Origin of the sequence: Shewanella sp. AS16, assembly GCF_021412365.1 — a bacterium.
GTDB lineage: Bacteria > Pseudomonadota > Gammaproteobacteria > Enterobacterales > Shewanellaceae > Shewanella > Shewanella salipaludis.
Genome location: NZ_JAKCLK010000015.1, coordinates 1 through 46263, shown reverse-complemented (window position 1 = coordinate 46263; position 46263 = coordinate 1). Strand labels below are relative to the sequence as shown.

At 50.3% G+C, this 46263-nt stretch carries 54 protein-coding genes, 4 tRNA genes, 1 rRNA gene and 1 pseudogene; 52 read left to right on the top strand and 8 right to left on the bottom strand.

The genetic code is table 11. The features are described from left to right. The 3 genes from rrf to birA all read left to right on the top strand — a co-directional run. Positions 1-94, top strand: a 5S ribosomal RNA gene (gene rrf, locus LZP73_RS18750); the annotation flags it as partial. Between the two features lie 182 nt (positions 95-276). After that, the gene (gene murB / locus LZP73_RS18745) at positions 277-1314 is read left to right on the top strand and encodes a UDP-N-acetylmuramate dehydrogenase (RefSeq protein WP_234236427.1); all 1038 of its coding nucleotides are present in this window, start codon (positions 277-279) and stop codon (positions 1312-1314) included. Further along, on the top strand, positions 1304-2263 hold the full coding sequence (gene birA, locus LZP73_RS18740; protein ID WP_234236426.1) for a bifunctional biotin--[acetyl-CoA-carboxylase] ligase/biotin operon repressor BirA: 960 nt from the start codon (positions 1304-1306) through the stop codon (positions 2261-2263). The genes murB and birA overlap by 11 nt, the downstream gene beginning before the upstream one ends. Before the next feature lie 11 nt (positions 2264-2274). On the opposite strand, the gene coaA is transcribed toward birA, so the two are convergent. Continuing rightward, positions 2275-3222, bottom strand: a complete 948-nt coding sequence (gene coaA, locus LZP73_RS18735; protein ID WP_234236425.1) for a type I pantothenate kinase — start codon at positions 3220-3222, stop codon at positions 2275-2277. A gap of 235 nt (positions 3223-3457) precedes the next feature. On the opposite strand from coaA, the gene LZP73_RS18730 reads away from it, so the two are divergent. The 45 genes from LZP73_RS18730 (at position 3458) to rplQ (ending at position 35837) form a co-directional block, all read left to right on the top strand. Then, a tRNA-Thr gene (locus LZP73_RS18730) sits at positions 3458-3533 on the top strand. Positions 3534-3540: 7 nt separating this feature from the next. Next, positions 3541-3625 (top strand) — tRNA-Tyr (locus LZP73_RS18725). 37 nt (positions 3626-3662) lie between these two features. Beyond that, positions 3663-3736, top strand: a tRNA-Gly gene (locus tag LZP73_RS18720). A gap of 8 nt (positions 3737-3744) precedes the next feature. Continuing rightward, positions 3745-3820: transfer RNA gene (locus tag LZP73_RS18715), tRNA-Thr, on the top strand. A 113-nt stretch (positions 3821-3933) separates the two neighbouring features. Beyond that, entirely contained in the window at positions 3934-5118 is a 1185-nt protein-coding gene (gene tuf, locus LZP73_RS18710) for an elongation factor Tu (RefSeq protein ID WP_234236415.1), read from the top strand. A 269-nt stretch (positions 5119-5387) separates the two neighbouring features. Then, on the top strand, positions 5388-5759 hold the full coding sequence (secE, locus tag LZP73_RS18705; protein ID WP_234236424.1) for a preprotein translocase subunit SecE: 372 nt from the start codon (positions 5388-5390) through the stop codon (positions 5757-5759). Positions 5760-5768: 9 nt separating this feature from the next. Beyond that, entirely contained in the window at positions 5769-6320 is a 552-nt protein-coding gene (nusG, locus tag LZP73_RS18700; protein ID WP_234236423.1) for a transcription termination/antitermination protein NusG, read from the top strand. A gap of 127 nt (positions 6321-6447) precedes the next feature. Then, positions 6448-6876 carry a 50S ribosomal protein L11 gene (gene rplK / locus LZP73_RS18695; RefSeq protein ID WP_234236422.1) on the top strand — a complete coding sequence of 143 codons (429 nt, stop codon included), beginning with the start codon at positions 6448-6450 and terminating at the stop codon, positions 6874-6876. A 4-nt stretch (positions 6877-6880) separates the two neighbouring features. After that, complete coding sequence (rplA, locus tag LZP73_RS18690) at positions 6881-7582, top strand: 50S ribosomal protein L1 (RefSeq protein ID WP_234236421.1); 702 nt, start codon at positions 6881-6883, stop codon at positions 7580-7582. 267 nt (positions 7583-7849) lie between these two features. After that, a complete protein-coding gene (gene rplJ / locus LZP73_RS18685) occupies positions 7850-8350 on the top strand; it encodes a 50S ribosomal protein L10 (protein ID WP_234236420.1) in 501 nt (166 codons plus the stop codon). 54 nt (positions 8351-8404) lie between these two features. After that, complete coding sequence (gene rplL / locus LZP73_RS18680) at positions 8405-8773, top strand: 50S ribosomal protein L7/L12 (RefSeq protein ID WP_234236419.1); 369 nt, start codon at positions 8405-8407, stop codon at positions 8771-8773. A gap of 237 nt (positions 8774-9010) precedes the next feature. Next, entirely contained in the window at positions 9011-13042 is a 4032-nt protein-coding gene (gene rpoB / locus LZP73_RS18675; RefSeq protein WP_234236418.1) for a DNA-directed RNA polymerase subunit beta, read from the top strand. Positions 13043-13126: 84 nt separating this feature from the next. Then, the gene (gene rpoC, locus LZP73_RS18670) at positions 13127-17344 is read left to right on the top strand and encodes a DNA-directed RNA polymerase subunit beta' (RefSeq protein ID WP_234236417.1); all 4218 of its coding nucleotides are present in this window, start codon (positions 13127-13129) and stop codon (positions 17342-17344) included. Positions 17345-17523: 179 nt separating this feature from the next. Then, on the top strand, positions 17524-17898 hold the full coding sequence (rpsL, locus tag LZP73_RS18665; protein ID WP_169565868.1) for a 30S ribosomal protein S12: 375 nt from the start codon (positions 17524-17526) through the stop codon (positions 17896-17898). Between the two features lie 81 nt (positions 17899-17979). After that, positions 17980-18450: a 30S ribosomal protein S7 gene (gene rpsG, locus LZP73_RS18660; RefSeq protein WP_076502219.1), complete on the top strand. Its 471-nt coding sequence runs from the start codon at positions 17980-17982 to the stop codon at positions 18448-18450. Between the two features lie 75 nt (positions 18451-18525). Beyond that, a complete protein-coding gene (gene fusA / locus LZP73_RS18655) occupies positions 18526-20622 on the top strand; it encodes an elongation factor G (protein WP_234236416.1) in 2097 nt (698 codons plus the stop codon). 71 nt (positions 20623-20693) lie between these two features. Next, positions 20694-21878, top strand: a complete 1185-nt coding sequence (gene tuf, locus LZP73_RS18650; protein ID WP_234236415.1) for an elongation factor Tu — start codon at positions 20694-20696, stop codon at positions 21876-21878. 336 nt (positions 21879-22214) lie between these two features. Continuing rightward, positions 22215-22526 carry a 30S ribosomal protein S10 gene (gene rpsJ / locus LZP73_RS18645; protein WP_011635639.1) on the top strand — a complete coding sequence of 104 codons (312 nt, stop codon included), beginning with the start codon at positions 22215-22217 and terminating at the stop codon, positions 22524-22526. Between the two features lie 27 nt (positions 22527-22553). Further along, on the top strand, positions 22554-23192 hold the full coding sequence (rplC, locus tag LZP73_RS18640; RefSeq protein ID WP_169565871.1) for a 50S ribosomal protein L3: 639 nt from the start codon (positions 22554-22556) through the stop codon (positions 23190-23192). Between the two features lie 17 nt (positions 23193-23209). Then, positions 23210-23815 carry a 50S ribosomal protein L4 gene (rplD, locus tag LZP73_RS18635; RefSeq protein WP_169565872.1) on the top strand — a complete coding sequence of 202 codons (606 nt, stop codon included), beginning with the start codon at positions 23210-23212 and terminating at the stop codon, positions 23813-23815. Beyond that, the gene (rplW, locus tag LZP73_RS18630; RefSeq protein ID WP_169565900.1) at positions 23815-24117 is read left to right on the top strand and encodes a 50S ribosomal protein L23; all 303 of its coding nucleotides are present in this window, start codon (positions 23815-23817) and stop codon (positions 24115-24117) included. The genes rplD and rplW overlap by 1 nt, the downstream gene beginning before the upstream one ends. Before the next feature lie 16 nt (positions 24118-24133). Beyond that, positions 24134-24958, top strand: coding sequence for a 50S ribosomal protein L2 (rplB, locus tag LZP73_RS18625; RefSeq protein WP_169565873.1), 825 nt, complete (start codon positions 24134-24136; stop codon positions 24956-24958). 14 nt (positions 24959-24972) lie between these two features. Then, positions 24973-25251 (top strand): 30S ribosomal protein S19, encoded by a 279-nt coding sequence (gene rpsS, locus LZP73_RS18620; protein ID WP_006083596.1) that lies wholly within the window; start codon positions 24973-24975, stop codon positions 25249-25251. 15 nt (positions 25252-25266) lie between these two features. Continuing rightward, positions 25267-25599, top strand: coding sequence for a 50S ribosomal protein L22 (gene rplV, locus LZP73_RS18615; RefSeq protein ID WP_169565874.1), 333 nt, complete (start codon positions 25267-25269; stop codon positions 25597-25599). 9 nt (positions 25600-25608) lie between these two features. Then, a complete protein-coding gene (gene rpsC / locus LZP73_RS18610; protein ID WP_169565875.1) occupies positions 25609-26301 on the top strand; it encodes a 30S ribosomal protein S3 in 693 nt (230 codons plus the stop codon). Between the two features lie 11 nt (positions 26302-26312). Further along, positions 26313-26723, top strand: coding sequence for a 50S ribosomal protein L16 (rplP, locus tag LZP73_RS18605; protein ID WP_234236414.1), 411 nt, complete (start codon positions 26313-26315; stop codon positions 26721-26723). Further along, the gene (rpmC, locus tag LZP73_RS18600; protein ID WP_025823470.1) at positions 26723-26914 is read left to right on the top strand and encodes a 50S ribosomal protein L29; all 192 of its coding nucleotides are present in this window, start codon (positions 26723-26725) and stop codon (positions 26912-26914) included. The genes rplP and rpmC overlap by 1 nt, the downstream gene beginning before the upstream one ends. Beyond that, positions 26914-27162, top strand: a complete 249-nt coding sequence (gene rpsQ, locus LZP73_RS18595; RefSeq protein ID WP_169565877.1) for a 30S ribosomal protein S17 — start codon at positions 26914-26916, stop codon at positions 27160-27162. Before rpmC ends, rpsQ begins: the two co-directional genes overlap by 1 nt. Positions 27163-27341: 179 nt before the next feature. Next, on the top strand, positions 27342-27710 hold the full coding sequence (rplN, locus tag LZP73_RS18590; protein WP_140930201.1) for a 50S ribosomal protein L14: 369 nt from the start codon (positions 27342-27344) through the stop codon (positions 27708-27710). Positions 27711-27721: 11 nt separating this feature from the next. Next, positions 27722-28036, top strand: coding sequence for a 50S ribosomal protein L24 (gene rplX / locus LZP73_RS18585; protein WP_169565878.1), 315 nt, complete (start codon positions 27722-27724; stop codon positions 28034-28036). Between the two features lie 12 nt (positions 28037-28048). Further along, positions 28049-28588, top strand: coding sequence for a 50S ribosomal protein L5 (rplE, locus tag LZP73_RS18580; protein WP_169565879.1), 540 nt, complete (start codon positions 28049-28051; stop codon positions 28586-28588). A 10-nt stretch (positions 28589-28598) separates the two neighbouring features. Beyond that, positions 28599-28904, top strand: a complete 306-nt coding sequence (rpsN, locus tag LZP73_RS18575; RefSeq protein WP_169565880.1) for a 30S ribosomal protein S14 — start codon at positions 28599-28601, stop codon at positions 28902-28904. A 24-nt stretch (positions 28905-28928) separates the two neighbouring features. Then, positions 28929-29321, top strand: a complete 393-nt coding sequence (gene rpsH, locus LZP73_RS18570) for a 30S ribosomal protein S8 (protein ID WP_169565881.1) — start codon at positions 28929-28931, stop codon at positions 29319-29321. Between the two features lie 10 nt (positions 29322-29331). Then, a complete protein-coding gene (gene rplF, locus LZP73_RS18565) occupies positions 29332-29865 on the top strand; it encodes a 50S ribosomal protein L6 (RefSeq protein ID WP_234236413.1) in 534 nt (177 codons plus the stop codon). Positions 29866-29875: 10 nt separating this feature from the next. Further along, on the top strand, positions 29876-30226 hold the full coding sequence (gene rplR / locus LZP73_RS18560) for a 50S ribosomal protein L18 (protein ID WP_169565883.1): 351 nt from the start codon (positions 29876-29878) through the stop codon (positions 30224-30226). Between the two features lie 11 nt (positions 30227-30237). Next, a complete protein-coding gene (gene rpsE / locus LZP73_RS18555) occupies positions 30238-30741 on the top strand; it encodes a 30S ribosomal protein S5 (RefSeq protein ID WP_169565884.1) in 504 nt (167 codons plus the stop codon). Between the two features lie 6 nt (positions 30742-30747). Further along, positions 30748-30930: a 50S ribosomal protein L30 gene (gene rpmD / locus LZP73_RS18550; RefSeq protein ID WP_007644440.1), complete on the top strand. Its 183-nt coding sequence runs from the start codon at positions 30748-30750 to the stop codon at positions 30928-30930. Between the two features lie 3 nt (positions 30931-30933). Then, positions 30934-31368: a 50S ribosomal protein L15 gene (rplO, locus tag LZP73_RS18545; RefSeq protein WP_169565885.1), complete on the top strand. Its 435-nt coding sequence runs from the start codon at positions 30934-30936 to the stop codon at positions 31366-31368. Between the two features lie 7 nt (positions 31369-31375). Continuing rightward, on the top strand, positions 31376-32716 hold the full coding sequence (secY, locus tag LZP73_RS18540; protein WP_234236412.1) for a preprotein translocase subunit SecY: 1341 nt from the start codon (positions 31376-31378) through the stop codon (positions 32714-32716). A 23-nt stretch (positions 32717-32739) separates the two neighbouring features. Continuing rightward, complete coding sequence (gene rpmJ / locus LZP73_RS18535) at positions 32740-32853, top strand: 50S ribosomal protein L36 (protein WP_006083579.1); 114 nt, start codon at positions 32740-32742, stop codon at positions 32851-32853. 117 nt (positions 32854-32970) lie between these two features. After that, positions 32971-33327, top strand: coding sequence for a 30S ribosomal protein S13 (gene rpsM / locus LZP73_RS18530; protein ID WP_169565887.1), 357 nt, complete (start codon positions 32971-32973; stop codon positions 33325-33327). Positions 33328-33342: 15 nt separating this feature from the next. Then, on the top strand, positions 33343-33735 hold the full coding sequence (rpsK, locus tag LZP73_RS18525; protein ID WP_140930214.1) for a 30S ribosomal protein S11: 393 nt from the start codon (positions 33343-33345) through the stop codon (positions 33733-33735). A 31-nt stretch (positions 33736-33766) separates the two neighbouring features. After that, entirely contained in the window at positions 33767-34387 is a 621-nt protein-coding gene (gene rpsD, locus LZP73_RS18520; protein ID WP_169565888.1) for a 30S ribosomal protein S4, read from the top strand. A gap of 24 nt (positions 34388-34411) precedes the next feature. After that, the gene (locus LZP73_RS18515) at positions 34412-35401 is read left to right on the top strand and encodes a DNA-directed RNA polymerase subunit alpha (protein WP_169565889.1); all 990 of its coding nucleotides are present in this window, start codon (positions 34412-34414) and stop codon (positions 35399-35401) included. Positions 35402-35441: 40 nt separating this feature from the next. Next, positions 35442-35837 (top strand): 50S ribosomal protein L17, encoded by a 396-nt coding sequence (rplQ, locus tag LZP73_RS18510; RefSeq protein WP_234236411.1) that lies wholly within the window; start codon positions 35442-35444, stop codon positions 35835-35837. 331 nt (positions 35838-36168) lie between these two features. Here rplQ and LZP73_RS18505 read toward each other — a convergent pair. From LZP73_RS18505 to ccmA, 6 genes and pseudogenes are all read right to left on the bottom strand, one after another. Beyond that, a pseudogene (locus LZP73_RS18505) lies at positions 36169-37246 on the bottom strand (IS3 family transposase). Positions 37247-37494: 248 nt separating this feature from the next. Then, positions 37495-37983: a cytochrome c maturation protein CcmE gene (gene ccmE, locus LZP73_RS18500; protein ID WP_234236410.1), complete on the bottom strand. Its 489-nt coding sequence runs from the start codon at positions 37981-37983 to the stop codon at positions 37495-37497. After that, on the bottom strand, positions 37980-38180 hold the full coding sequence (gene ccmD, locus LZP73_RS18495; RefSeq protein ID WP_169565892.1) for a heme exporter protein CcmD: 201 nt from the start codon (positions 38178-38180) through the stop codon (positions 37980-37982). Before ccmD ends, ccmE begins: the two co-directional genes overlap by 4 nt. Beyond that, entirely contained in the window at positions 38180-38926 is a 747-nt protein-coding gene (locus LZP73_RS18490; RefSeq protein ID WP_234236409.1) for a heme ABC transporter permease, read from the bottom strand. The genes ccmD and LZP73_RS18490 overlap by 1 nt, the downstream gene beginning before the upstream one ends. A 1-nt stretch (position 38927) precedes the next feature. Continuing rightward, complete coding sequence (ccmB, locus tag LZP73_RS18485) at positions 38928-39614, bottom strand: heme exporter protein CcmB (RefSeq protein WP_234236429.1); 687 nt, start codon at positions 39612-39614, stop codon at positions 38928-38930. Positions 39615-39623: 9 nt separating this feature from the next. Then, positions 39624-40274, bottom strand: a complete 651-nt coding sequence (gene ccmA / locus LZP73_RS18480) for a cytochrome c biogenesis heme-transporting ATPase CcmA (protein WP_234236428.1) — start codon at positions 40272-40274, stop codon at positions 39624-39626. Between the two features lie 300 nt (positions 40275-40574). Between ccmA and LZP73_RS18475 the strand changes: the two genes are divergently transcribed. Next, positions 40575-40868, top strand: coding sequence for a c-type cytochrome (locus tag LZP73_RS18475; protein WP_234236408.1), 294 nt, complete (start codon positions 40575-40577; stop codon positions 40866-40868). 69 nt (positions 40869-40937) lie between these two features. Here the strand turns inward: LZP73_RS18475 and ccmI are convergent, their stop codons facing one another. Continuing rightward, a complete protein-coding gene (gene ccmI / locus LZP73_RS18470; RefSeq protein ID WP_234236407.1) occupies positions 40938-42173 on the bottom strand; it encodes a c-type cytochrome biogenesis protein CcmI in 1236 nt (411 codons plus the stop codon). A 376-nt stretch (positions 42174-42549) separates the two neighbouring features. On the opposite strand from ccmI, the gene LZP73_RS18465 reads away from it, so the two are divergent. From LZP73_RS18465 to nrfF, 3 genes are read left to right on the top strand one after another with little or no spacing between them, the layout of a single operon-like run. Beyond that, entirely contained in the window at positions 42550-44526 is a 1977-nt protein-coding gene (locus LZP73_RS18465; protein ID WP_234236406.1) for a heme lyase CcmF/NrfE family subunit, read from the top strand. A gap of 14 nt (positions 44527-44540) precedes the next feature. Continuing rightward, on the top strand, positions 44541-45095 hold the full coding sequence (locus tag LZP73_RS18460; protein WP_234236405.1) for a DsbE family thiol:disulfide interchange protein: 555 nt from the start codon (positions 44541-44543) through the stop codon (positions 45093-45095). Beyond that, entirely contained in the window at positions 45092-45586 is a 495-nt protein-coding gene (nrfF, locus tag LZP73_RS18455; protein WP_234236404.1) for a heme lyase NrfEFG subunit NrfF, read from the top strand. Before LZP73_RS18460 ends, nrfF begins: the two co-directional genes overlap by 4 nt. The last annotated feature ends 677 nt before the right edge of the window (positions 45587-46263 follow it).

The window sequence follows — 46263 nt, the reverse complement described above, 5'->3', positions numbered from 1 at the left end:
CACCACCTGATCCCATCCCGAACTCAGAAGTGAAACGCAATCGCGCCGATGGTAGTGTGGGGTCTCCCCATGTGAGAGTAGGTCATTTCCAGGCGCCTAATTTTCTCGAAAGAGAAGCGATAAATCCTCAGCACACTGTGTTGGGGATTTTTTCGTTTAACGGCTTTTGAAATGCTCATGATCTTTCCCCTGAATTAGTACCCGTCATCCCGTGCAATAGCTGCATTCCTGACGTTAAGCGGTTACAATAGCGCTTTCTGACTATTTTTTGTGCCCATGCCGTTAAATTCTTCTCATTCCCTGCTCTCGCTAAATACGCTCGGACTGGCTCAGTCCTGTGCCGAGCTTCATCCTGTGCATTCTACTGCCGAGTTAACCGCGACTTGCTTATCGTTACTCGAGCGGGGCTTGCCATTCTTGATTTTGGGCGGCGGCAGTAATCTGGTGTTCACCGAGGACTTCGATGGTGCCGTGGTGCAGGTGTTGTCCAAAGGCATAGAGGTGACTCAGGATGCGGGGCATTATTTCCTCCAGGTGCAGGCGGGTGAAAGCTGGCATGAACTTGTGTCTTACTCGCTGCAGCAAGGCATAGCTGGCCTGGAAAATTTAGCCTTGATCCCTGGGACCGTCGGGGCGGCGCCTATCCAGAACATTGGTGCCTATGGCCTGGAGTTGTGTGACATATGCGACTGGGTCGAATACCTGGATTTCAGCGATGGGCAGATTAAGCGTCTTACGGCAGCCGAATGTGAGTTCGGCTATCGAGACTCGATATTCAAGGGACGTTTGAGAGACAAGGCCGCCATTACCTCGGTTGGCTTGCGTTTGTCTAAGGATTGGCAGCCTAGGTTGAGTTATGGTCCCCTGCAGGAATTTGATTGTGAGCGTGTCACGCCGCAACAGATATTTGAGCGTGTATGCGAGGTGAGGCGTGAGAAGCTGCCTGACCCTGCAGCGCTGGGGAATGTCGGTAGTTTTTTCAAGAATCCGATAATCAGTGCCGCGACTTACCATGCTCTGGTACAGACTCATTGCCGGATAGTGGCCTATGCCCAGGATGATGGCCGGATAAAGCTGGCTGCCGGCTGGTTGATCGAGGCCGCAGGACTCAAGGGCTACAGACGTGGCGCGGCGGCGGTGCATGATAAGCAAGCCTTGGTGCTGGTTAACTTAGGCGGCGCCAAGGGGGATGACATCTGTCAGTTAGCTTTGGATGTGATAGCGCGGGTGCGAGCAGAGTTCGGTTTGTTATTGGAACCTGAACCGAGAATTATGGGACGTCACGGTGAGAGGATGCTGACTCATGTCGGATAACTGGAATAGAAAGAGAGCCATCTTGAGCCTGCTCAATGCAGGTGACTTCGTTTCGGGTGAGGCATTGGCCGATGCCCTGGGGATCTCCCGGGCGGCGATTAGCAAGCACATAGATACGCTGGAGACCTATGGCGTCGAGATCTATAGCGTCAAGGGCAAGGGTTATAAGTTGGCTACCCCTGTGTTTCTGATCGATGAGCCTCGACTGTTACAGGCCATAGACAATCGCTGTTTCTATTTCGATGAAACCAGCAGTACCAATGCCTTTCTCCTGAGTCATGCCAAGGAATTGAAAAGTGGTGATATTTGTATCGCCGAATATCAGTCGGCGGGACGTGGTCGCCGTGGCCGAACTTGGGTATCACCCTATGGCAATCACCTCTATTGCTCGCTGTTTTGGGGCTTCTCCCAGGGGATGGCACAGGCCATGGGTCTGAGCCTGGTAGTGGCCTGTTCCTTGGTGAAGGTGCTGCAAGAGCTTGGAGTACCGGAACTGGGGGTCAAATGGCCCAACGATATCTACCTGGAACATAAGAAACTGGCCGGGGTATTGATAGAGATGAGCGGCCAGGCCGACAGCGAATGTCAGCTGATCATCGGCATAGGCCTGAATATGGCGATGTCGGATAACCAAGCGCTGGCCATAGAGCAACCCTGGAACGATCTGTCCCATTTAGCATCGATGCCGGATAAGACTGAGCTGGCGATCAAATTACAACAACAGCTGAAACGTGATTTGCAGTTGTTCGAGCGCGAAGGCTTGCCGGCCTTCATGTCTCGCTGGCAGGCGGTCGATCTGTTCGACGGCCGGCCGGTGAGGTTATTGATGGGAAGCAATGAGATCCAAGGCATTTGCCGCGGTATCGATGAGCAAGGGTCATTGTTGCTGGAAACAGATACCGGGCTGCAAGCTTATGTCGGCGGGGAAATTAGCCTAAGGCCAAATTGAAGCCCATGCGCCTATTTGCGCAATAGCACCTGATCCATCAGATGGTCCTGGCCTTTTTGCAGGATCAGGTGGGCCCGCTCTCGCGTGGGCTGGATGTTCAATTGCAAGTTAGGCCCATTGATGGTATCCCAGATATTGGCGGCTATCTGCTTGGCTTCCTCGTCCGTCAGTGTCGCATAATGGTGAAAATATGAGGACTTATCGCTGAACGTCCCTTGCCTGAATTGCAGGAACCTGTCGATATACCATTGCTTCAGCAGAGGCTCATCGGCATCGACATAGATGGAGAAATCGACAAAGTCAGACACGAAGGGGCTGCGGATATCGACGGGCGCATCCAGTCCTGTCTGCAATACATTCAAGCCTTCGAGAATGAGTATGTCGGGCTGACAGACCAGCTGCTGCTCTTCGAGTCTGTCATAGGTCACATGGGAGTAGAGCGGTGCCGCTACCCGAGATTTCCCCGCTTTCACCGCCGAGATAAATTCCACCAGTAACTTCATATCATAGCTTTCGGGAAACCCTTTGCGCTGCAGCAAGCCTTTACGCTTGAGATCTGCTAATGGGTACAGAAATCCATCTGTGGTGACCAGATCAACCTTGGGATGCTCAGGCCAATGACTGAGCAGGGCTTGAAGGATACGGGCCGTGGTGCTCTTGCCGACGGCAACACTGCCGGCGATGCTGATGATATAGGGGCTGTTTGAAGGCTTCTGACCCAGAAACTCATCCAGCACTAAGCCGCGCTGCTGCTTGGTGCCTACGATCAGGTTCAGCAACCTGCTAAGCGGCAGGTAAATATCCGTGACTTCCGCCAGCGAGATTTTCTCGTTGATCCCCCTGAGGTTCGCCAGATCGGCTTCACTCAAAGTCAAAGGCACCGCCTCCCTCAACTGTGCCCATTCCTGGCGTTGAAAGGCTAAGTAGAGGGCTTTCTGGATTGAGTTATAAGATGTCATTGGCTTTCCTCACCTTGGGGAAGGCACAGTACACTATGAAATTATCGTGAACAATAGTAAATACAGTTTAGACAGTTGCTTAAAAGCCGGCGATTGCGTTTTGGCACGGGGTTTGGCTCTGGCTCAGGGTCTTTGAGGATAAAAAATCACCGTTTGAGACTTTTTTTAGCTAATTTATAGTTTTTCGCTTGCACTCATGGTCACATTTACCTAATATCCCGTTCCGAAATGATGCGCCGGCATAGCTCAGTTGGTAGAGCAACTGACTTGTAATCAGTAGGTCCCGAGTTCGACTCTTGGTGCCGGCACCATTTTTCTGGAGGGGTTCCCGAGTGGCCAAAGGGATCAGACTGTAAATCTGACGGCTCAGCCTTCGAAGGTTCGAATCCTTCTCCCTCCACCATTTTTTCTAGGTAGTTAGGTAGCCTTAGTTAGGTTGCGCGGGCATCGTATAATGGTATTACTCCAGCCTTCCAAGCTGATAACGCGGGTTCGATTCCCGCTGCCCGCTCCAAATTTGTTGCTGATATGGCTCAGTTGGTAGAGCACACCCTTGGTAAGGGTGAGGTCGGCAGTTCGAATCTGCCTATCAGCACCAGCCTTTCTTAAAAGCACCTACGCCTAATTTAATCGGTTCGATGACATTTTATGCATCGGATTTTTTCTATATGCAGGTTTTCATCACCAAGACTCTTGGATTGAGGCACTACCATGGCAAAAGCTAAATTTGAACGTAACAAACCCCACGTAAACGTGGGCACCATCGGTCACGTTGACCATGGTAAAACCACTCTGACTGCTGCTATCTCTGCAGTTCTGGCTAAGACTTATGGTGGCGAAGTGAAAAACTTTGCTCAAATCGATAACGCTCCAGAAGAGCGTGAGCGCGGTATTACCATCAATACCTCTCACATCGAATATGATACACCTACTCGTCACTACGCCCACGTAGACTGCCCAGGCCATGCTGACTATGTTAAAAACATGATCACCGGTGCTGCCCAGATGGACGGCGCAATCCTGGTTGTTGCTTCTACAGACGGCCCAATGCCACAGACTCGTGAGCACATCCTGCTTTCTCGTCAGGTTGGCGTACCTTTCATCATCGTGTTCATGAACAAGTGTGACATGGTTGATGACGAAGAGCTGCTGGAACTGGTTGAAATGGAAGTTCGTGAACTTCTGTCTGAATACGACTTCCCAGGTGATGACTTACCAGTCATCCAAGGTTCTGCTCTGAAAGCGCTGGAAGGCGAGCCAGAGTGGGAAGCTAAGATCATCGAACTGGCAGAAGCCCTGGATACTTATATCCCAGAGCCAGAGCGTGACATCGATAAGCCATTCCTGCTGCCAATCGAAGACGTATTCTCAATTTCAGGCCGTGGTACAGTAGTTACCGGTCGTGTTGAGCGCGGTATCGTTAAAGTAGGTGACGAAGTTGAAATCGTTGGTATCCGTGATACCACCAAGACAACTTGTACCGGTGTAGAAATGTTCCGTAAGCTGCTTGACGAAGGTCGTGCCGGTGAGAACTGTGGTGTTCTGTTGCGTGGTACTAAGCGTGATGACGTAGAACGTGGTCAAGTACTGGCCAAGCCAGGTTCAATCAACCCACACACCACTTTTGAATCAGAAGTTTACGTTCTGTCAAAAGAAGAAGGTGGCCGTCACACGCCATTCTTCAAAGGCTACCGTCCACAGTTCTACTTCCGTACAACTGACGTAACAGGTACTATCGAACTGCCAGAAGGCGTAGAGATGGTAATGCCAGGCGACAACATCAAGATGGTTGTTACCCTGATCTGTCCAATCGCGATGGACGAAGGTTTACGCTTCGCAATCCGTGAAGGTGGCCGTACAGTTGGTGCTGGTGTAGTAGCAAGCATCGTAGCTTAATCGTCAGATTGAGTGATTGAAAAAGGAAGCTTCGGCTTCCTTTTTTGTTTGAGGCGGATTTTTATCGTGGATCTCGGCCCGAATCCACGGGTGTTCTTGCTTACAAAGCTGAATCAGAATACAATCTATGGCCGATTTTTGACCCTGGGCTTATGCGTTTCGAGGGTGAGTTCGGAAATGCAGGTTTGGAGAAATAGTCTTTCCGGTATCTTATACTGGAATGACACCAAGCTCTAAGCTCAGGTCGTATTGAGTAACGGAATCAACCGATGACAACAAATACTGAAAACCAGGGTAGTTCTCTGGATATGGTGAAGTGGGGCATAGCGATCATACTGCTGGCCGCTGCTGTTATTGGCAATCAACTTTATAGCGAAGCTAGCGTTTTGGTACGTGCTGTTGGCGTTATTGTTGCATTCGCTATCGCTGGATTTATTGCTCTGCAGACTGAAAAGGGTAAGAAGGCGTTGGCTTTCGCCCGTGAGTCACACATTGAAGTGCGTAAAGTTGTATGGCCAACCCGCCAAGAAGCGCTTAACACCACTTTTATTGTCCTTGCCGCAACCGGTATTCTGGCCTTGATCCTTTGGGGTATGGATGCTGTGTTAGTGCGAATTGTCAATTTTATTACTGGCGTATAGGCACCTCGAATGACTGAAGCTAAAGAAGCGAAAAAAAGATGGTATGTGGTTCAAGCATTCTCTGGCTATGAAGGCCGGGTATGTAAGTCCCTGATCGAACATATCAAGATGCACGGTATGGAAGAACACTTCGGTGAGATCTTGGTTCCGACCGAAGAAGTGGTTGAAATGCGTGCCGGTCAACGTCGTAAGAGTGAGCGTAAATTCTTTCCTGGCTATGTGCTAGTCCAGATGGAAATGAACGACGACAGCTGGCACTTGGTAAAGAGCATCCCTCGCGTGATGGGCTTTATCGGTGGCACTTCGGATCGTCCTGCGCCGATTTCAGACAAAGAAGCCGATGCTATTTTGCGTCGTCTGCAAGAAACTACCGAGTCACCGACTCACAGAACCATGTTCGAGCCGGGTGAAGTGGTACGTGTGTGTGATGGTCCGTTCGCCGACTTTAACGGTACAGTTGAAGAAGTGGATTATGACAAGAGCCGCGTGAAGGTCTCTGTGATGATCTTCGGTCGCTCCACGCCGGTTGAGCTGGACTTTAGTCAGGTCGAAAAGGGCTGATTAAATAAACTACAAAATCCGTTTGGCAACGGGTGCGGATTTTTATATAATCCGCACCCGTTGTTTTCGGGGGAGCATATCGGCATGTCGTTGATACGCGTTTGAACCCAAACTGAGGAAATGTCAGATGGCAAAGAAGATTGATGCTTATATTAAGCTGCAAGTAAAATCCGGTTCTGCGAACCCTTCACCACCAGTTGGTCCAGCTCTGGGTCAGAAAGGTGTGAACATCATGGAATTCTGTAAAGCGTTTAACGCCCGCACAGAAAAAATGGAAAAAGGCATGCCTATTCCAGTCGTGATCACTGTTTACAGTGACCGTTCATTCACTTTCGAAACCAAGACGCCACCGGCTTCTTACTTACTGAAGACTGCTGCAGGCCTGAAATCAGGTTCTTCACGTCCTAACACTCAGAAAGTAGGCACTATCGCTCGTAGCAAGGTTCAGGAAATTGCTGAACTGAAAGCGGCCGATATGACTGGTGCTGACATTGAAGCGATGACTCGCTCAATCGAAGGTACTGCGCGTTCAATGGGTTTGGTTGTAGAGGATTAATATAATGGCAAAGCTAACTAAACGCATGCGCGTAATCCGCGAAAAAGTTGACGGTACTAAGAGCTATGACATCAACGAAGCCGTTGCTTTGTTGAAAGAGCTGGCTACTGCCAAGTTCGTTGAAAGTGTTGACGTCGCGGTAAACCTGGGCATCGACCCACGTAAATCAGACCAAAACGTTCGTGGCGCGACTGTGCTGCCACACGGTACAGGTCGTGACGTACGCGTTGCCGTCTTTACCCAAGGTGCCAACGCTGAAGCTGCTAAAGCTGCAGGCGCTGAGCTGGTAGGTATGGAAGATCTGGCTGAGCAAGTTAAAGCCGGTGAAATGAACTTCGACGTAGTTATCGCATCTCCAGATGCAATGCGCGTTGTTGGTATGTTAGGTCAAATCTTGGGCCCTCGTGGTTTAATGCCTAACCCTAAAACTGGTACTGTGACGCCAAACGTTGCAGAAGCAGTTAAGAATGCCAAGGCTGGTCAAGTTCGTTACCGCAACGACAAGAACGGTATTATCCACACTACTATCGGTAAAGTGGATTTCACACCAGTTCAGCTGAAAGAAAACCTGGAAGCGTTGGTGTCAGCACTGAAAAAGGCCAAGCCTGCAGTTGCTAAAGGCGTTTACGTTAAGAAAGTCAGCATCTCTACCACTATGGGTGCAGGTGTTGCTGTCGACCAGGCTACTCTGGATGCAGCTAACTAATTTTACAAGGCACGCGTATTAGTCTATAATGCGCGCACTTTGTGGGTTGAAGCCTGCTTTTAGAGCACAGTAGTGTGATGAAAGACAGGCTTCCGTCCAAGACCGCAGGTGTTTTCCTAACGGTTTACTTAATTCCCTGCGTAGACGGTGTCAGGCCCCAGCTAAATTTTTTTACTGGATAATCTGCACCGTAAGTCACTAAATACATACGTATTTAGTATGGTAAATACTAGGGAATACCCTAGGTAGAATCCAGGAGTAAAGCCAATGGCATTAAGACTCGAAGACAAAAAAGCGATTGTTGCTGAAGTCAACGAAGCTGCCAAAGGTGCGCTATCTGCAGTTGCCGCTGATTCACGCGGTGTGACTGTAGGTGCTATGACCGGTCTGCGTAAAAAAGCGCGCGAGAATGGTGTTTATGTACGTGTAGTACGTAACACACTGGCTCGTCGTGCTGTTGAAGGTACAGCTTTTGAGTGCCTAGCAGAAACGTTCACTGGCCCAACTTTGATTGCTTTCTCTCAAGAGCACCCAGGTGCTGCAGCACGTCTGTTAAAAGACTTTGCTAAAGAGCAAGCCGAGTTCGAAGTTAAAGGCGCAGCCTTTGAAGGGAATTTCATCCCTGCAGCTGAAATTGATCGTTTGGCGAAACTGCCAACATACGAAGAAGCACTGGCACAGTTGATGATGACTATGAAAGAAGCATCTGCTGGCAAGTTCGTTCGTACACTGGCCGCCCTGCGCGATCAAAAACAAGAAGCCGCTTAATTTCAAGCTGGCTGCTTAATAAAATTGAATTCAGAACAATAGGAAACATTTGTTATGTCTATCACTAAAGACCAAATCTTAGAAGCCTTTGCAGCTATGTCTGTAATGGAAGTTGTTGAACTGATCGAAGCAATGGAAGAGAAGTTCGGCGTTTCTGCCGCTGCTGCTGTTGTTTCTGGTGGTGGCGAAGGCGCTGCTGCTGTTGAAGAGAAAACAGAATTCGACGTAGTTATGACTTCTCACGGCGACAACAAAGTTGCAGTAATTAAAGCCGTTCGCGGTGCAACTGGTTTAGGCCTGAAAGAAGCTAAAGCTATGGCTGAAGCTGCTCCAGTAGCTGTTAAAGAAGGCGTTTCTAAAGAAGAAGCCGAAGCAGTTGCTAAAGATCTGACAGAAGCTGGTGCTACTGTAGAAATCAAGTAAGCTATATTTTAGCTTGCTCACTCAAGCAATTGAGTGAAGGCTGGCGGTTTTTTAACCGTCGGCCTTTTTTGCGCTATATGCGCAGGCGATTTTTTTTCACCGTTTGTCGCCAGATTTAGCAGTCCCTAGCAGAGATTACTGGTTAGGTTCTTGCCATCAACGGTGATGGGCAAACGTGCTGAGTTAACATTCAATGTTGGTTCAGTCTTGGTCACATCTCGTAAGCAGAGGAAACCCATGGTTTACTCCTATTCTGAAAAGAAGCGTATTCGCAAAGACTTTGGTAAGCGTCCAAAGGTATTGGACATTCCTTATCTATTGTCTATTCAGTTAGACTCTTTTAAGAAGTTCACCGATCAAGATCCTACCGGTGAGCGTGGCCTAGAGGCCGCTTTCCGTAGCGTTTTTCCCATCAAGAGCTTTTCTGGTTACTCTGAGCTGCAATATGTCAGCTACAAACTAGGCGAGCCAGTATTTGATGTGAAAGAGTGCCAAATTCGTGGTGTTACTTATTCGGCACCATTGCGCGTAAAATTACGCATGGTGCTCTTTGACCGTGAAGCTGCAGCTGGCACAGTTAAAGACATTAAAGAACAAGAAGTCTATATGGGGGATATCCCTCTGATGACTGACAACGGTACCTTCGTTATCAATGGTACCGAGCGTGTTATCGTGTCCCAGTTACACCGTTCTCCCGGTGTATTCTTCGATCACGACCGTGGTAAGACCCACTCTTCAGGTAAGGTGCTGTATAACGCACGTATCATTCCTTACCGTGGTTCATGGTTGGATTTCGAATTCGACCCGAAAGATGCCTTATTCGTACGTATCGACCGTCGCCGTAAGTTGCCTGCGACCATCATACTGCGTGCGTTAGAGTATTCGACTCAAGAAATTCTGGATCTGTTCTTCGAACGCGTTGAATTCAAGATCAAGAAAGATACCCTGGTGATGGCGCTGACGCCTGATCGTCTGCGTGGCGAAACCGCCAGCTATGACATCAAGGATGCCGAAGGTACTCTGCTGGTTGAAGCCGGTCGTCGTATCACTGCACGTCATATCCGTCAGCTGGAAAAAACCAACACCACTGAACTGGAAGTTCCGGTTGAGTATATCGTTGGTAAATATGCGGCTCAGGATTACATAGACCCGGATACCGGTGAAGTTCTGGTTTCTGCCAACAGTGAAATCAGCCTGGAAGACCTGGCTAAACTGTCACTGGCCGGCATTAAAGAAATCGGCACTCTGTACATCAACGAGCTGGATCACGGTGCCTATATCTCTGACACCCTGCGCATAGATTCAACCACCAACCGCTTGGAAGCGCTGGTTGAAATCTATCGCATGATGCGTCCTGGCGAGCCACCAACCAAAGATGCGGCCGAAGCCCTGTTCCAGAACTTGTTCTTCAGCGAAGAGCGTTATGACCTGTCTAAAGTGGGTCGTATGAAGTTCAATCGTCGTCTGAGCATAGATGATGAAGTCGGTACAGGCGTGTTGTCTAAAGAAGACATAGTTGCGGTAATGAAGAACATCATTCATATCCGTAATGGTTTCGACGAAGTCGATGACATAGATCACTTGGGCAACCGTCGTATTCGTAGCGTCGGTGAAATGGCCGAGAACCAATTCCGCGTCGGTCTGGTGCGTGTTGAACGCGCCGTGCGCGAGCGTCTGTCTTTGGGCGATCTGAACGAGCTGATGCCACAAGACCTGATCAACGCCAAGCCAATTTCTGCGGCAGTGAAAGAGTTCTTCGGTTCTTCTCAGCTGTCACAGTTTATGGATCAGAACAACCCGCTGTCGGAAGTGACCCACAAGCGTCGTATTTCTGCGCTTGGCCCAGGTGGTTTGACCCGTGAGCGCGCCGGCTTCGAAGTCCGCGACGTACACCCGACTCACTATGGTCGTCTGTGTCCAATCGAGACTCCTGAAGGTCCAAACATTGGTCTGATCAACTCGCTGGCAAGCTTTGCCCGTACCAACTCATACGGCTTCCTGGAAACCCCTTACCGCAAGGTAGTGGATGGCGTCATCACCGACGAGGTTGAATATCTGTCGGCGATCGAAGAAGGTCGTTATGTGATCGCCCAGGCGAACATCGAAGTCGATGCCAATGGTCGCATGGTTGAAGAACAGATCGCCTGTCGTCATAAGGGTGAATCTACCTTTATGCGCGCCGCCGACATTCAATACATGGACGTTTCGCCACAACAGATCATTTCTGTTGCTGCGTCACTGATCCCCTTCCTCGAGCACGACGATGCTAACCGCGCCTTGATGGGTGCGAACATGCAACGTCAGGCCGTACCGACATTGCGCTCTGAGAAGCCGCTGGTAGGTACAGGTATTGAGCGTACTCTGGCTGTGGATTCCGGTGTGGTTGTGGCTGCCAAACGTGGTGGTTTTGTCGATTATGTCGATGCCAGCCGTATCGTGGTTAAAGTCAATGAAGATGAGCTGCGTCCAGGCGAAGCCGGTATCGACATTTACAACCTGACCAAGTACACACGTTCGAACCAAAACACCTGTATCAACCAACGTCCTTGCTGTTCCGTTGGTGATCCTGTGGTACGCGGTGACGTGTTGGCCGACGGTCCTTCAACCGACTTGGGTGACTTGGCCCTTGGGCAGAACATGCGTATCGCGTTCATGCCTTGGAACGGTTACAACTTCGAAGATTCGATCTTGATTTCCGAGCGTGTCGCTCAGGAAGACAGATTCACTACTATCCACATTCAGGAGCTGTCTTGTATCGCTCGTGATACCAAGTTGGGTAGCGAAGAAATCACCGCCGACATTCCCAACGTAGGTGAGTCTGCGCTGTCGAAACTCGACGAGTCAGGTATCGTTTACATAGGTGCCGAAGTCAAAGGCGGCGACATTCTGGTCGGTAAGGTAACACCTAAGGGTGAAACCCAGCTGACACCGGAAGAGAAGTTGTTGCGTGCCATCTTCGGTGAAAAAGCATCAGACGTTAAAGACAGCTCGCTGCGGGTACCTAACTCTGTTAAAGGTACCATCATCGACGTCCAGGTATTTACCCGTGACGGCGTTGAGAAAGACAAGCGTGCCGTTGAAATCGAAGAGATGCACATAGCCCAAGCTCGTAAAGACTTAGGCGAAGAGTTCAAGATCCTTGAAGAAGGTGTCTTGGGACGTGCCCGTAACCTGTTGCTGAGCGCTGGCTACAGTGAAGCACAAATTGCTGATCTGCCACGTAAAGACGTACTGGTTCAGGTTATCGACGACGAAGCCAAACAGACTGAACTCGAGCAGTTGGCCGAACAGCACGAAGAGCTGAAAGCCGACTTCGATAAGAAGTTCGAGATCAAACGCCGCAAGATCACCCAGGGTGATGACTTGGCGCCGGGCGTACTCAAGATCGTTAAGGTTTACCTGGCGGTTAAGCGTACCATCCAACCTGGTGACAAGATGGCGGGTCGTCACGGTAACAAGGGTGTTATCTCTAAGATTTGCCCAATCGAAGACATGCCATACGACGAGCAGGGTAACCCAGTGGATATCGTCTTGAACCCACTCGGCGTACCATCACGTATGAACATAGGTCAGGTTCTCGAAGTCCATATGGGCGCTGCGGCCAAAGGCATAGGTAACAGGATTACCGCCATGCTGGAAGAGCAACGTGAACTGGCCGAACTGCGTGGTTACATCAAGCAAGTGTATGAATTAGGTGACGAAGTGCAACAGCGCGTCGATATCGATTCATTCACGGATGATGAAGTCGTTCGTCTTGCCACCCATCTGAAGAGCGGTCTGCCTATTGCGACTCCGGCTTTCGATGGTGCCAAAGAGAAAGAGATCAAGCAGATGCTTGAACTTGCAGGCTTGCCAGTTTCTGGCCAGTTGAAGCTGTTTGATGGTCGTACCGGTAACGAATTTGAGCGTCAGGTAACTGTTGGTTACATGTACATGCTCAAACTGAACCACTTGGTTGATGACAAGATGCACGCCCGTTCCACCGGTTCGTACAGCTTGGTTACTCAGCAGCCTCTGGGCGGTAAAGCTCAGTTCGGTGGTCAGCGTTTCGGTGAGATGGAAGTGTGGGCACTGGAAGCTTATGGTGCCGCTTATACGCTTCAAGAAATGCTCACTGTGAAGTCGGATGACGTTAACGGTCGTACTCAGATGTATAAGAACATCGTCGACGGTAACCATCAGATGCAACCAGGCATGCCAGAGTCCTTCAACGTATTGCTGAAGGAGATCCGTTCACTCGGTATTAATATCGAGTTGGATCAAGAATAAGCTTAGCCTTATGGCAATGTGTGGTTAACGAATTGGTGCTCCGCGAGAGCGGGGCACCAGGTTCAACTCCTTCAGGAGAGAAACGTGAAAGACTTATTAAAGTTTCTGAAACAGCAAAGCAAGACTGAAGAATTCAATGGTATCAAGATTGGCCTGGCGTCACCTGATCTCATTCGTTCTTGGTCATTTGGTGAAGTTAAGAAGCCAGAAACCATCAACTACCGTACCTTCAAGCCCGAGCGCGAAGGTCTGTTCTGTGCGCGTATCTTTGGCCCGGTCAAAGATTACGAATGTTTGTGCGGTAAGTACAAGCGTCTGAAGCACCGCGGTGTGATCTGTGAGAAGTGTGGCGTCGAAGTCACCCAGACCAAGGTGCGCCGTGAGCGTATGGGTCATATCGAACTGGCGAGCCCAGTTGCCCACATCTGGTTCTTGAAATCACTGCCGTCCCGTATCGGTTTGATGCTGGATATGACGCTGCGTGACATAGAACGCGTACTCTATTTCGAATCTTTTGTCGTGATCGAAGCTGGCATGACCAGCCTGGAACGCGGCCAGATGCTGACAGAAGAAACCTATCTGGATGCGCTGGAAGAGTATGGTGATGAGTTCGAAGCCAAGATGGGTGCCGAAGCGGTGCTCGAATTGCTGCGCGCCATAGATCTCGAAAAAGAAATCGAACAGATGCGTGAAGAGCTGCCATCGATCAACTCAGAGACACGTCGCAAGAAAGTGACCAAGCGTCTCAAGCTGATGGAAGCCTTCTATACTTCCGGCAACAAGCCGGAGTGGATGATCCTCAAAGTGCTGCCCGTGTTGCCACCTGACTTGCGTCCGCTGGTACCGCTGGACGGTGGCCGTTTCGCGACCTCAGATCTGAACGATCTGTATCGCCGCGTGATCAACCGTAACAACCGTTTGAAGCGCCTGCTGGATTTGGCTGCACCTGACATTATCGTACGCAACGAAAAGCGTATGCTGCAAGAGTCGGTCGATGCCCTGCTGGACAACGGTCGTCGCGGTCGTGCCATCACAGGCTCCAACAAGCGTCCGCTGAAATCTTTGGCCGATATGATCAAAGGTAAGCAAGGTCGTTTCCGTCAGAACTTGCTCGGTAAGCGTGTTGACTACTCTGGCCGTTCGGTGATTACCGTAGGTCCGACACTGCGTCTGCATCAATGTGGTCTGCCTAAGAAGATGGCACTCGAGCTGTTCAAGCCCTTCATCTATGGCAAGCTGGAAGGTCGTGGTTTAGCCACTACCATCAAGGCCGCCAAGAAGATGGTCGAGCGTGAAGTGGCGGAAGTATGGGACGTACTGGATGAAGTGATCCGCGAACATCCTGTCATGCTCAACCGTGCACCAACACTGCATAGACTCGGTATCCAGGCGTTCGAGCCGGTCCTGATCGAAGGTAAAGCGATCCAGTTACACCCACTGGTGTGTGCGGCCTACAACGCCGACTTCGACGGCGACCAAATGGCGGTACACGTACCTTTGACCCTGGAAGCCCAGCTCGAAGCCCGTGCCCTGATGATGTCTACCAACAACATCCTGTCACCCGCCAACGGCGAGCCAGTCATCACCCCGTCTCAAGACGTGGTATTGGGTCTGTACTACACCAGTCGTGAGCGCATCAACGGCCGCGGTGAAGGCATGTCATTCATGTCTGTTGCCGAAGTCGAGAAAGCCTATGCAACCGGCGCCGCCGAACTGCATGCCCGCGTTAAGGTACGTATTACCGAAACCATCATTGCAGACAATGGTGATCGCAGCGAAGCCCGTCGTATCGTAGATACCACTGTCGGCCGTGCACTGCTGTCGCAAATTCTGCCGGCAGGTTTGTCCTACGATCTGGTTAACCAGAACATGGGCAAGAAGCAGATCTCCAAGCTGTTGAACACCTGCTATCGTCAATTGGGTCTGAAAGATACCGTTATCTTCGCTGACCAACTGATGTACACAGGTTTCCGTTTCGCGACTATCTCAGGTGCCTCTGTCGGTATTGACGACATGGTGATCCCGGATGAGAAGTACACCTTGGTTGCCGATGCCGAAGCTGAAGTACTGGAAATCCAGGAACAGTTCCAATCTGGCTTGGTTACCGCAGGTGAGCGTTACAACAAGGTCATCGATATCTGGGCCAGTGCCAACGAGAAAGTCTCTAAGGCCATGATGGAAAACCTGTCGACCGAGACAGTGATTAACCGTGATGGTGTCGAAGAGAAGCAAGCCTCGTTTAACAGCATCTACATGATGGCCGACTCGGGCGCTCGTGGTAGTGCCGCCCAGATACGTCAGTTGGCAGGTATGCGTGGTCTGATGGCGAAACCAGATGGTTCCATCATTGAAACCCCCATCGTGGCCAACTTCCGTGAAGGTCTGAACGTACTTCAGTACTTCATCTCAACCCACGGTGCGCGTAAAGGTCTGGCCGATACCGCATTGAAGACAGCGAACTCGGGTTACCTGACACGTCGTCTGGTTGACGTGGCACAAGATTTGGTCGTTATCGAAGACGATTGTGGCACCTTCGAAGGTCTGACAATGAAACCGCTGATCGAAGGTGGTGATGTTGTTGAGCCGCTGCGCGAGCGTGTACTGGGTCGTGTGGTTGCCCTGGATGTTTACTACCCAGGTAGTGAAGAAATTCTGGCACCGCGCAATACCCTGCTCGATGAAGCCTGGTGTGACAAGTTGGAAGAGCACTCGATCGACGAAGTCATAGTACGTTCGGTGATCAGCTGTGATACCGATTTCGGTGTCTGTGCCGCCTGTTACGGTCGTGACTTGGCCCGTGGCCACATCATCAACCACGGCGAAGCCATAGGTGTTGTTGCTGCTCAGTCAATCGGTGAGCCAGGAACACAGCTGACGATGCGTACCTTCCACATCGGTGGTGCGGCATCGAGAGCCTCTGCAGAAAACAACGTTCAGGTGAAAAACGCCGGTACCTTGAAGCTGCATAACGCCAAGCATGTTACCAACAGCGACGGTAAGCTGGTTATCGTTTCTCGTTCTTCCGAGCTGGCCATCATAGATGAGCTGGGTCGTGAGAAAGAGCGTTATAAGGTGCCTTACGGTACTGTGCTCGAGAAGCTGGAAGACACAGGGCTCGAAGCCGGTGATATCATAGCTAACTGGGATCCCCATACCCACCCGATCATTTCTGAAGTGGCGGGTAGTATCAAGTTCGTTGACATGATTGACGGTGTCACCATGACACGTCAAACAGACGAACTGACGGGTCTGTCATCTATCGTGATCCTCGATGTAGGTCAGCGTGGTTCGGCGGGTAAAGAAATGCGCCCAATGATACGTCTGGTTGGCACCGATGGGTCTGACCTGATGATCCCTGGTACCGACGTGACTGCACAGTACTTCCTGCCTGGTAACGCTATCGTTAACTTGGAAGATAATGCGGCCATTAACGTGGGTGACGCCTTGGCTCGTATTCCACAGGAATCGTCCAAGACACGCGACATCACGGGTGGTCTGCCACGGGTAGCCGACTTGTTCGAAGCGCGTAAGCCGAAAGAGCCTGCTATTCTGGCCGAGATCTCGGGTACCATCTCCTTTGGTAAAGAGACCAAGGGCAAGCGTCGTCTGGTGATCACCCCTGCCGAAGGCGGTGAACACTACGAAGAGATGATCCCTAAGTGGCGTAACCTGAACGTGTTCGAAGGTGAAAAAGTCGAACGTGGTGAAGTTATTGCCGACGGTCCGGAAGCGGCACATGACATCCTGCGTCTGCGCGGCATTCATAACGTAGCTAACTACATAGTGAATGAAGTACAGGACGTATACCGTCTGCAGGGCGTGAAGATCAACGATAAGCATATCGAAGTGATCATCCGTCAGATGCTGCGTAAGTGCCTGATCACCTCTGGTGGTGACACCGAGTTCCTTGAAGGTGAGCAAGTCGAAGTGTCGCGCGTCAAGATCGCAAACCGTGAGTTGGTTGCCGCCGGCAAGACGCCTGCGACCTTCGAACGTGAACTGCTGGGTATTACCAAGGCATCTCTGGCGACAGAGTCCTTCATCTCAGCCGCCTCGTTCCAGGAAACCACACGCGTACTGACCGAAGCCGCCGTAGGTGGTAAGAGCGATCAGCTGCGTGGTCTGAAAGAGAACGTCATCGTTGGCCGTCTGATCCCAGCCGGTACAGGTTACGCTTATCACAAGACCCGCAACGAAGCGCGCGCCCAAGCCGCAGAGCCTGCGGAGGCACCTAAGATTACTGCCAGCGAAGCCGAACAGAATCTGGCCGATCTCTTAAACCTCGCGGGAAGCCAGGAATAAGTCATAAGTTTGTTATAAAAAGGCGCCCATGGCGCCTTTTTTATTGTAAAACGCGGCAAAAGTTGGCTATTTCTTGACAGTCGGCCTTTACCTTTCTAAAATTCCGCGTCCCACCCTTGTGGGATATAGATTTTTCACACCTTATCGTTGAGTTTGATTCAACTGACTCGGAGCTATACATGGCAACTGTAAACCAGTTGGTACGTAAGCCACGCTCGCCAAAAGTCGAAAAGACTAATGTGCCAGCGTTGAATGCGTGCCCGCAAAAGCGTGGTGTTTGTACACGTGTGTACACAACTACCCCTAAAAAACCTAACTCTGCACTACGTAAAGTAGCTCGTGTGCGCCTGACCAACGGTTTCGAAGTAACTTCGTACATCGGCGGTGAAGGTCACAACCTGCAGGAACACAGTGTAATCCTCATCCGTGGTGGTCGTGTTAAAGACTTACCAGGTGTGCGTTATCACACTGTTCGTGGCGCACTGGACTGTGCCGGCGTGACTACACGTCGCCAAGGTCGTTCTAAGTACGGTGCTAAGCGTCCTAAGTCTTAACGTATCCGTTAAGTAAGGCCAAGCTAGTTTTATTTTGAGAATTCCAGTTTTGGAAGTCCCTGAAGCATACGGAGAATTGTTATGCCAAGACGTCGCGTTGTAGGACAACGTAAAATCCTACCTGATCCAAAGTTTCACAGTGAGTTGCTGGCTAAGTTCATCAACGTCATTATGCAGGACGGCAAAAAGTCGACTGCAGAAAAAATTATCTACAAGGCATTAGATGTTGTCGCTGAAAAGAAAAGCGAAGCACATCTGACTATCCTTGAAGCAGCCCTGGACAACGTTCGCCCATCAGTCGAGGTTAAATCTCGTCGTGTTGGTGGTTCTACGTACCAGGTACCATGTGAAGTTCGTCCTGTGCGTCGTAACGCACTGGCGATGCGCTGGTTGGTTGAAGCTGCTCGTAAGCGTGGTGAAAAATCTATGGCTTTACGTCTGGCAGGTGAAATGCTGGATGCGTCTGAAAACAAAGGTACTGCTGTTAAGAAGCGTGAAGACGTGCATCGCATGGCTGAAGCTAACAAAGCCTTTGCTCATTACCGCTGGTAATTTGATGGTGTGGGCCTAGGCCCACACCATTGTTGATATTGCTAAGACTCCCGTCTTAGTCGAGAGGGTATAATCGTGGCTCGTACAACCCCAATTGAGCGTTATCGTAATATCGGTATCTGTGCTCATGTTGACGCAGGCAAAACCACAACAACGGAACGTGTTCTGTTCTATACCGGTCTGTCTCATAAAATCGGTGAAGTGCATGACGGCGCCGCTACTACCGACTGGATGGTACAGGAGCAAGAGCGTGGTATTACTATCACCTCGGCTGCGGTAACTACCTTCTGGCATGGTATGGATGCCCAGTTTGCGCAACACAGGATCAATATCATCGATACCCCTGGTCACGTTGACTTCACTATTGAAGTCGAACGTTCTTTGCGTGTGCTCGATGGTGCGGTAGTCGTTTTTTGTGGTTCATCCGGTGTTGAACCTCAATCTGAAACGGTATGGCGCCAAGCTGACAAATACCACGTTCCACGCATGGTATTCGTCAACAAAATGGACCGCGCAGGTGCAGACTTTGAACGCGTAGTGAACCAGATCCGTACCCGCCTGGGAGCGACTTGTGTACCTATTCAATTGAATATCGGGGCAGAAGAACACTTCAGAGGTGTGGTCGATTTGATTAAGATGAAGGCCATCAACTGGACCGAAGCGGACCAGGGAATGACCTTCACTTATGAAGATATTCCTGCAGATTTAGCGGATAAAGCCGCCGAGATGCATGAGTATCTGCTTGAAGCTGCCGCCGAGGCCTCCGAAGAGCTGATGGATAAATACCTTGAAGAAGGTACCCTGTCGGAAGAAGAGATCAAGAAGGCGCTGCGTCAACGTACCATAAATAACGAAATCGTGCTGGCAACCTGTGGTTCTGCATTCAAGAACAAGGGTGTGCAGGCGGTTCTCGATGCTGTGATTGAATACTTGCCCGCTCCTATCGACGTGCCCGCAATTAAGGGTATCGGTGAGAATGAGCAGGAAGTCGAATGTCACGCAGATGACAATGAGCCGTTTGCGGCATTGGCATTTAAGATTGCAACCGACCCATTCGTCGGTACTCTGACCTTTATCCGCGTCTATTCGGGCGTACTTGAGTCAGGTTCAGGGGTTTACAATTCTGTTAAACAGAAGCGTGAACGTATCGGTCGTATCGTGCAGATGCACGCTAATGACAGAACCGAACTGAAAGAAGTGCGTGCCGGAGATATTGCCGCCGCTATCGGTCTGAAAGATGTAACTACGGGTGACACTCTTTGCGACAATGATCACCGAGTGATCTTGGAGCGAATGGAGTTCCCTGAGCCAGTAATTACCATTGCCGTCGAGCCTAAGTCGAAAGCCGATCAGGATAAGATGGGGATTGCCCTGCAGAAACTTGCTGCAGAAGATCCTTCTTTCCGGGTTGAGACCGACGAAGAATCGGGTCAGACACTGATTTCCGGTATGGGTGAACTACACTTAGACATTATCGTCGACCGTATGCGTCGCGAATTTAGTGTCGAGTGTAACGTAGGTAAACCTCAGGTAGCCTACCGTGAAACCATACGTGAATCTGTGGAAGTTGAAGGTAAGTTCGTTCGCCAATCCGGTGGCCGTGGACAATTCGGTCATGTTTGGTTAAAACTGGAGCCTCGCGAAGAGGGCGCCGGTTACGAATTTGTCAATGAAATCGTTGGCGGTGTCGTTCCTCGCGAATACATCCCGGCGGTTGACAAAGGTATCCAGGAACAGATGAAAAACGGCGTGCTCGCCGGCTTCCCTGTGCTGGACGTGAAGGTCACTCTGTTCGATGGTTCATATCATGATGTGGACTCGAATGAAATGGCGTTCAAAATTGCAGGTTCTATGGGCTTCAAAAAGGGTGCGTTACTCGCTAACCCTGCGTTGCTCGAACCTTGCATGAAAGTAGAGGTAACTACTCCTGAAGACTATATGGGTGACGTGGTTGGTGATTTAAACCGTCGTCGCGGTCTGATAGAAGGTATGGATGATGGCATCGGTGGTATCAAGCTGGTCCATGCGGTAGTACCCCTGTCTGAAATGTTTGGTTATGCAACTGATTTGCGTTCTGCAACCCAGGGGCGTGCTTCATACTCCATGGAGTTTTTGAAGTACTCTGATGCACCGCAAAACATTGCGAAAGCGATTATTGAATCTCGTAGCTAATTTCCAGTTACGGCATAAATGTTATATAGTCCGATTTCGGTCGGACTCTTCTGAAAAGAAAGGAATATATCGTGGCAAAAGCTAAATTTGAACGTAATAAGCCTCACGTAAACGTGGGCACCATCGGTCACGTTGACCATGGTAAAACCACTCTGACTGCTGCTATCTCTGCAGTTCTGGCTAAGACTTATGGTGGCGAAGTGAAAAACTTTGCTCAAATCGATAACGCTCCAGAAGAGCGTGAGCGCGGTATTACCATCAATACCTCTCACATCGAATACGATACACCTACTCGTCACTACGCCCACGTAGACTGCCCAGGCCATGCTGACTATGTTAAAAACATGATCACCGGTGCTGCCCAGATGGACGGCGCAATCCTGGTTGTTGCTTCTACAGACGGCCCAATGCCACAGACTCGTGAGCACATCCTGCTTTCTCGTCAGGTTGGCGTACCTTTCATCATCGTATTCATGAACAAGTGTGACATGGTTGATGACGAAGAGCTGCTGGAACTGGTTGAAATGGAAGTTCGTGAACTTCTGTCTGAATACGACTTCCCAGGTGATGACTTACCAGTCATCCAAGGTTCTGCTCTGAAAGCGCTGGAAGGCGAGCCAGAGTGGGAAGCTAAGATCATCGAACTGGCAGAAGCCCTGGATACTTATATCCCAGAGCCAGAGCGTGACATCGATAAGCCATTCCTGCTGCCAATCGAAGACGTATTCTCAATTTCAGGCCGTGGTACAGTAGTTACCGGTCGTGTTGAGCGCGGTATCGTTAAAGTAGGTGACGAAGTTGAAATCGTTGGTATCCGTGATACCACCAAGACAACTTGTACCGGCGTAGAAATGTTCCGTAAGCTGCTTGACGAAGGTCGTGCCGGTGAGAACTGTGGTGTTCTGTTGCGTGGTACTAAGCGTGATGACGTAGAACGTGGTCAAGTACTGGCCAAGCCAGGTTCAATCAACCCACACACCACTTTTGAATCAGAAGTTTATGTTCTGTCAAAAGAAGAAGGTGGCCGTCACACGCCATTCTTCAAAGGCTACCGTCCACAGTTCTACTTCCGTACAACTGACGTAACAGGTACTATCGAACTGCCAGAAGGCGTAGAGATGGTAATGCCAGGCGACAACATCAAGATGGTTGTTACCCTGATCTGTCCAATCGCGATGGACGAAGGTTTACGCTTCGCAATCCGTGAAGGTGGCCGTACAGTTGGTGCTGGTGTAGTAGCAAGCATCGTAGCTTAATCGTCAGATTGAGTGATTGAAAAAGGAAGCTTCGGCTTCCTTTTTTTATTTTGGGCTTGGCGTGACAGGTAAATATCTGTAGAATGCTGGCCACTTTAGGTAACCAGTCACTTTGCTGACTATTTACTCAGTGGGCTTGATCTCGCGATAGAGATCTGTATAATGGCCCCCTCGTCGACCTAGGTTGACGAATATAAATGATTAGTCGATTAAGTTAATCATTATCACAGCGACTCCGATTGGGAGTCGAACGGTTAAATCATCTCGCTCTGCTTTTCCAATAGGGAAGAAGCTAGAGGGTGATTTTTTATGTGTCCATTTTAGGAGCTCTGGTCAATGCAGAACCAAAGAATCCGTATCCGCTTAAAAGGATTTGATCATCGTTTGATTGATCAGTCTACTGCGGAAATCGTTGAAACTGCTAAGCGTACAGGCGCTCAGGTACGTGGTCCAATTCCACTGCCTACGCGCAAAGAGCGTTATACCGTTTTGATCTCTCCGCACGTTAATAAAGATGCTCGTGACCAGTACGAAATTCGTACTCACAAGCGCCTGGTTGACATCGTAGAGCCAACTGAAAAGACTGTAGACGCTCTGATGCGTTTAGATCTTGCGGCTGGTGTCGACGTACAGATTAGCTTGGGTTAATTGAGATCCTTAGAAGAGGTTTGAGAGATGGCTATCGGTCTTATTGGTCGTAAAGTTGGTATGACTCGCATCTTCACTGAAGATGGTGTTTCAATACCTGTAACAGTAATTGAAGTTGCTGGCAACCGTGTTACCCAAGTGAAAACTTTGGAAACTGACGGCTACCGCGCACTTCAAGTTACTACTGGTACCAAAAAAGCCAATCGCATCACTAAGCCAGAAGCAGGTCACTTTGCCAAGGGCGGCGTAGAAGCCGGTCGTGGTTTGTGGGAAATGCGTTTGGTAGACGGTGAAGGCGAGGGCATTGAAGTTGGTGCTGAGCTGAATGTTGATATCTTCGCTGATGTAGCGAAAGTTGATGTTACTGGTCAGTCTAAAGGTAAGGGCTTCCAAGGCGGCGTTAAGCGTTGGAACTTCCGTACTCAAGACATGACTCACGGTAACTCATTGGCGCACCGCTCGAATGGTTCTATCGGTCAGAACCAAACGCCAGGTCGCGTATTCAAAGGCAAGAAAATGTCAGGCCACATGGGTGCCGAGCGTGTTACTACTCAAAATCTGGACGTTGTACGTGTAGATGTTGAACGTAACCTGCTACTGGTTAAAGGTGCTGTTCCGGGCGCAACTAATGGCGACCTGATCATCAAGCCTGCAGTTAAAGCTTAAGGTCTGAGGAGATAGTAATGGAATTGGTATTGAAAGACGCGCAAAGCGCTCTTGAAGTTTCCGAAACTACCTTCGGCCGTGACTTTAACGAGGCACTGGTTCATCAGGTAGTTGTAGCTTACGCTGCAAACGCGCGTCAAGGCACTCGTGGCCAAAAGACTCGTGCGGAAGTAACTGGCTCAGGCAAAAAGCCTTGGCGCCAGAAAGGCACTGGCCGTGCTCGTGCCGGTAGTGTTAAAGGCCCAATCTGGCGTGGCGGTGGCGTAACTTTCGCTGCTAAAACCCAAGATCACAGCCAAAAAGTTAACAAGAAGATGTACCGCGGCGCGCTGAAAAGCATTCTGTCTGAATTGGTACGTCAAGAGCGTCTGGTGGTTGTTGAATCATTCGGTGTTGAAGCTCCTAAAACTAAAGAGCTGAAAGCCAAACTGAAAGCAATGAACCTGGAAGATGTTCTGATTGTGACTTCAGAAGTTGACGAGAATTTATTCTTAGCAGCTCGCAACCTGTACAAGGTTGACGTTCGTGACGTAGCGGGTCTTGACCCAGTTAGTCTGATTGCGTTCAACACTGTCCTTGTTACTGCTGACGCAGTGAAGCAAATCGAGGAGATGCTAGCATGATGATCCGCGAAGAACGTTTGCTAAAAGTGATTCTGGCACCACATATCTCTGAAAAGAGCACTGTGAACGCTGAGAAGACCAACACTGTAGTTTTCCGCGTAGCTATCGATGCAACTAAAGCTGAAATTAAAGCTGCTGTTGCCAAGCTATTTGAAGTTGAAGTTGATTCAGTTCGCACTCTGGTTAACAAAGGCAAAACCAAGCGCACAGGTGGCCGTACCGGTCGTCGTAGCGATTGGAAAAAAGCTTATGTGACTCTGGCTGCCGGTGCTGACATCGATTTCGTCGGCGGCGCTGAGTAAGCAAAGGAGAATTATCATGGCAGTTATTAAGTGTAAGCCAACCTCTCCAGGTCGTCGCCACGTAGTTAAAGTGGTGAACACTGACCTGCACAAGGGTAAACCTTTTGCTGGCCTGTTGGCGAAAAAATCTAAAAGTGGTGGCCGTAACAATACTGGCCGTATCACTGTACGCCACGTAGGTGGTGGACATAAGCAACATTACCGTCTGATCGACTTCAAACGCGATAAAGATGGTATCCCAGCAAAAATCGAGCGTCTGGAATATGATCCAAACCGTACTGCGCACATCGCGCTGGTACTGTACGCAGATGGTGAGCGTCGTTACATCCTTGCTGCCAAAGGCATGCAAGCTGGCGACAAGATCCAGTCTGGCGTAGATGCCGACATCAAAACTGGTAACGCTATGCCACTGCGCAACATACCTGTAGGTAGTGTTGTTCACGCCGTCGAAATGAAGCCTGGTAAAGGTGCTCAGATCGCGCGTTCTGCGGGTGCTTACGTACAAGTTGTTGCTCGTGATGGCGCTTATGCCACTCTGCGTCTTCGCTCTGGCGAAATGCGTAAAGTGCCAGTAGATTGCCGCGCGACATTTGGTGAAGTTGGTAATGCCGAACACATGCTGCGCCAGTTAGGTAAAGCAGGTGCTAAGCGCTGGAGAGGCGTACGCCCAACAGTGCGTGGTGTTGCAATGAACCCGGTAGATCACCCACATGGTGGTGGTGAAGGCCGTACTTCTGGTGGTCGTCACCCAGTGACTCCATGGGGTGTGCCAACTAAGGGTTATAAGACTCGTAGTAACAAGCGCACTGACAAGTACATCGTACGTCGTCGTAATAAATAGTAAGAGGATTCGCCATGCCACGTTCTCTCAAGAAAGGTCCCTTCATTGACCTGCACTTGCTGAAGAAGGTAGAGAAAGCGATGGAAGCGGGTGACAAGAAGCCTATTAAGACTTGGTCACGTCGCTCTATGATCATTCCAAATATGATTGGTTTGACCATCGCTGTCCATAATGGTCGTCAGCACGTTCCTGTGTTCGTAACTGACGAAATGATCGGCCACAAACTTGGTGAATTCTCACCAACTCGCACTTATCGCGGCCATGCTGCTGATAAGAAAGCGAAGAAGCGTTAATACGGGAGGAATAAGATGGAAGTTTTAGCTAAACATCGTTTTGCCCGTACGTCTGCGCAGAAGGCCCGTCTGGTTGCTGATCAAATTCGTGGTTTGCCTGTTGCTAAGGCCCTCGAAATTTTGACTTTCAGCCCCAAGAAAGCCGCCGTACTGGTAAAGAAAGTACTTGACTCAGCTATCGCAAACGCCGAACACAACGAAGGCGCTGACATCGATGAGCTTAAAGTTGGTAAAGTCTTCGTTGACGAAGGTCCAACTATGAAGCGTATCATGCCACGTGCTAAAGGCCGCGCTGATCGTATCATGAAGCGTACCAGCCACATCACTGTGGTTGTATCAGATCGCTAGGAGAGAGCAATGGGACAGAAAGTACATCCTAATGGTATCCGTCTGGGTATCACCAAGCCTTGGATCTCGACCTGGTACGCCGATAAAGCAGATTATGCAAATAACCTGCACAGCGACTGGGAAGTGCGCCAGTTTCTCGTAGAGAAACTGAAAGCCGCGTCAGTATCTAAGATTGTTATCGAACGCCCAGCGAAAAGCATCCGCGTTACTATTCACACAGCCCGTCCAGGCGTTGTGATTGGTAAGAAGGGTGAAGACGTTGAAGTATTGCGTGCTGAAGTTGCTAAGTTAACTGGCACTCCTGCTCAGATTAACATCGCTGAGATCCGCAAGCCCGAATTAGACGCTAAGCTCGTTGCTGACTCTATTGCTCAGCAGTTAGAGCGTCGTGTTATGTTCCGTCGCGCCATGAAGCGTGCGGTACAGAACGCTATGCGTATCGGTGCTCAAGGTATCAAAGTTGAAGTGAGCGGCCGTTTAGGCGGCGCTGAAATCGCGCGCTCCGAGTGGTATCGTGAAGGCCGTGTGCCTCTACATACCTTGCGTGCTGATATCGACTATTCTACTGCGGAAAGTCACACCCAATATGGTGTGATCGGCATTAAAGTTTGGATCTTCAAAGGTGAAGTTCTGGACGGTATGCTGCCACAGATCGAAGAGCCGAAGCAGCAGCAACCTAAGCGCAAGCCTCGTGGTAAATAGGAGAGCCGGCAATGCTGCAACCTAAACGTATGAAGTTTCGCAAGATGTTCAAAGGCCGCAACCGCGGTCTGGCGAACGGTACCGAAGTTAGCTTTGGTACTTTTGGTCTGAAAGCAGTCGGCCGTGGTCGTTTAACTGCACGTCAGATCGAATCTGCACGTCGTGCCATGACACGTCACATTAAGCGTCAGGGACAAATTTGGATTCGAGTTTTCCCGGACAAGCCAATTACCTCTAAGCCTCTCGAAGTGCGTATGGGTAAAGGTAAAGGTAACGTTGAATACTGGGTATGTCAGATTCAACCTGGTAAGGTTCTTTATGAGATGAATGGTGTGTCAGAAGAGTTAGCGCGTGAAGCGTTTACTCTGGCTGCTGCCAAGCTTCCTATCAAGACTACCTTCGTAACTAAGACGGTGATGTAATGAAAGCGAGCGAACTAAGAGAAAAGAGCGTTGAAGAACTGAACGCTGAACTACTTGGTCTGCTGCGTGAGCAGTTCAACCTGCGTATGCAACACGCCACTGGTCAGTTGACTCAGACTCATCAACTGAAGACAGTGCGCCGTAACATTGCGCGCGTTAAGACCATTATTACTTCTAAGGCGGGTGCATAATGTCTGATAAAATCCGTACTTTGCAGGGTCGTGTAACCAGCAACAAGATGGACAAGTCCATCACTGTTGCTATCGAACGCCAAGTGAAACACCCAATCTATGGGAAATACATCAAGCGTACGACTAAGATCCATGCACATGACGAAACAAATCAGTGCAATGAAGGCGATTTAGTAGCGATTCGCGAATGTCGTCCTTTGTCTAAGACTAAGTCTTGGACCCTGGTTGAAGTAGTGACAAAGGCCTAAGTTTTCTTAGGTTTAGGTAAACGGCCCCAGGTGTTGGGGCCGTTTGTTTTTTTATACTATGTTTTCCAAAATTATGGTGTTATACTTGCGCGCCATTTTTGACTAATTTATTAGCGAAAATTGGCGTTTATATAGTCCCATAGTGGGAATTTTGTAGTAACGATAGCGGAGCACTTAAAATGATCCAAATGCAATCGACTCTCGACGTCGCATGTAATAGTGGCGCACGTAGAGTTCAGTGTATTAAGGTCTTGGGTGGCTCTCATCGTCGTTATGCCGGTATCGGCGACATCATCAAGGTTTCTGTTAAAGAAGCCATTCCTCGCGCTAAAGCGAAGAAAGGTGATGTGTATAACGCGGTGGTAGTCCGTACTAAGAAAGGCGTACGTCGTCCAGACGGTTCTGTCATTCGCTTCGATCGGAATGCAGCGGTATTGCTTAACGCAAACCTTGCACCGATTGGTACTCGTATCTTTGGACCAGTGACACGTGAATTGCGTAATGAGCAATTCATGAAGATTGTCTCGCTGGCACCAGAAGTACTGTAAGGAGCTTCAAAATGGCAGCTAAAATCCGTCGTCAAGACGAAGTAATCATACTGGCCGGTAAAGACAAGGGCAAACGCGGTACTGTTGCTCAAGTTTTACCTACTGGTAAGTTAATTGTTGAAGGCATCAATCTGGTCAAGAAACACCAAAAGCCAAACCCACAACTGGGTGTCGCTGGCGGTATTGTTGAGAAAGAAGCGCCGATACAAGCATCAAATGTAGCGATTTTCAACTCTGCCACTGGCAAAGCTGATCGCGTTGGTTTCCGATTCGAAGACGGCAAAAAAGTTCGTTTCTTCAAATCGAACAGTGAACTCGTTAAGTAATTGGAGTAAACGATGGCGAAACTGCATGATAAATACCAAGAGACTGTTGTCGCTGAACTTGCTAAAAAGTTCGGTTATAGCAGTGTCATGCAAGTCCCTCGGATTGAAAAGATCACCCTGAATATGGGTGTTGGCGAAGCTGTTGCAGACAAGAAAGTGATGGAGCATGCGCTCCGTGACATGACTGCAATTGCCGGCCAGAAACCAGTAGTGACTGTAGCTCGTAAGTCAGTTGCTGGTTTTAAAATCCGTGAAGGCTACCCTATTGGCTGTAAAGTGACCCTGCGCGGTGAGCGTATGTGGGAATTCTTAGAGCGTTTAGTCGATATCGCAATCCCACGTATTCGTGACTTCCGTGGTCTGAGCGCTAAAGCGTTCGACGGCCGTGGTAACTACGCAATGGGCGTGCGTGAGCAGATCATCTTCCCAGAAATCGATTACGATAAAATCGATAAAATTCGTGGTATGGATATCGTTATCACTACTACTGCGAAGAATGATGAAGAAGGTCGTGCTTTGTTAGACGCTTTTAACTTCCCATTCAAGAAATAAGGGTAGCGTAATGGCAAAAACATCAATGAAAGCACGTGAAGCTAAACGTGCACAGCTCGTGGCTAAGTACGCTGAAAAGCGTGCGGCTCTTAAGACTATCATCAGCAGCCCAGAATCTTCTGACGAAGATCGTTGGGATGCGGTGCTTAAGCTGCAAGCTCTACCACGTGATTCCAGCGCAGCGCGTCAACGCAATCGTTGTAATCAAACTGGTCGCCCACATGGCTTCTTACGTAAATTCGGCCTTAGCCGTATTAAATTACGTGAAGCAACCATGCGTGGTGAAGTTCCTGGCCTGCGTAAGGCCAGCTGGTAAGCACTTGTCACGGAGTAAGCTAATATGAGCATGCAAGATCCTATTGCGGATATGTTAACCCGTATTCGTAACGGCCAAGCTGCTAACAAAGTATCTGTGAAGATGCCTTCTGCTAAGCTGAAAATCGCTATCGCGAAACTGCTTAAAGAAGAAGGTTACATCGCTGATTACGCCGTAGCAGATGAAGCCAAGCCTGAACTGGAAGTTACTTTAAAGTACTTCCAAGGCCAACCAGTCGTTGAGACTATCCAGCGCGTAAGTCGTCCTGGTCTTCGTATTTACAAAGGTAAAGACGAACTTCCAAAGGTGATGGGCGGACTGGGTGTCGCAATTGTGTCCACTTCTAAAGGCTTGATGACTGATCGTGCCGCCCGCCTTGCAGGCATGGGTGGCGAGGTTATCTGCTACGTAGCATAAGGAGCTAGGAATGTCTCGTGTAGCAAAAGCACCAGTAGCTATCCCAGCTGGCGTAGAGGTGACCTTAAACGAACAGACCCTTACCGTCAAAGGCGGAAAAGGCAGTCTGACTCGAGTAATCAACAATGCGGTCAATGTTGTCATTGAAGACGGCGTAGTCAAGTTTCTTCCTGTCGAAGGCGTTGTTAACGCTTGGGCACAGGCAGGTACGGCTCGTGCGTTAGTAAACAACATGGTTGTTGGTGTATCTCAAGGTTTTGAGCGTAAGTTAAAGTTGGTAGGTGTTGGTTACCGTGCGAAAATCGTCGGTGCTGACATTGACCTGACTCTAGGTTTCTCTCATCCGTTAGTACACAAACTGCCCGCAGGCGTTACTGCAGAGTGTCCAAGCCAAACTGACATCACCCTTCGCGGTGTTGATAAGCAGTTAATTGGCCAAGTCGCTGCTGAGATTCGCGGATACCGTCCACCAGAGCCATACAAAGGCAAAGGTGTTCGCTATGACGACGAAGTAGTACGCCGTAAAGAGGCTAAGAAGAAGTAGGTAACGCGATATGGATAAGAAAACATCTCGCTTACGTCGCGCTACTCGCGCTCGTAAGAAGATCCAAGAGCTGGGCGTGAACCGTCTGGTTGTACATCGTACACCGCGTCACATTTATGCTCAGGTGATCAATCCTGAAGCTCAGGTGTTGGCAGCTGCTTCAACCGTTGAAAAAGCGGTTAAAGAGCTACTGAAGAGTACCGGTAACGTAGACGCGGCGAAGGCAGTGGGTAAAGCTGTTGCTGAGCGCGCGATCGAGAAAGGCGTAACTTCTGTTGCGTTCGATCGTTCTGGTTTCAAGTATCACGGTCGTGTGGCTGCATTAGCAGATGCCGCTCGTGAAGCTGGCCTGAAGTTCTAAGGGGTTATAAAATGGCTAAATTAGAAGCTCAGCAAAAAGACGATCTGCAAGAGAAATTGATTGCAGTTAATCGTGTTTCTAAAGTAGTTAAGGGCGGTCGTATCTTTAGCTTCACAGCACTGACAGTAGTGGGTGACGGTAACGGTAAGATTGGCTACGGCTATGGTAAGGCGCGTGAAGTTCCAGCAGCAATTCAAAAAGCTATGGAAAAGGCCCGTCGTAATATGGTGACCGTTGAGTTGAATGCAGGCACCCTGCATCACCCAGTTAAGGGTCGTCATACTGGTTCTAAAGTTTATATGCAACCAGCATCACAGGGTACCGGTATTATTGCCGGTGGCGCAATGCGTGCCGTATTGGAAGTAGCAGGCGTGCATAACGTTCTGTCGAAAGCATACGGTTCTACTAACCCGATCAACATCGTTCGCGCGACTGTCGATGCATTGGTGCACATGAAGTCACCTTCGCAAATCGCAGCTAAGCGTGGCCTGAATGTTGACGAAATTCGGGGGTAATGCACCATGGCTACTAAAACTGTAAAGGTTACTCAGACTAAAAGTGCGATCGGGCGTCTGCCTAAGCATCGCGCGACCTTAACCGGTCTTGGTCTGCGTCGCATTGGTCACACTGTTGAGCTGGAAGATACTCCTTCAGTTCGCGGTATGATCAACAAGGTCTACTACATGGTTAAGGTGGAGGATTAATAGATGCGTTTAAATACTCTATCTCCAGCAGCAGGCGCTAAGTCTGCACCAAAGCGCGTAGGCCGCGGTATTGGTTCTGGTTTAGGTAAAACTGCGGGTCGTGGTCATAAAGGCCAAAAATCTCGCAGCGGTGGCGGTGTACGCCCAGGCTTCGAAGGTGGTCAAATGCCACTTAAGATCCGTCTGCCTAAATTCGGTTTTACCTCGCGTCGCGCTCTGGTAACAGCTGAAGTTCGTGTACTCGAACTGGCAAAAGTTAACGGTGATGTTATCGATTTGAACGCACTGAAAGATGCGAACGTAATTACTCGCAACATCCAGTTTGCGAAAATCGTTCTTTCAGGTACCATTGAGCGCCCTGTGACCGTTAAAGGTCTGAAGGTAACCAAAGGTGCACGTGCAGCTATCGAAGCTGCCGGCGGTAAGATCGAGGAATAATACGTCGATGGCAAAACCAGGACTTGATTTAAAAAGCGCGAAAGGTGGACTCTCAGAACTGAAAGCTCGCCTCCTGTTCGTGATTGGCGCGATTATCGTCTTTAGAGCCGGTTCGTTTGTGCCAATTCCTGGTATTGACGCAGCTGTATTAGCAGAGCTGTTTGATCAGCAGAAGGGTACCATCCTGGGCATGTTTAACATGTTCTCGGGTGGTGCTCTTAAGCGTGCCTCCATCTTTGCATTGGGTATCATGCCGTACATTTCGGCATCTATCATAATGCAGCTGTTGACTGTGGTGCATCCTGCTCTCGCCGAACTCAAAAAGGAAGGCGAGTCGGGACGCAAGAAAATCAGTCAATATACCAGATGGGGCACCTTAGTGCTGGGTACATTACAGTCGATCGGTATTGCAACAGGATTGCCCAACCTAGTCCCTGGCCTTGTGGTCAACCTGGGATTTGGGTTCTATTTCGTTGCAACTGTCAGCTTGGTCACGGGAACCATGTTCCTGATGTGGCTGGGTGAGCAAATTACCGAGCGTGGTATAGGTAACGGTATCTCGATATTGATCTTCGCAGGTATTGTCGCCGGATTACCCTCAGCTATCGGCCAGACGGCCGAGCAGGCGCGTCAAGGTGACTTGAATGTATTGGTATTGTTGTTGCTCGCGGTCATCGTATTTGCCGTGACTTATCTGGTGGTATTTGTGGAGCGTGGTCAACGTCGTATCGTCGTTAACTATGCCAAGCGTCAGCAGGGCCGTAAGGTGTTCGCTGCGCAGAGTACACATTTGCCGCTGAAGATAAACATGGCGGGTGTAATACCTCCAATTTTTGCGTCCAGCATCATTTTGTTTCCAGGCACACTGGCTCAGTGGTTTGGTCAGAATGAGTCCATGTCATGGTTGAGTGATTTTTCACTGGCTGTGTCACCGGGACAACCGCTGTACTCATTATTGTATGCGACGGCAATCATTTTCTTCTGTTTCTTCTATACTGCGTTGGTGTTTAACCCACGCGAAACGGCAGATAACCTGAAGAAAAGTGGTGCATTCATCCCTGGGATCCGTCCTGGAGAACAGACTTCGCGTTACATTGATAAAGTCATGACACGCCTGACATTAGCCGGTGCGTTATACATAACCTTTATCTGCTTAATTCCGGAGTTCATGTTAATCGCGTGGAAAGTACAGTTCTATTTTGGCGGTACTTCACTACTTATTATGGTAGTCGTGATCATGGACTTCATGGCTCAGGTTCAGACCCATATGATGTCACATCAGTATGAGTCTGTGATGAAGAAAGCTAACCTAGTGAACAAAGCGAACTTAGATCGCTTTGGTCGATAAGCTAGCTTTTACGGAGTGATGAAATGAAAGTTCGAGCTTCCGTGAAGAAGATCTGCCGTAATTGCAAGATCGTCAAGCGTAGTGGCGTTGTACGCGTTATCTGTGTTGAACCAAAACACAAACAGCGTCAAGGCTAAAAAAGAAATTTGGTCAGCCCAGCAGATGGGCTGGCCAAATAATGTTTGCAAATCTGTCATCTGTCGAGTATCCTTTCGGGCTTTTCGCAGATGGCCTTTAACTTTAAGGAGTGCATAGTGGCCCGTATCGCTGGCATTAACATTCCTGATCAAAAGCATACAGTCATTGCTTTGACTGCTATTTTCGGCATCGGCCGTACTCGCGCTAGAGCAATCTGCGCGGCTACTGCAATAGCTGAAACTGCTAAGATCAAGGAATTGAGCGAAGCTCAAATAGATATCCTACGCGAAGAAGTTGCCAAATACTCAGTAGAAGGTGACTTACGTCGTGAGATTTCAATGAACATCAAGCGTCTGATGGACCTTGGTTGTTATCGTGGTCTCCGCCATCGCCGTAGCCTGCCTCTTCGTGGGCAACGTACTAAGACCAATGCGCGTACGCGTAAAGGTCCACGTAAACCTATTAGAAAGTAACGGGAAGGTAAAGCAATGGCTAAAGTTCCGTCACGTTCTCCGCGTAAGCGCGTACGTAAACAGGTTGCAGATGGCATGGCTCATATCCATGCTTCTTTCAACAACACAATTGTCACCATTACAGATCGTCAAGGTAATGCGTTGTCATGGGCTACCTCTGGTGGTTCAGGTTTCCGTGGTTCACGTAAATCTACACCATTCGCTGCGCAGGTTGCTGCTGAGCGTGCAGGTGCTGCTGCTCAAGACTACGGTGTTAAAAACCTTGAAGTTTTCGTGAAGGGTCCAGGTCCAGGTCGTGAGTCAGCCATTCGTGCGCTGAACGCTGTTGGTTATAAAATAACCAACATTACCGATGTGACGCCGATCCCTCATAATGGTTGTCGTCCTCCTAAAAAGCGTCGTGTATAACGCCGTTTCCTAGGATAGTTGGAGAAAGATCATGGCAAGATACTTGGGTCCCAAGCTCAAGCTCAGCCGCCGAGAAGGTACAGACCTTTTCTTGAAAAGCGGTGTGAGAGCAATCGATTCGAAGTGTAAGCTTGAAGCTGCACCTGGACAACATGGCGCTCGTAAGCCACGTCTGTCAGAGTACGGTTTACAGTTACGCGAGAAACAAAAAGTTCGTCGTATTTACGGTGTGTTAGAAAAACAATTCCGTAACTACTACAAAGATGCTGCACGTACTAAAGGCAACACAGGTGAAAACCTGCTGCAACTTTTAGAAACCCGTCTGGATAACGTAGTTTATCGTATGGGCTTTGGTGCGACTCGTGCAGAATCACGTCAGCTAGTAAGCCATAAGTCAGTTATGGTTAACGGTCGTGTTGTTAACATTCCGTCATTCAAAGTGTCTGCGAATGATGTTGTGAGCATCCGCGAGAAGTCACGCACTCAAGCTCGTATCAAAGCGGCTTTGGAAGTGGCAGCTCAACGCGAGAAGCCTACATGGGTTGAAGTCGACAATGCGAAAATGGAAGGTGCTTTCAAGCGCGTTCCAGAACGTAGCGATTTGTCTGCGGATATTAACGAACAGCTGATCGTCGAGCTTTACTCTAAGTAAGGCTAACAAACAAGAGAGGACACAATGCAGGGTTCTGTTACAGAATTTCTTAAACCGCGTCTCGTTGATATCGAGCAGGTTAACTCAACACGTGCCAAGGTTACACTGGAACCACTTGAGCGTGGTTTCGGCCACACTTTAGGTAACGCGTTGCGTCGCATCCTATTGTCGTCTATGCCCGGCTGCGCAGTTACTGAAGTCGAGATTGACGGTGTACTGCACGAATACAGCAGTAAGGAAGGCGTTCAAGAAGATATCCTTGAGATATTGTTAAACCTGAAAGGGTTGGCAGTGACTATCGAGGGTAAAGACGAGGCTATGCTCACCTTGAGCAAGTCCGGCGCAGGCCCTGTCATCGCTGCAGATATCACGCATGATGGTGATGTTACTATCATGAATCCTGATCATGTTATCTGTCATCTGACAGGCAACAATGATATCAGCATGCGTATCCGCATTGAGCGTGGTCGTGGTTATGTACCGGCATCAGCCCGTGCACAAACCGAAGACGATGATCGCCCAATTGGCCGCCTGCTGGTTGATGCTTCTTTCTCACCTGTTGCTCGCATTGCTTACAATGTCGAAGCGGCTCGTGTAGAACAACGCACTGACTTGGACAAACTCGTTATCGATATGACCACTAACGGTACTATCGATCCTGAGGAAGCTATCCGTCGCTCTGCAACTATTCTGGCCGAACAGCTGGATGCCTTTGTGGAACTGCGTGATGTGACTGAGCCAGAGCTGAAAGAAGAGAAACCGGAATTCGATCCGATACTGCTGCGTCCTGTCGACGATTTAGAGCTAACTGTACGTTCGGCTAACTGCTTGAAAGCCGAAGCGATTCATTACATCGGAGATCTGGTACAGCGTACTGAAGTTGAGCTGCTGAAAACACCTAACTTGGGTAAGAAATCTCTTACCGAAATTAAGGATGTGTTGGCGTCTCGCGGACTGTCGTTAGGTATGCGTCTGGAAAACTGGCCTCCAGCCAGCTTAGCAGACGACCTATAAGTCTCAGGTTTGTACAGATTTAGGTTATAAGGATTAGGTCATGCGCCATCGTAAGAGTGGTCGTCAACTAAACCGTAACAGCAGTCATCGCCAAGCCATGTTCCGTAACATGGCAAGCTCACTGGTTCGTCATGAGATCATCAAGACAACCGTAGCTAAAGCGAAAGAACTGCGTCGCGTAGTTGAGCCTCTGATAACACTTGCTAAGAGTGACAGCGTTGCAAATCGTCGTTTGGCGTTTGCTCGTACTCGCGACGCTGAAGTCGTAGGTAAGTTATTTACTGAGTTGGGTCCACGCTACCAGGAACGTCCTGGTGGTTATACCCGTATCCTTAAGTGCGGTCTGCGTGCCGGTGATAAAGCCCCAATGGCTTACATCGAGCTGGTAGGTCGTCCAGAAGCTGCTGAAGCTGTTGATGTTGAAGCTGCTGAGTAATTAAGGTTACACTTGAAAAACCGGGTCCTGGACCCGGTTTTTTTATGCCTGTCGTTCAAGCTTGGCTGGCTCATTCAGGTTTAACGTCCCTGCATGCGGCGCCTTTCCATGACCTTTCCCCCAGATTTAACACCATGACAGATGGGATATTCCCGCTTGCGCTGGTTACCAGGGAGAGTTCACTGGCTAAAGCCGTCGCTGTCGCGAGCACCCATGTTTGAGGGATATGCCTGGCGAGTGCCTACAGGCGGCAATCCTGGCTCATGTCTTGCCTGGCGCTGCCGATGATCTTTCCCCTGGATTAGTACCACATCCTGTGAGAATGCCTTCATTATGCCACTCGTTTTGCAAATTCACTTGGTGGCAGATAATTCAGTGAGCTGTGCGGGCGCACTTCATTGTAATGTGTCCGCCAATGCGCTATTTCTTGCCTTGCTTCGTGCAAATCCCTAAACCAATGTTGGTTGAGACAGGCATCCCGAAACTTACCGTTAAAACTTTCTACGAAGGCGTTTTGTGTTGGCTTACCCGGCTGGATGAAGCTCAGTTTTACGTCCTGCGACTTTGACCAGAAGAACATCGCCTTACTGGTAAACTCGGGGCCGTTATCACAGACTATCGATTGCGGGCGTTGACGCTGTGCTATTAGTTGCTTCAAGAAACGCGATACCTGCTCGCCAGAGAGTGACACGTCGCAAGCTGTCCGATGCATTCACGACTGTAGTCATCGACGACATTGAGTACCCGGAAGCGTCTGCCACTTGCCAATTGATCTGAAACGAAGTCCATCGACCAGCGTTCGTTGATACCATTGGGTAACGATATGGGAATGCGGGGGCGTATCAGCTTCTTACGCTGCTTGGTACGAACTTGGAGGCCCAATTCGGTATACAACCGGTAGGTACGCTTCTTGTTCTCGAGCAGGCCTTCAGCCTTGAGCAAGCCATGCAGCAGCAAATAACCATAGCGCGGATAGCGCACTGCCAACTCTTTCAAGCGGGATTTAACTGCCTCATCATCCCGAGAAATACCAACATAACGCGCTGCCGTCCTGCTGATGCAAAACAGCAGGCAGGCCCGTCTCTCACTCAGGTTGTGTATTGTCTTCGCCAGACTAACCACGGCTTTTTTAGCCGCTGGCGTCACCACCTTTTTGAGACGACATCTTTCAACACAGCATTATCCAACATGGCTTCAGCCAACAGTTTTTTCAGCTTAGTGTTTTCGCTTTCCAGTTCTTTCAGGCGCTTGGCGTCGCTAACCTCCATGCCACCGTACTTGGATTTCCAGCGATAAAAGGTGCCTTGGGCAATGCCGTAACGCCGGCAAATGTCTTCGACCTTGCAGCCGGATTCATGCTCCTTGAGGGCACAGATGATTTGCTCTTCCGTAAAACGTTTCTTCTTCATTGTCAGATCTCCTGGTTACTAGCGTAATCGGAAATCTCACATTCGTCATGGTGTTAAATCTGGGGAAAGGTCACCGACAAGCGCATCTGACGAATAAGTCTCAGGGGAAAGCTCCAGAGCCTGTGTGGGGCTGAGATTGAAGGCTGGGACGGGAGGCTAAAGCAGAGGAGGTTAAAACGATAATGGCACTGGCTGGGCAATGGGGGAAACGGCCAACACAGGAGGTTGGCCGTTCTTAAGCATCAAGCTTATTTGGCGCCGGCTTTTTGCTGGGTGCCGTAATCTAACTTCTGATGATCTTTTCCCATGGCCTCGGCGACTTCCGGAGGCATATAGTTCTCATCGTGTTTGGCGAGTACCTCGGTGGCCTGCAGCGTGCCATCAGCCATGAGTATACCCTGGGCGACTATGCCCTGGCCTTCACGAAAGAGATCGGGCAGGAGATCGTCATAGGTAACCATGACGCTGCCGCCGGCACCGTCATGGACGGCGAATTCCACATGCAGACTCTCAGGATCCCTTGAGAGCGAGCCTTCGGTCACCATACCGCCGATACGGATACGCTGGCCAACTGCGGGTTTGACACCCGTATCATGTTTGCCGTTGATTATCTCGCTTGGGGTGTAGAAGAGATTGAGATTGCTATTGAGTGCATACAATAACAGGGAGGCGGCGGCGGCAACGCCGAAAATCAAGGCGACCGCCAAGGTGAGGCGCTTCTTACGTCTAGGGTTCACTGTTTAGTACTCCGGTTTTGCTTCAATCTTTGTTCACGTTGCATCTTCTGGGCTATCTCCCGCAACACCCGGCCCTTTTGACGGGCACTGCCGACGATGAGAGTGGCCACGCAAGCCAGGGTCACTCCGTAAGAGAGCCAGACATAGAAGGCATAACCCCCCATGTGGAAGAAGTCGCTCATAGAATCAAACTGCATTATTTGGCTCCTGCTGCTGTCGCAAGTTCTCGCACCCAGGGGCGCATGCCATTTCTGGCGAGAATTTCGGCCTTGAAACGCACCAGGGTGATGGCGCCAATCATGAAGCCGAACCCCAGGATATTGATCAGCAAGGGATACAGCATCTCCGGCGCCATGGTGGATTCTTCTGTGATGCGTATGGTCGAAGGTTGATGCAATGAACTCCACCATTCGACCGAGTACTTGATGATGGGGATGTTGATCACCCCGACCAGGGTCAGGATGCCGGCGGCGCGGGCGGCAACGACTTTGTCTTCGAAGGAAGCATAGAGTGAAATCACGCCCAGGTACAGGAAGAGCAAGATCAGCTCAGAGGTCAGGCGCGCATCCCATACCCACCAAGTGCCCCACATGGGCTTGCCCCAGGCGGCACCGGTAAACAGGGCGATGAAAGTGATCACTGCGCCTATAGGGGCTATGGCGGCGGCGGCCCAATCGGCCAACTTGATTTGCCACACCAGGCCGACGAAGGCGGCAGTCGCCATGCCCATGTAGGCTGCCATCGACATGGAGGCCGCCGGCACATGAATGAAGATGATGCGGTAGCTGTCGCCCTGCTGATAGTCGCTGGGGGCAAAGGCCAGTCCCCAGACGGTGCCGACGCAGATGAACATGAGTGCCAGAAGGGTAAACCAAGGCTGCAGGCGTTCAGATAGTCGATACGCACGCTGCGGGTCCGCATAGGGATGTAGCCATTTCCACATATTAGTTAGTACTCACTCGCAAAGATGCACCAATTGCAAAAGGTGCCAAAGTTAATGAACCGGCCAGCATTGCGCCTATTATAGCCAGTTGGCCATCATAGGGTAAATTCATTCCTGCTGCATCTATGGCACTGGTCGCAAAAATCAGTACGGGAATGTACAAGGGGAGTATCAACAGACTCAGGAGTACGCCGCCTTTTCTCAGTCCGACCGTGAGTGCAACACCTATGGCGCCCAGCAGTGACAGCACAGGCGTGCCCAGGACCAAGGTGGCGATCAGTGCCGCATAACTCTGGGTCTCGAGATTCAGCAATAGGGCCAGCAGGGGGGCCATGATAATCAGCGGCACGCCGGTCAGCAGCCAATGTGCCAGTACCTTCGCCAACACCATGAGTGACAGTGGCTGTGGACTCAACAGCATCTGCTCCAGGCTGCCATCGCTGAAATCGGCCTTGAAGAGACGCTCGAGCGACAGCATGGAGGCCAATAAGGCGGCGACCCAGATGACCCCAGGGGCGATGCGCGCCAACATTTGCGGCTCAGGGCCTATGCCCAAGGGAAACAGCGTCACTACCATGATGAAAAAGAGCAGAGGGTTGAAAATATCCCCCCGATGACGGACGGCAATTTTTAAATCCCGCAGCAGCAAGGTAAAAAAAGCTTGGGTGTAGCCTATGCCTCTTAACATTGTCATACCTCAGTCGAAGCGATAATCCAGGCGGATCTTGGTCAATCTGCTGTCGGTGATCTGACTCATATCCTGGTGTGTGGTCAGAATGACGCAGCCGCCATTGTCTGCATGGGCGAGCAACAGGCGCTCGAGTTGCTCGACGCCTTTCTTGTCTATGGCTGTAAAGGGCTCGTCCAAGATCCAAATTTTGCTCTGGGTATGCCAGAGGCGCGCCAAGGCGGTGCGTCTGTGTTGCCCGGCCGAGAGGTGACCGGCCAGTGCATCCTCGAAGCCGGTTAAATTGACCTGGCCCAATACCCCGGCGGTATCGAAATCGACATAGCCGTTCAGTCTCAAGTTGAAATGCAGATTCTCGCTGGCCGTCAGTTCGCTCTTTACGCCTGGTAGGTGACCCAGATAGAGCAGATCTTGATTGTATTCATCACGGCAGCGGCCTATGTCCTGGCCGAGGTAGCAGACGCGTCCGGCGTAAGGACGGGACAATCCTGCCAGTATCCGCAGCAAACTTGTCTTGCCCGCCCCGTTGGGTCCTTCGATCTGGAGGATATCACCGCTATTAACGCTAAACGCCAAGGCGTCGAAGAGGATGCGTTCCTCACGAATACAGGTCAGGTCATGGACCGAGATCAGCGCGTTCGCTGTTGTTTGTTGTACCACTGAGCCCTCTATTTCAAGCTTGTCTATAAAACCATAGGATACCGGCACAAGCCCAGGGCGAGTCGCCCCGGCCATGTGTCTTGTCATCAGTTAACCGCTCAGACAAGTGCGTCATCTTGCGCTGCATATAGTAACGTATTTGTGCGCTATGTCGCGTATAACAGTGCCGGCAGGGGATTCTGCTCACAAAAAGATGAGTTCTACGCAGCTTTGTAGTAGTCTTGCGGCGCTATAATAAGCCTGCCTATCAATAAAGGGCAGCGTTGAGCCTTGTAAGTATTTGCATTAGGAACATTGAACATGAAAAAATTGTTAGCAATGACTGCAGTCGCTGCCTTGACCTTGTCTACAAGTGTTTTAGCTCAAGAAGGCAAAGATGTTTTCGATAAAGCGTGTCACATATGCCACGAGATGGGCATTGCCGGTGCGCCAAAAGCACACACTGCCGATTGGGAGCCTCGTCTGGCCAAAGGCGTGGATGCCTTGTTGAACAGCGTTAAGTCTGGCTTGAATGCCATGCCACCTGGTGGCATGTGTACAGATTGTACTGACGAAGATTACAAGAACGCCATTGGCTTCATGTCTACCAAGTAATCTGACTTCAGAATTAAAAAAACCGGCTGCTAGCCGGTTTTTTTGTAGCTGAAATCCATCAGCCCAGGATCACTCGACTAGGGTATCCAGCTGCAGCTCGAGTCGCTCGTCCAGCCGTGCCTGGGATTTTCTTCCCTGCAGATCCCCGGCTTGGGGTCTGACGCTGTCGTGTTTGGACAGCACGGCTATGACTTCTATGTTGCCGGCCTCGCCGAGTGTCATCTCGCCACCGACAGCTTGAGTCTCGTCCAGAGTGACTGTGACGGGCAGGGTCGCGGCGCTTACCTTGGTCGCCGCGAGAGGGATCTTACTGCCATCCGAAGTCCTGGCGAAGACGAACAGGGTATCGGTTGCCGAAACCTGACTCGCCAGGGCACTCGCGACCGAGACCTGGATCGTGAGCTTCTTGGTTTGATTCGCTTGTGGCTGTGTGGGTGAAACCCCTGCTCCTGCTTGCTGGCGCATCTTGGCCGTTGCTATGGCATTGATCAGCGCTTCCCTGTCCACATCTTGGCGGTCGCTGTTGAGTATCGCCTGCCAGGCGTTGACGGCTTGGTCATAGTTGCCATCGAAGAAGGCATTCATGCCGACGAGCAAGAGGGTGGAAGGATCTTGGGGATCCAGTGCGAGCGCTTGCTCTATCAACCCCTGGATCTCCGGGGTCATCTGTTGCCCGGCCTTATAATAGAGGGCCGTCGCCTTGGGGCCTAGGAGTTCGGCATGGGTGCCGACCAGGTTCATGACAGTGTCGAATGCCTTGACCGCATCGTCGAAGCGATTCACCGAAATATAGGCATGGCCAAGGGTAAACCAAGCCTGGCTGTTGTCCGGCTCGGCCCGAACCTGTGCCTCCATCATTTGTACTCTCTGGGCCATTAACTGGGCCTCATCGAGCATCCCATGGGGATTGGGTTGCTGCACTATGGCCAGCGCCTCGAAGGCGCCCAAGCGATGGTAGAGATAGCCGGATATCACCAATAATAGGATGGACATGGCCACTGGCCAGGCGATTCCCTTGGGCTTGAGCTTATTGACCAGCGATTCGTCTCCGGATTGCTGTACATCCTGTAACAGGCTGATCTCCAGCTCACGTTTGAGGGCATCGAATTCGGTTTGATCCAACAAGCCCTGCTGCAGTTCCTGCTCCAGGATCGCCAGGCGTTCGTTGAACAAGGCAAGGTTGGTTTGTTTGCGCACTCCGGCCTCTTCCGTCTGTAACATCTTCTGTTGACGAAAGTGTGGGAGCCAGATCAGTAACAGACCGATCAAGACGACAAGTGCAATAAAAATCCAAAATTGGGTCATCGTTTCTATGTTCACTTCAATTCGGTAAAAGTGGCATACCACCTATTTGTGGTTCAGATTATACGGAAAGAATGATCGTTGAACAGCAGTATCAGGCCCTGAACCTATGGAATGCCGAGACTTGGGCACTGGTTCACACATTCTTTGGGGGAGCCAGAATGGCCCTGACGCCTGTTATTTAGTGACTATCAGAGACGTTGGGCTCAAGGGAGAAGCCCTGGAATGCGACCCGTGGCCCAGATTTATGCGAAAGTGGCAGACAGGAAGGGGAGCAGATACTAAAATGGACGCAATTTCGTGCAATCGGGACTCCCTGTTGCACGCCGATTTGGAATATTTCCGGATCTGTTTATTCGTTTTACACTGAGGAAAACCCATGATCCCAGAACTTGGACACTTCTCGCTGATAGTAGGTCTGGCATTTGCCCTCTTATTGGCTAGCGTCCCTCTCGTCGGTGTTGCCCGCAAAGATCAATATTTGGTGAGATATGCCTGGCCCCTGGCCTACGGTATGGTCCTCTTCATTTTCTTGTCCATGTTGAGCCTGGGTTACAGTTTTGCCGTCGACGATTTCTCCGTCGCCTATGTGGCCCATCATTCCAACTCGCAGTTACCCATGTTTTTCAAGATAGCGGCCGTCTGGGGTGGTCATGAAGGCTCGCTGTTGTTTTGGGTCTTCGCCTTGTCTATCTGGGTCTTGGCGGTAGCCATCTTCAGCAAGAAACTGGAAGAAGTGTTCACCGCCAGGGTATTGGCGATATTGGCGATGATCATCGCAGGTTTCACCTTCTTCATGTTGTTGACTTCCAGCCCGTTCGAGCGCTTATTTCCCATGCCGGCGGAAGGACGGGATCTGAACCCCATGCTGCAGGATGTGGGGCTGATCTTCCACCCACCCATGCTGTATTTGGGCTATGTGGGTTTCTCTGTCAGTTTCGCTTTCGCCATCGCCGCCCTGATGAGTGGCAGCCTGGATTCGGCCTGGGCGCGTTGGAGTCGTCCCTGGACCTTGGCTGCCTGGACCTTCCTGACCGGCGGTATCGCACTCGGTTCCTGGTGGGCTTACTATGAGCTCGGCTGGGGCGGTTGGTGGTTCTGGGATCCGGTCGAGAATGCCTCCTTCATGCCTTGGTTGGTGGGTACTGCCCTGGTGCATTCCCTGATAGTGACCGAGAAGCGCGGTGCCTTCCGTAACTGGACCGTCTTGCTGTCGATCTTCGCTTTCTCCCTGAGCCTGCTAGGCACTTTCATAGTGCGTTCCGGGGTATTAACCTCGGTCCATTCTTTTGCGGCGGATCCCAGCCGTGGTTTGTTTGTCTTGCTGCTGTTGGCCGTGGCCATAGGTGGCTCTTTAACCTTGTTCGCGTTCCGCGCCAGCGAGATGAGCAGCCCGGCGCGTTTCGAGTTCAAGTCGAAAGAGACCATGCTCTTGCTCTGTAACTTGTTACTCACTGTCGCCGCAGGCAGCGTCTTGTTGGGCACCCTCTATCCACTGCTCATAGATGCTCTCGGCATGGGTAAAATCTCCGTTGGACCGCCGTACTTTAATGCGGTATTCGTTCCCCTGATGTTGGTGTTATTTGCTTTCATGGGGATAGGCCCGACTATTCGCTGGAAAAAAGCCAAGGCGGGCGAGCTGCAGCGCAAACTCCAGTGGCCGGCCTTAGTCGCCATCGTCATAGGTTTGGCTGTTCCCTTCATCGCAGGTGGTGAATTTAATCTCTGGGTCGCACTCGGCATCATGGCGGCCACTTGGGTGGTATTGGCCACGCTCAGCGCCGCCTATCATATGGGCTGTACTAAGGAAGGCGAATTTAGCCTGTCGCGTTTGGGACGGAGTCAGATAGGGATGATCATTGCCCATCTGGGCATCGCCGTCTCCATAGTCGGCGCCACCATGGTATCCAACTACTCGATCGAGAAGAGCGTTCGCATGGGGCCGGGGATCAGCCAGGAACTGGCGGGCTATACCTTCAAATTCATCGAGATTAAAAATATCATAGGGCCCAACTACACGGCGCAACAGGGGCAGATTGAAGTCATGGAAGAGGGTAAAGTCATAGCTCTGCTGCAACCGGATCGTCGCCAGTACAATGTCAGCACCATGGACATGACTGAAGCCGGCATCGATTGGGGGCTATTCCGCGATCTGTACATCACCATGGGGGATCCCATAAGTGCGACCGAATTTGCCGTGCGTTTGAACTATAAACCCTTCGTGCGCTGGCTCTGGTTTGGGGCAATTTTCATGATGATAGGTGGCATCTTTGCCGCTTCTGATAAACGTTATCGCGCTAAGGTCGCTGCCAGCATCAAGACGGATGCGGTTCAGCCTGTACCGGTAGCGGCATAAGCGAGGCTCATTATATGAAGAAAGTGTTATTGTTCGTGCCTTTGATCTTGTTTCTCGGAATGGGGGTCTTCCTGTACCAAGGACTATTCCTGAATCCACAGAAGCTGGATTCTGCCCTGGAAGGCAAACCCGTCCCGGCCTTCAGCCTGGAAAAGGTAGAGACGCCGGACGAGCTGATCAGCAACCAGGATCTCAAGGGCCAGGTGTCTATGTTGAATGTGTGGGCGACCTGGTGTCCTTCATGCAAATACGAACATCCTTTCCTGATGAAACTGGCGAGACAAAATATCCTGCCCATCTATGGTATCAACTATCGTGACGAGCGTGCCATGGCGGTGGACGAGCTGGGTAAGAAGGGCGATCCCTACAATATCAATATTTACGATAAGGAAGGGCGCCTGGGGCTGGACCTGGGTGTCTATGGTGCCCCCGAGAGTTTCATCGTAGATCATCATGGCATCATCCGCTTCCGCTTCGCCGGGCCGATAGATCAAAGCGTCTGGGATGAAACCCTGTTGCCCGTTATCCGTGAGTTGCAGGCCGATGCGGCCAAGGACGGGGCATCATGATGCGTGCCGGCATATGCAAAGCCTTTGCTGCCGCAGTCACCATACTGGTATTGCTGCTCATGATGGCCAGCGCTTCGGCGACACCGGTAGATACTTATGAATTCAAGTCGGCTGCAAACCAGCAAAGGGCGTTAGCCCTGGCGCACCAGCTGCGCTGTCCCCAGTGCCAGAACCAGAACCTGGTCGACTCCAATTCACCCGTCGCTAAAGATTTGCGCCTCGAAGTCTACAAGATGGTTGATGCAGGCCGGGACGATGCGGCCATCATAGACTTCATGACCAGTCGCTACGGCGAATTTGTCTTGTACAAGCCTAAAGTCGAACGTAAGACTTATATACTCTGGTTGGGGCCGCTGGGATTCCTGGTGATTGCCTTGAGCATAGGTTTCTTCTTCGTGCGCCGGCAGCGTATCAACCAAGCCGCACCTCAGGAGCTGAGCGAAGCCGATAGGCAGGCATTGGCAGAATTGTTGAAGCGCGACGCCAAGTAGCCTTGGCGCCATTCCCTCATAAAAGCCCAGCTATATATAGCTGGGCTTTTTGCTGGTGGGTCTCATCAAGCCTTCCTGCATGGGACGCGGTAGTGACACCCAAGTGGACCATCCCGCTAAGCTCAGTCTCGCAAGTGGTTAGCGCTCTCTATAATAAGCACCAGCTCAGTGCGTTTTAATCGACCGAAGGCGTAAGGTATAGGTATCTGGGCCTGACTTTTATACGGCTCGGGTCTAAACAACATAGATCTTTCCCGGGTGTTCGATCTCCGCCAGGGATCAAAAACCTAGGTTCATAGGCAAAAATGCCGGCTTTATGAGCACAAATACCGCTAAATAGCGCGTTTTGCTCAAAAGATCGCCGAGCGATCTATTTGTTGTAATAAAGCCCTTGCGCCCTCGGCGAAACTCCCTATAATGCGCATCCACTGACACGGCAGACAGCGAAAGCTAACCACCGAGTCGGGTTGATTTGAGACTGTTACTTTCTGTTGAGAATGGCACTTAAATCGACAGCGAAAAGAAGTGTTAAAAACTCCTTGACGCCAAACGGGAAATGCGTAAAATGCACGACCCTGAGCTGATGAAGCATCAGCCCCGACCCAATGCGGTCAACGCTCTTTAACAATCTAAAACAAGAAATCTGTGTGGACACTCACAGGTGTTGAGTTAATCGA

Excerpts from the sequence above, each read along its gene's own strand:
- nusG (WP_234236423.1), top strand. The coding sequence starts at position 5,769 with ATGACTGAAGCTAAAGAAGCGAAAAAAAGATGGTATGTGGTTCAAGCA.
- secY (WP_234236412.1), top strand. The coding sequence starts at position 31,376 with ATGGCAAAACCAGGACTTGATTTAAAAAGCGCGAAAGGTGGACTCTCA.
- ccmD (WP_169565892.1), bottom strand. The coding sequence starts at position 38,180 with ATGCAGTTTGATTCTATGAGCGACTTCTTCCACATGGGGGGTTATGCC.
- coaA (WP_234236425.1), bottom strand. The coding sequence starts at position 3,222 with ATGACATCTTATAACTCAATCCAGAAAGCCCTCTACTTAGCCTTTCAA.
- rplO (WP_169565885.1), top strand. The coding sequence starts at position 30,934 with ATGCGTTTAAATACTCTATCTCCAGCAGCAGGCGCTAAGTCTGCACCA.
- ccmI (WP_234236407.1), bottom strand. The coding sequence starts at position 42,173 with ATGACCCAATTTTGGATTTTTATTGCACTTGTCGTCTTGATCGGTCTG.
- LZP73_RS18465 (WP_234236406.1), top strand. The coding sequence starts at position 42,550 with ATGATCCCAGAACTTGGACACTTCTCGCTGATAGTAGGTCTGGCATTT.
- rpsH (WP_169565881.1), top strand. The coding sequence starts at position 28,929 with ATGAGCATGCAAGATCCTATTGCGGATATGTTAACCCGTATTCGTAAC.
- nrfF (WP_234236404.1), top strand. The coding sequence starts at position 45,092 with ATGATGCGTGCCGGCATATGCAAAGCCTTTGCTGCCGCAGTCACCATA.
- LZP73_RS18490 (WP_234236409.1), bottom strand. The coding sequence starts at position 38,926 with ATGTGGAAATGGCTACATCCCTATGCGGACCCGCAGCGTGCGTATCGA.
- rpsS (WP_006083596.1), top strand. The coding sequence starts at position 24,973 with ATGCCACGTTCTCTCAAGAAAGGTCCCTTCATTGACCTGCACTTGCTG.
- rplP (WP_234236414.1), top strand. The coding sequence starts at position 26,313 with ATGCTGCAACCTAAACGTATGAAGTTTCGCAAGATGTTCAAAGGCCGC.
- rplR (WP_169565883.1), top strand. The coding sequence starts at position 29,876 with ATGGATAAGAAAACATCTCGCTTACGTCGCGCTACTCGCGCTCGTAAG.
- rplN (WP_140930201.1), top strand. The coding sequence starts at position 27,342 with ATGATCCAAATGCAATCGACTCTCGACGTCGCATGTAATAGTGGCGCA.
- rpmD (WP_007644440.1), top strand. The coding sequence starts at position 30,748 with ATGGCTACTAAAACTGTAAAGGTTACTCAGACTAAAAGTGCGATCGGG.
- birA (WP_234236426.1), top strand. The coding sequence starts at position 1,304 with ATGTCGGATAACTGGAATAGAAAGAGAGCCATCTTGAGCCTGCTCAAT.
- rpsG (WP_076502219.1), top strand. The coding sequence starts at position 17,980 with ATGCCAAGACGTCGCGTTGTAGGACAACGTAAAATCCTACCTGATCCA.
- rpsK (WP_140930214.1), top strand. The coding sequence starts at position 33,343 with ATGGCTAAAGTTCCGTCACGTTCTCCGCGTAAGCGCGTACGTAAACAG.
- rpsJ (WP_011635639.1), top strand. The coding sequence starts at position 22,215 with ATGCAGAACCAAAGAATCCGTATCCGCTTAAAAGGATTTGATCATCGT.
- rplC (WP_169565871.1), top strand. The coding sequence starts at position 22,554 with ATGGCTATCGGTCTTATTGGTCGTAAAGTTGGTATGACTCGCATCTTC.
- rpsQ (WP_169565877.1), top strand. The coding sequence starts at position 26,914 with ATGTCTGATAAAATCCGTACTTTGCAGGGTCGTGTAACCAGCAACAAG.
- rplA (WP_234236421.1), top strand. The coding sequence starts at position 6,881 with ATGGCAAAGCTAACTAAACGCATGCGCGTAATCCGCGAAAAAGTTGAC.
- rplB (WP_169565873.1), top strand. The coding sequence starts at position 24,134 with ATGGCAGTTATTAAGTGTAAGCCAACCTCTCCAGGTCGTCGCCACGTA.
- rplJ (WP_234236420.1), top strand. The coding sequence starts at position 7,850 with ATGGCATTAAGACTCGAAGACAAAAAAGCGATTGTTGCTGAAGTCAAC.
- rplF (WP_234236413.1), top strand. The coding sequence starts at position 29,332 with ATGTCTCGTGTAGCAAAAGCACCAGTAGCTATCCCAGCTGGCGTAGAG.
- rpsE (WP_169565884.1), top strand. The coding sequence starts at position 30,238 with ATGGCTAAATTAGAAGCTCAGCAAAAAGACGATCTGCAAGAGAAATTG.
- rplL (WP_234236419.1), top strand. The coding sequence starts at position 8,405 with ATGTCTATCACTAAAGACCAAATCTTAGAAGCCTTTGCAGCTATGTCT.
- rplD (WP_169565872.1), top strand. The coding sequence starts at position 23,210 with ATGGAATTGGTATTGAAAGACGCGCAAAGCGCTCTTGAAGTTTCCGAA.
- rpmJ (WP_006083579.1), top strand. The coding sequence starts at position 32,740 with ATGAAAGTTCGAGCTTCCGTGAAGAAGATCTGCCGTAATTGCAAGATC.
- rpmC (WP_025823470.1), top strand. The coding sequence starts at position 26,723 with ATGAAAGCGAGCGAACTAAGAGAAAAGAGCGTTGAAGAACTGAACGCT.
- LZP73_RS18515 (WP_169565889.1), top strand. The coding sequence starts at position 34,412 with ATGCAGGGTTCTGTTACAGAATTTCTTAAACCGCGTCTCGTTGATATC.
- rpsN (WP_169565880.1), top strand. The coding sequence starts at position 28,599 with ATGGCAAAAACATCAATGAAAGCACGTGAAGCTAAACGTGCACAGCTC.
- LZP73_RS18475 (WP_234236408.1), top strand. The coding sequence starts at position 40,575 with ATGAAAAAATTGTTAGCAATGACTGCAGTCGCTGCCTTGACCTTGTCT.
- rpsL (WP_169565868.1), top strand. The coding sequence starts at position 17,524 with ATGGCAACTGTAAACCAGTTGGTACGTAAGCCACGCTCGCCAAAAGTC.
- rpsC (WP_169565875.1), top strand. The coding sequence starts at position 25,609 with ATGGGACAGAAAGTACATCCTAATGGTATCCGTCTGGGTATCACCAAG.
- rpsD (WP_169565888.1), top strand. The coding sequence starts at position 33,767 with ATGGCAAGATACTTGGGTCCCAAGCTCAAGCTCAGCCGCCGAGAAGGT.
- rplK (WP_234236422.1), top strand. The coding sequence starts at position 6,448 with ATGGCAAAGAAGATTGATGCTTATATTAAGCTGCAAGTAAAATCCGGT.
- ccmB (WP_234236429.1), bottom strand. The coding sequence starts at position 39,614 with ATGTTAAGAGGCATAGGCTACACCCAAGCTTTTTTTACCTTGCTGCTG.
- rplQ (WP_234236411.1), top strand. The coding sequence starts at position 35,442 with ATGCGCCATCGTAAGAGTGGTCGTCAACTAAACCGTAACAGCAGTCAT.
- rplE (WP_169565879.1), top strand. The coding sequence starts at position 28,049 with ATGGCGAAACTGCATGATAAATACCAAGAGACTGTTGTCGCTGAACTT.
- secE (WP_234236424.1), top strand. The coding sequence starts at position 5,388 with ATGACAACAAATACTGAAAACCAGGGTAGTTCTCTGGATATGGTGAAG.
- rplX (WP_169565878.1), top strand. The coding sequence starts at position 27,722 with ATGGCAGCTAAAATCCGTCGTCAAGACGAAGTAATCATACTGGCCGGT.
- LZP73_RS18460 (WP_234236405.1), top strand. The coding sequence starts at position 44,541 with ATGAAGAAAGTGTTATTGTTCGTGCCTTTGATCTTGTTTCTCGGAATG.
- rpoB (WP_234236418.1), top strand. The coding sequence starts at position 9,011 with ATGGTTTACTCCTATTCTGAAAAGAAGCGTATTCGCAAAGACTTTGGT.
- murB (WP_234236427.1), top strand. The coding sequence starts at position 277 with ATGCCGTTAAATTCTTCTCATTCCCTGCTCTCGCTAAATACGCTCGGA.
- tuf (WP_234236415.1), top strand. The coding sequence starts at position 3,934 with ATGGCAAAAGCTAAATTTGAACGTAACAAACCCCACGTAAACGTGGGC.
- rplV (WP_169565874.1), top strand. The coding sequence starts at position 25,267 with ATGGAAGTTTTAGCTAAACATCGTTTTGCCCGTACGTCTGCGCAGAAG.
- rplW (WP_169565900.1), top strand. The coding sequence starts at position 23,815 with ATGATCCGCGAAGAACGTTTGCTAAAAGTGATTCTGGCACCACATATC.